Origin of the sequence: Paenibacillus sp. VTT E-133291, from assembly GCF_002264395.1 — a bacterium.
In the GTDB taxonomy this organism is placed as follows: Bacteria; Bacillota; Bacilli; order Paenibacillales; family Paenibacillaceae; genus Paenibacillus_AQ; species Paenibacillus_AQ nitricinens.
In genome coordinates, this window is record NZ_NFVA01000027.1 from 1 (window position 1) to 57,671 (window position 57,671).

The window sequence follows — 57,671 nt, forward strand, 5'->3', positions numbered from 1 at the left end:
CAAATTAGTGGGGACTTTTTCAGTGGCCTCTACAAATAGCCCTGAGCTTTTTTGGTGTTTATTCAATTAAGCTTCCATCTTCTGCGCCGTATAAAGGCGGTGGTAAAGTCCCTTTTGTGCGATTAGCTCATCATGTGAGCCGCTTTCTGCGATGCCTTTGTTAGACACATACATAATGCGGTCGCAGTTTTTTACGGTGGACAGACGATGCGCGATAATGAATGAGGTACGCCCTTTAAGGAGCTCATTCAGACCTTTTTGCAGCAAACGCTCAGTCTTCGCATCGATGGAAGAAGTGGCTTCATCCAGTATGAGAATTCTAGGGTCAGCCAAAAGCGTTCTTGCGAACGAAATGAGCTGCCGCTGCCCCTGAGATAGCTTGGAGCCACGCTCGTTAACCTCTGTCAGATAGCCTTGATCGAATTCACGGATGAATTCGTCGGCGCAAACGGCTTTCGCTGCGGCGATCACTTCTTCCTCGGTGGCATCGAGTTTACCGTAACGAATATTGTCCAGGATCGTACCGGAGAAGATGAAGCTGTCCTGTAGCATAATCCCCATTTGGCTGCGCAGGGACTTCAGCGTAACCTGCGAGATATCCTGATCGTCGATAAGAATCTTACCGCTTGAAATATTATAGAAGCGCGAGATCAGATTGACGACCGTAGTTTTGCCTGCACCTGTTGGTCCCACTAGAGCGATGCTTTCTCCTGCTTTGATCTTAAAGGAGATATTCTCCAGAATATTGAGTCCAGGGTCATAGGCAAAGGTCACATCGTCGAAAGTGACATGGCCCTCTACAGGTCGCAGTGTCTTCGCATCTGGAATATCACTGACGGTAACGGGTTCATCCAGCGTCTCGAAGATACGCTCAAGATAGGCAACGGCGTTGATAAAGTTATTGTACAGGTTCGAAAGATTCAGAATCGGCTGCCAGAAGCGGGCAGCGTAGCTGCTCATCGCCAGAATGACACCGAGGGTCATATCTTGAGGGCTTAGTGTTAGTAAGCCTACAAGGAAAATCAATGATGTCACGATCGTAGACAAGTTGTCCACGGAGAACGGAATAAGTAAGTTGTAACGTTGGGCCTTCATCCATTCTGTACGGAAATTACCCGCGAGACGTGTGAAGATTCCTTCGTTACGTTGTTCCCGTGAGAACATTTGCGTCACACCAATACCGCTGATACTTTCTTGCAAATAGGCGTTCAGGTTGGAGCTTTTATTGGATACTGCTTGCCAAGCCCGGCGTTGCCGAGTTTTGATCAGCATCATGATGCCAAAGAAGACTGGCAGTCCTGCAAGGATGACAAATGATAGACGTACGTCAACAGCGAACATGAAGGCTGCGATAAAGAGCAAATTCACGATTTCTAGAATAAAGTTGATAATACCATTGGATAACACATCCGAAACGGCGTTAACGTAGTTTACGACCCGGATAAGAATCTTGCCCTGCGGACGGTCGTCATAATACTTGAATGGCAACTCTTGCAGGTGCTTAAACAAATCTGTACGGATGTCAAAAATAATATCCTGTCCAACACTCGTCATGATACGTGAACGAATCGTAGCCAGATAAACGCTGACTACAATGGTCAGCAGCATCAGTCCAGCCCAGCCCAGCAGCGCAAGCTTCGCTTTTGCCGGAATGGTCACGTCGATCACATGCTGCATGATCAGCGGAGCTGATAGTGAAATGGCTGCTGAAAGTGCACTGAGTATAAATGCAACAATCATTGGCGTTTTCTTTCGTTTGATGTATATCATCGCACGCCGGAAGTGTTTTATATTAAACGGCGATTCCAGATTCTCATCGACGTCGAATTTATTCCTGGCCACTTGCGGTCACCTGCCTTCCAATACCCTCGTTCTGCAGTTTAAATACATCGTAGTAGTAGCCCCGTTTCGCTAGCAGTTCGGCGTGGGTGCCTTCCTCAACCAGCTTTCCGTCATCCAGAATGAGAATACGGTCAGCCTGCGCGGTCGTAGATACACGCTGCGCGATAATAATCTTCGTGCAAGGATAATCCAGCTCACGTAGACTTTTCTGAATATGCTCCTCCGTCTCAAGATCGACAGCAGAGGTCGTATCATCCAGAATGAGGATCGGACGGCGAACTGCCAAAGCACGTGCTAAAGCGATACGCTGTTTTTGACCTCCGGATAAGCCGACTCCTCGTTCTCCGACAACGGTATCATAACCTTCAGGCATTTTGGTAATGAAGTCGTGTGCGGCTGCGAGCTCGGCAAAGCTTATCGCATCTTTTTCCGGAAGATCAGGATCACCGTAGGCGATGTTTCCATCGATAGTATCAGAGAATAAGAGCACATCTTGGGTCGCCATACCGATATTATCGCGCAGCTCATCGAGCTCCAGCTTTCGGACATCAACACCATCGACGAGTACACGTCCTTCGGCTACGTCATAGAAGCGAGGGATCAGGTTGATGATTGTTGTTTTGCCTGATCCGGTCGAGCCCATGATTGCTATGGTTTCACCAGGTTCAACGGTAAAGCTAACATCGTCAAGTACGATAGCGCTGTCATATTTGAAGCGGACATGATCGAACTCAATACGGCCTTCGTAACGGCGTTTGTTAGTAGACATATGCTCGTTTACGATATTAGGCTTTGCGTAATAGATATCAATGATTTTGGACAAGCTCGCAAAAAAGCGCTGAATGTCGTTGATAATAATACCAATATTGCGCATAGGGTTCGATATCGCCCAGATCAGCGAAGAGAAGGCTGTAAATTCACCGAAGGTGATCCGGCCGTTCATCAGGAACAAACCGCCTGCCAGCATTAGAATGACGTTGAAGCCCTGAGCGAAGGATTCCAGAAAAGGAAAGTAATCCAGCCATACAAGGGCGGCCTTTTTGTTCGCTGTAGAATAATTGACATTCTTCTCCGTAAATTTTTGAACCTCGAACTCTTCGCGGGCAAAAGCCTTAACCACACGGTTGCCTGAAATATTCTCCTGAGTAGTCGTGTTAAGCTGGGACAACCGCTCACGCAGGTCAATATACATAGGACGGACGCGTTTAGCGAATATGTAAGCCACGATAAAAATAGGTGGCGACAGGATTAGCATCCACAGCGTGAGCTGAGCATCTATGGTGAAAAAATAGATAACAGCAGCAATGAAGATCGTTAGCGATTCAATGATCGTTTTAAAAATCCATGCCATCGAGTGCCGAACCATGTCCAGATCCCCGGTCATCTTGGTCATGAGATCGCCGGTTCGGTTACGGTCGTAATATTCTCTGTCCTGTCCCTGAATCTTGTTGTACAAAAAAATCCGGATGTTGTACATCATGTTTTGAGAGGACTGTTCGTACTGCATCGTTGTAAAATAAGCAAGTCCTGTGCGCAGTAGAGAAAATCCAATCATAGCCAAGCAGAGCATAATCAATAATTGCCGTTCTTGTGTAAGATTCTGCAGCGCATTGTCACCTGCTATAAACGTATCGACAATGCGCTGACTGATGTAAGGGTTTACAATGGTAAGACTTGAGCCCACTACCGAGAGGCAGAGTGCCAGAATGTACCGTGTCCGGTTGCCCTCTAAGTTCTGCCATAGCCATTTCAGTTCGAACATCTGATCACCTGTTTCTGATTGTTCTTGTTCTTTCACTCTTGCCTGAAAAGAGTGAATAAAACAAAGTGATTATAACATTATCAAATGACTAAGTATCGTTTACGGTAAAATTTCCTTGTTACATTATTGTTACAAAAAAATGAACTTATTAATGATGTGAATTTAACCTTGCGTAATGAGGGTTTGCCATTCGGGCTTGGGCGTTCTAATTATGATAAACTGAAACAATATAAAGGGATTAGGCTTGGATTGGATAGAGACAGGAGGATGGAAAATGAGCTTTGTTGCTGTCAAAAATGAGTACAAGCGTTACAAAATGGGTGAAAGTGTGATCGTTGCCAACGACGGAATTGATTTTGAGATAAATAAAGGTGAGTTTGCAGTGATTGTCGGCCCCAGCGGTGCGGGCAAATCGACGGTGCTTAATATTCTTGGCGGGATGGATTCTGCTGACGAAGGCCAGGTCATTGTGGACGGTACGGACATTGCCAAGTTCAGTGCCAAGGAGTTGACGGGCTACCGCCGCAATGACGTGGGTTTTGTGTTCCAGTTCTATAACTTAGTGCCGAATCTCACCACACTGGAGAATGTTGAGCTTGCTTCTCAGATTTCCCCGCGTGCACTAGATGCGCGTAAGGTGCTTGAGGATGTGGGACTAGGTGCACGGCTGGATAATTTTCCGGCTCAGCTGTCTGGTGGTGAGCAGCAACGTGTCGCTATCGCCAGAGCGCTAGCTAAACAGCCAAAGCTGCTCCTCTGCGATGAACCAACAGGTGCGCTAGACTACAATACTGGTAAGCAAGTGCTTAAGCTGCTTCAGGATACCTGCCGTAACACAGGCACTACGGTCATCGTAATCACGCATAATTTGGCGATTGCACCAATGGCAGACAGGGTTATTGAGATTAATAATGCTAAGGTACGGAAGATGGTAACCAATCCTTCGCCAGTATCTGTTGAAGATATCGAATGGTAAGGAGAAGGCATCTATGAAAAAGCGTGCGTTATGGAAAGATATTTTTCGTGAAATTAGGCACACTAAGGCCCGATTTATTTCGATTTTTGCAATCATTATGCTGGGTGTTAGTTTCTTTTCCGGCATCAAGTCAGCCGGTCCGGATATGCTGGATACAGCCGGAACCTTTTATCAAGAGACGAGACTAATGGATCTGAAGGTGCAGACCAACTATGGTCTGACCGAAGATAACATCGGCCTGCTGAGCGATATACCGGGCATCGATGAAGTCCAGCCGGGTTACAGTACGGATGTGTTCAGCGGTGATAATGCTTTGATCCTCAAAGTCCATTCTTACCATTCAGATAAACCTCTTAACCAGTACAGTATGATTGAAGGACGTCTTCCAGAGGTTTCCGGAGAAATCGTATTGGATGACAAGCTGGCTGGAAAATATGCGCTGGGTGACAAAATAACCTTTAGCGGTGACGGAACGGATGCGGAGCTGTCGAACAACTTTGCGTCACTGAACTATACGGTTGTAGGTTTTGTGCGAAGCCCACAATTTATAGAAAAGAGTACCCGGGGCACCAGTGGGATCGGCAAAGGTATGGCCGATGCATTCGCAGCAATTCCGGAGTCAGATTTCAAGCTTCCGGTGTATACGGAAGCCTATCTGTCCTTCAAGGATACAGCCAGTGTGAAGGCTTATTCGCCAGAGTACGAGGCATTGATCGAACAGCATACTAAGGCGGTAGAGCAGGCGCTGTCCGGCGTGCCGGAAGCTCGGCTTGCGGAGATGCGCGCGGAAGGTGAGAAGGAGCTGTCCAGTGGACGAGGTAAGGTGACCGCCGCCGAGCAACAGCTTGCTGAATTAAAGCGCCAGCCAGAGGTGGTGCAGCAGGAACAAGCTGCAAACATGAAAGCTATTACTGACGGACTGGTCTCGGCCAAGGCGGAACTAGCTGCAGGGGAGCAAAAGCTTGCAGAACTGGGCCTTCCGAAGGTCTACGTCACTGACCGAAGTGCCAATCCGGGATATGCCGAATATAAAGACAACGCTGATCGATTGTCGGCAATTGCGAGTGCGTTCCCGGTATTCTTTTTCCTGATCGCTGCGCTGGTCAGCTTGACGACTATGACTCGGATGGTCGAGGAGCATCGTTTGCAGATCGGGACACTTAAAGCGCTTGGGTATGGGAACCGTGACATTATGGCCAAATTCTTGGTTTATGGTACGCTTGCCAGCTTGACGGCTTCGGTTGCGGGACTTGCGCTCGGATTTACGATGTTTCCAACCATTATCTATAATGCGTACAGTTCACTTTATAATCTGCCGGATCTTATCAAAAGCTTCTATCCGTCGTATTCCATCATTTCCATTATAGTGGCGCTAATCTGCACTACATTGACGGCTTGGATTGCCGCGCGGGTAGAACTACGAAGCAACGCTTCCGTATTGATGCGTCCGAAGGCGCCAAAGAGCGGGCAGCGGATTTTACTGGAGAGAGTTACTTTTGTATGGAAACGGTTGAGCTTTGTTCAAAAGGTTACCGCACGGAATTTATTCCGCTACAAGCAGCGGATGTTCATGACAGTGTTCGGCGTGGCCGGCTGTACGGCGCTGATTCTGACCGGTTTTGGTCTTAAAGACTCGATCGGCAGCATTGCCCCCCAGCAGTTCGGCACGATTATGAAATATGATGCACTTGTAGCGCTGCATGAAGATGCGTCTGCTGATGTGCGGGATGCCTACGAGCAATTGATCACTGGCGAGTCCACTATAACTGGATCACTAAGTGTGGCACAGGAAACGATGAAAGCGCACAGCAGTGGTGTAAATGATCAGGATGTGCATATGTTCATCCCTGCATCTGTTGCTGCGATATCCGATTATGTGGAGCTGCGGGATCGAGTGAGTGGAGAAAAACGCACGCTTTCGGACGAGGGAGCTATAATCTCGGAGAAGCTGGCTAAATTATACGGGCTTGAACCCGGCGACCCATTGAATGTGGTGGACAAGGATAACGAGACATTCAAGATTAAGGTCATAGGGATTACAGAGAACTATGTAATGCACTATGTTTATATGACACCTGCGTATTATTCTTCCGTATTTGGACATGAACCGGTGTTCAACACAGAGCTGCTGAACTATACCACGCACGACAAAGCATGGGAGGACAAGTTCGGCGAGAAGCTAACGGACAATGAGGGAGTGGCAGCGGTCAGCTTTTCCAGCAATGTAGGTACTGCCTTTGATGACACCATGAAGAGTATGGACGTTGTAACCTTGGTGCTCATTGTATCGGCTGCTGCTCTGGCTTTTGTCGTCCTCTACAATTTGACCAATATTAATGTCTCTGAGCGGATCAGGGAGCTATCAACGATCAAGGTATTGGGATTTTATGATAAGGAAGTAACGTTGTATATTTACCGTGAGAATATGCTGCTAAGCCTACTCGGCATTGTAGCCGGATCGGGTCTTGGCATTATATTGCACAGCTTCGTCTTGAATACAGCTGAGCTGGATGCAACGATGTTCGCGCCGATTATTAAGTGGCCAAGCTATGTGTATGCCGCACTCTTAACACTGCTGTTCTCAGGCATAGTCATGGCTTTCATGCACATTAAGCTCAAACGGATTCATATGATTGAGGCGTTAAAGTCGGTAGAATAAGCGGAGCTTCCACACCAAAAACAAAAGTTGATCCTACTTAACCACAAAGGACCGCTTCGAACAGCCATTGTTTTGGCTACTCGAAGCGGTCTCTTTTGCTTTGAGAGGCGATGGAATCTTTTAACGTGAGCCGATTGATAACTTCATATGCAGGATAGGAAAAGGATTACCCTGTTCATCTAGTGCAGAACGCTCAAAAACTTGAAAACCCATATGCTCATAGAAACCTAAGGCCTGCGGATTTTGTTCATTTACATCAACGTAGCGTACGTTCAGTGTCTGTATAGCATAAGCAACGAGTGATTTTCCAATGCCTTTTCCCATTGCAGCAGGTTCTACGAATAGCATTTCAATCTTGTTATCCTGTTCAGACAGGAATAGATGTGTATGCCGCACAGAGGATTCCCAAATATTCAGTAGACGGTATAAACATTCTTCATTTCTAGTGTTGATTGGTTGTATTGAGTCCATGTCTTCCCTCGCATTTTCACTTAATTCGAAGAAGATGAAGCTGCAGCCGCAGCCGAAGCGGCCGCAGCCCCTGCAAGAGCAGCCTGCTGTGCGATCACAATATTAGTGATGCTGGTGGAAAGCATCGAGGTTACAATGCCACTTTGCACATCCTCTACATATTTGAAGGCTACTAGCGCAGCTGACAGCAGTAGCAATTCCTGCTTTACAATGGACCAGCTGCCAAAGCCTTTTTTGGTACGCAGTAATTCGAAGGTCTCTGAGACTTCCGTAACCATGTCCTTATTGTTGGAGGAGAGCAAAGTTAGCACGCCCAGCGAAGAAAGGGTATATTCCTTATCTAACCGGATGCCATGTGCACGGAACGCATCTCGTAATGCCAGTACACGATCCGCTGCTTCTGAAGCTTCTTTTCCAAGAACCAGTACCTGTGTCAGAGCTTGCACACTGTTCCCCGACATAAATTCAGGCTTTAGTGTAGTGTAAAGCTGCTCCATCCGGTCGATGCCGCTGTCCACGTCGATATCGGAAAGGCCGAGCATGGCAGAGAAAATATAATCATCATGTCCGGTAAGGAAACGGTGCTTCGCTTTCATGCTATCGTAAAACATCTTTGCGCGTTCTACCGTACGCTGATACTGATCTGTTGTCGTATTAGCGGCGATTTGATAAGCGGCAACGACGAGATAATCAGAGGCTCTAAATTTGACGTCCTTCAATAAGTCATATACGGTCAGTGTGTTTGCAAGCTGTTGTTCCTTGTCAGCAGAAAGAGAGAGCATAGTAGCAATACTGATTGCCGAGTTCCCCCTAAACGAAGAAAACATTCCGGTATTTTCTTTAATAAGCTCGTGGCTCGCACGAATCGCATCCTCATCTGCACTTTTATTCTCTGCTGTGTACAGTAACCCCGCCAAACGGCTAACCATTGCATTATGCCAAGGAAAAGCCTTTTTGATCCTCAGCGCGTTCTCTGCGAACAATTCAACCCTTGCTGCAAACTGCTCGTTCATTGGATACACCCCTCAGTTATCTATAATTCATAATATTACGAAAAATTTCTGAGTTGGATTCATTTGTTTGGGGTGTTTATTGTTTTTAGATCATAACCAGCTCTTTAGCATACCGTTTGCCTGACGAAAGGAGGCTGTCGCTCAGTTCAGGGTCATTTACTGTCCGTGCAAGAACTAGAGAGCCAACCATGGTGCTGAACAGTGTGCTACCTTTGGACGCGTCAATGCCCGCCAGCGTGGAGATGAATGTAACCATCCGCTCTAATTCCTGCGTGAATATCCGCCGAACTTCTTCGGAAGAACGGGCTATTTCGGCAGAAAGGGCAGGAATAATGCAGCCCATCTCCGTTTTGTCGCGATGATACGGACTTAAATAATAATCAATGACCGCATTGATTTTGGGTTTCTGCTCTTCCTGCTCCGCAACCTTCTGCAAAAGTGTGATGGTATCACTGATGGCATACCGGCAGGCTTCGGCGACCAGTTGTTCTTTATTGTCAAAGTGGGAATAAAACCCGCCATGAGTTAACCCGGCACCCTTCATAATGAAGGGAACACTTACATCATGAATACCATGCGAGCGAAAAGCCTGAGCAGCACTTTCAATAATCGTATTCCGCACTTTTATTTTATGGCCTTTGGGATAGGGCATTATAATCACTCCACAGCTTCATAAGTATACTTTTTAAAATATTATAATCATCATAATAAAGCCTGTCAATTTAGCGATTGTGAGCACTATTGCTGATGAATAGCTAAACAGGGTTGTTGACGGTTTTAAAATATGATGATAATAATATATTACGGTCATCATATTTTAAAATAACTTTAACAGGAGGTAGCGACGATGAGTAAGCTTGAATCCGTAGAAACGTTGGTCATTGGATCAGGTCCGGGAGGGTATGTAGCGGCGCTGCAATCTGCCCAGCTTGGGATGAAGACGGCAATTGTTGAACGCAATCAGCTTGGCGGGGTTTGTACAAATGTTGGGTGTATTCCATCCAAAGCATTAATTGCAGAGTCTCATCGTTACGAGTTGTTTAGACTGTTCAGCTCTTCAGAGGCGGCAGTGTCATTTAAGAATGCTCAGGATTTCAAACAGGGAATTGTGAATAAACAGGCAGGTGGAGTTAGCTATTTATTAAAGACGGCAGGTGTGAATATTTTGGAAGGAGAGGCAAGATTGGTTGATGAGCATACGGCGATTATCAGTCAGTCTGGGCAGGAGCAAAGTATTTCTTTTAAAAACGCCATCTTGGCCACAGGATCACGTCCGATTGAGCTGCAAGCCTTTCCGGTTGGCGGACGTGTTTTATCTTCTACAGAAGCTCTGTCACTCTCCGAAGTTCCAACTAGCTTAGTTGTTATTGGAGGGGGATATATAGGGATTGAACTGGGGCAAATGTATGCCAAATTTGGAACAAAGGTAACGATTCTGGAGGGAGGAGATCAAGTGCTGCCTGGATTTGAGGCGGAGCTTGTGAACCCTGTTGGAAGGCAGTTGAAGGCTGATGGGATTAAGATGATTACCGGAGCGACAGCTGTGAACGTAGTGCAGAGTGCAGACACCATCACACTGCATTATTTGAAAAATCAGGAACAGCTGCATGTGACAGCGGAATATGTGTTAGTCACTGTAGGGAGAAAACCAAATACAGACGGCAATTTAGGACTGGATCGTATAGGCTTGCCCGTGACGACTAGAGGATTGATTGAGACAGACGAACAGTGCAGAACGGCTATTCCGAATATTTTTGCAATTGGGGATATTACGTCAGGTCCAGCCCTTGCTCACAAGGCGTCCTATGAAGCTAAAATTGCGGCAGAAGCCATTGCAGGCCTTTCCTCCGAGGTTGATTATAGAGCCATTCCGCTTGTTGTTTTTTCTGAACCAGAGTTAGCGAGCGTGGGCTTAAGTGAAACAGAAGCAAGAGCAAAGGGCATCCCGATTGTAATTGGTAAATCCACCTTTGGGATTAACGGGAGAGCATTGGCCCTGAAGGAAACTGAGGGCTTCGTCAAAATTGTAGCAAATCCGATCTCAGGAATCGTGATGGGGGCCCAAATCGTTGGCGTGGAGGCATCCACACTCGTGTCGGAGCTTGCCCTTGCCATTGAGATGGGAGCCACTGTGGAGGATTTGGCGATGACCATTCACCCTCATCCTACATTGGGAGAAGTGATTATGGAGGCTGCCGAAAATGCGGTTAGAAAAATGATAAGGGGAGAGCGTGGAAAATGAAGATAAAAGCAGGCTTGTATATTGGAATTGCGGTTGTGTTGATCTTTGGAGGGTCGCTGCTTGCAGTAAAAGGTAAGGATGCTGTTAGTCAGGCTGAGAGCAGGAAGCAAGGGATTCTTGATGCAGAGCAAAAGACTATATTTTATCAGAACAGTCCAGGGTCAATTGTTGAGGTCCGTGTGGCTGTAGGTGATTCTATAAAACAGGGAGAGGTATTGTTCAAGGTTAAATCCGCTGAAGAAGGAGAAACAGATGTACTCGCGCCTGAGGACGGATCGGTCAACAGGATGGTTGTAAAGCCGGGAGATCAAGTACAGCAAGGCATGCCACTGGCGGTGCTGCAAAAAAACAGCTTTTATACAGACCTTTACGTACAGGAAAGTGAAATCCAAAAGCTAAAGGTGAATCAAAATATTGGGGTTCATTTTCCGTATTTGGAGCATGAAGCGGAGGTGACGGGTGTAATTACTTCCATCGCAGCCGCCCCTCAATTTGCGAGCTTACGTATGTCACGTGAAAAGGGGCAAGCGGATTTAAGTATGTTTCTTGTCCGTGTAGTTATGGATGCGAATGCTGAGTTGCTTCCGGGGATGACAGCGGAGGTGAAGCTCGATGAAGTCACTGATTGATGAGTGGAAGTACGTGGCGGGCAGTAAGTATTTACGCCTGATTTTTATTGGTCCGCTTATTGCGGCTCTGTTTTTTGGCTTGATGTTCTCGAAGAATCAAATCAGCGAATCGCATGTTGTAGTTATTGATGAGGATCACAGTTCGTATTCAAGGCAGCTGATCTCTAAAATCAATGCCTCTCCTTATATGAAAGTAACCAATGTGTACGCCAGCCGCTTAAATCCAGAAACTATACTGGCAAATGAGCAAGCTGTCGCAGTTATCACGCTTCCTAAAGAGCTGGGACAACATCAACAGCAGGGGATTTCAACGAATATCGGCATCTTGATGGATAACACGATGCCCTCAGGGCTAACCGGCATCCGAACTGCCATTCAGGAAGTCATTCAGACGGAGAATATGACGCTTTCGATGACCCGTCTGATTCAGAAGGGGATGGATGCCGAAGCCTCTAAAGGGCTTGTTTCACCGTTATCTCTCCAACAGCGGATGTTGTTCAATCCGACCACAAGTTATGTGAGCTTTATGGTCATTGGATTTGTGAATATTGTGGTGCTGATGATTACAACAAGCGCAGCGGGCGCCATTGTCCCGCGTTTGCGGCAGGAAGGAAAACTTTTTACAAACGGGAAGTCGCCTTGGCAAATTTGGATTCGTAGTGTCCCTTATGCTGTCTTGACCACGCTTTCGTTGCTCCTATGTTATGGCTTATTAAAGCAGGTGGGGGGAATGCGTTTTGAAGCGGCGCCTTATCTTTTTATTATTCCGCTGCTTGTGTATGCCTTTGCTTTGTCCCTTATGGGCCTGTTGATTGGCTATACCGCCAAAGACGCTTCCAAAGTTAATTTACGAACTAATTTCGTATTGTATCCGTCATTTCTTGCTACTGGAATCCAACTGAGTCCACTAGCGTTTCCTGCGTTTTTTCAAATTTCCGCTTGGGTATTACCGATGAACTGGCTGAACCGGCTCATACGCGGGATGGCTTTTCGGGATGGGGCGTTATCTGCCTACAGTCTGGAGCTGGGAGCGCTGCTGATCCTTATTGGCGTTGCTTCCTTATTAATTGGATTATTGGTGCTCCAGGAAGTGAAGAAGCAGGAGGTTTCGTTCTCGGAATCCGTCAGCGCTTCAGTAATCTAGTCTAGTCGTGCAAACCGTTGTTCTGTCTTATCAAGATATTTCACCCGTTCTTCCAAGCTGCGATCTGACATGCCGGCATAATTATACCAACGGAGGTTCTTTCGTATGCCCATTTTGCGGAAGGTTCCTCTGAACAGGATTTTGGTGATAGGGTTGCCAAATATCCAGCGGTAAACAAAGTCGGGCGTGTTCATTACCGTCAGCAGGGATACGCCTTTCATATTCGGGAGTAAGCATTTAAAGGGCCGTCCAGGTTTGATTTCCTCATAGACAATGCCTTTTGCGAAGACCTTATCCAGAAAGCCTTTGGTAAGAGCAGGCATGGCCTCCCACCATATAGGGAATAGGAAGACGATATGATCTGCTGCGATAAGCCGTTGCTGATAATTGGCGACTAGAGGGTCGACGGTTTTCTTTTGTCGCCAAGCAGCAAGTTCTTCGTAAGACATGATTGGATTAAATCCATCGGCATGCAAATCGATAAGATCGATCGTATGGCCTTTAGTGGTAAGACCTCGCATCACGGAGGCTAGCAGAGCTGCGGAATAGCTTCGCTGATGTGGGACATTCTCGGACGCCGATGCTCCGTATGGATGATCAAAAATAATTAAGACATTCATATAAATACCTTCTTTACGTTTTATTGTTTCCTGGAAATAAAATAATGACTATGGAAACAATAGTACATTTTAAGTTTCCTTGTTGTCAATATTATTTCTAGGAAACTTTATTTTTGAGCTGTGTCTTGTTAAGATGATCATAAGATGAATTTACGAGGAGACTTAACAGTGACGCATTCTTTCGAGAACTTACCGAATAAGGATTTATTGATAAAAAAACTGATAGAGATGATTCCTCAATTACAAAAACGATTTCAATCGGAGGATGATGAAGAAAAGGAATGGCTGCTCCAGAACTGTAGTAATCCACTTATCATTGATTTTCTCCAAGACTCCACAGTCATGATGCTGCATGTAATAGATGCAATTGGACAGCTTGAGCCGGTGAATGGCACTACCATTTCGAAGCATTTCGGAATTCCGAAAGGTAGCGTGTCCAAAATCACTAGAAAATTAGTTCTGCAGCAAATGATTCGCACGGAGTTTCTCCCCGATAATAAAAAAGAAGTGCTGTTTCTTACAACACCTCTCGGAAAAGAAATATTCGATTTGCATCAAGAACTACATAAGGAGATGAATAAAGGGATAACTCGGTTTCTACAAAGATATAACACAGATGAATTATTATTTCTGATGCAAGCGTTCGAGGATACTTTAGAAGCATCATGGGTTCATTCGGAATCGGATGCTGAAGAAGAACTATTAAATGCTGGAGAATCACTTGAGGTAATGGACAGCGATGAAATGAGTCAAATCGTAGAAATGCTTAACCAACTGGACACGCGCAACCTTAAAAAAGCTAAAGCCATTCTGCAAGATGTGTTTTTTACCTCTTTTGAGTAGCTTTATAATTTTTGACAGTGGCTTATTTTCTTTTCACTTTTCCAAAATTGCTCTAAAAGCATGGCCAGTATAGTGCCGACAAGCAGACCATTACTGCAAATATATCGAAGTGTGGAAGGAAGACTCTGAAATACCGCTGGAGGCAAAAACATGAGTCCAATGCTCACCAACAACGTTATTCCTAGTATCGTTAATCGGCGATGATCAAGCTCTTCCTGTAGCAAGGATTGGAATGCAATCCCTACGATTTGTACAAAAGTAGCTAGAAGTGCTGCACTGGCTACAGGAGCTGGAAGTAACGCTAGCACATTGACAACGGACGGCATTAGCGCGATAACGGTTAGTAACATACAGGCCATAAGAAATGGCCGAATTCGCTTTTGCCCTGTTAATTTCATAAAGCCCGCCGAGGCTGGTAAAGGAACAACTCCTATCGTTGAGAATAGGGCGGCTAGTATATGAGAGATCCCTCCCGTCCAAATCCCTCGGCTTAATGCTGTTTTTTCATCTTTCGGTAAAACCGGAACTACTTGTTTTACAGCGGAAATAGAAGAAATTGTATTGGATACTAACAAAAACGTAAACAACAGTGAGGTAATCACGATCCCTAGATCAAATTGAGGTAATCCCCAAGCAAAAATATGAGGGAACTTCAAGACGGGGGTTAAAGCTGTAAATGCTGGCCCCACTTTCCCGAATGCTGCAAATAATGCCGAACCCAAGCCGATTCCAATCAGTACGGCGTAACTACTAATCCATCCTCTTCCTTTAATAGAGAGAAAAATAACAAGTCCAAAAATAAAAAAGGATATGAGTGCTGCTATACCATCTGGTTCGGCGCTTGTTTCCTGTACTCCAAGCATGCCCTTGACTAATACACCGCTTAATTGCAAGGCGAGAATGAATAAAAATGAACCCGAAACTAAGGGTGTAAATAAAAATTGAAGCTTATAAACTAACCCTGTAGTTCCTAATATGAAAAGAACAAGCCCGGCTACGATTAATCCTCCTTCTAGAATTTGTAAGGCATTTATTTGATCTTGCCCTTGAATTAAAGCTAAGTTGCCTAATATGATAAAGATACTTACCCATGATCCCGCAGGACCGTCTGCAATAGGATATTTATGTCCTAACCATCCCTGAATAAATGAACTGATTCCTACAACGAAAAATGTCCGCTGCATTAAGGTTGAAATTTGTTCAAACGACAATTGAAAAATACCTCCAATGACAATGGGCAGCGCCACTGCATTGGCTAGCAAAAAAATAAACCATTGTATAGTGCTGAGACTATCGGTAACACATTTGTTCTTCATATCTACTCACCTTCACTATTGTTAACTATACAATCTATACGGAAAATGCAAGCCACCTTTCAATGTGAAATCGTTAAAAGGTGGCTTGCTCCTTAATCTATTACCATTTGCGATATGGCAAAAACTTTCCGTTCATCGTCAGAAGGATACGGTCACCTTTCGGATCTTCTTGCTTCTGTACGTCGAATTGGAAATCGATCGCGCTCATGATACCTTCGCCAAGTTTCTCCAAAACAAGTTCTCTAATCGTTGGACCGTATACAAGCAGCATTTCGTATAGGCGATACAGTCCTGGATCTGTAGGCGGCATAGCAATGACATCGCCACGGTGTGGGATTTGTGTGAGTGCTTGAACGACTTGTTCATCGAGTTCAAGCAATTCCCCCATTTTATCTGCTTCATTACGCGTCATTGTCGCTTGGCCCAACAGTGCAGTTACAACCCAGCTCTCTGAATGCTCGCTTTCCTTTGCAATTTCGCCCCAAGTTAATCCTTTTGCAAATTTAGCGTCCAATATTTGTTGTGTCGCTTCTTTTCTATTCATATTTTATTGCTCCCTTTAGTTTAGTATAATGAGTATCGCTTAGTGCTTGTCGTAGCCTGTTACTTGTTCATATCCATTTACAATCAGATCGAGTTTACCAGTGTCGGGTGCAATCACCAGACCATGAACAGCTACCTCTTTCGGAATGAGCGGATGATTACGCACCAGATCTATGTTTCCTTTAATCGAATCTACGACATTCGTAAAGCCGAACAACCATTTATGAAGATCGATACCTGCATATTCAAGTGAAGAAAGAATTTCTGGTGTCGCGACTCCACGATCCATTATTTTTTGAAGTGTTCCTTCAGGGTTACTTTGACTCATGCCACAATTGTGGTGACCGATAATATAAATTTCTTCCGCATTCAGTTCATAGACAGCCGTTACGATACTGCGCATGATGCTTCCAAATGCATGGGTAATCGTTCCACCTGCTGTTTTGATGACTTTGGCATCCCCATTGTGTATATTTAGGGCTTTAGGTAACAGTTCAATCAGTCGTGCATCCATGCATGTTACGACAACCATGCGTTTTTTAGGGAATTTTGTTCCCTCATAAGGTAGATACTCCTTGTCTTCTACGAACTGATCGTTATACTCTAAAATTTCTTGTAATAGCATTCTTGGACCTCCTTTAAAGTGTTTAGTTATCACTGTTTCAATGGCTACTAACTAGTGAATCAGGATATAACTAAGTATAGATAGTCATGCTTAAATGCTGAATAAGTTGGCGAAACGCTATATGTCCATTTGCTTTCATGACGAAAGGATTGATTTTTATTTTTGATCATATCGATTTTGCGATACTAGCATTACTAAAAGAAAACTCCAGAATTCAGTGGAAGGACATTGGCCAAAAGATACATATGACCGGCCAAGCGGTCGGAAATCGCATTAGGCGTTTAGAAGATTTAGGGGTTATCGAGCAATATACGATCGTTACTAATAAAGCAAAGCTAGGACTGTCTATCACAGCCTTTATTACATTTTTTGTGGAATCAGCCAATCATCCTTTATTCCAGAAGTTCGTGATGGCAGAGGATGCTATTACCGAAGTGCATCGAATTAGCGGAGAAGGATGTTATGTGTTAACCGGACATTTTGCTTCTAATGAGGAGCTTGAGGCATTTCTGGCACAGCTTTTGAAACATGGCAATTATCGAGTGAATCTATCCATCGGAAAAATAAAATCATAATCCATGCCAAAATAAACCGCTAGAATTTACAATGCGGTCTATTTTGGAGAAGTAGTAAAGAGGGGCATAGACCCTTCTTTTTTTTCGTTCCATTTATAGTTTCTGATAGTGATTTAAGAGATTCTCAACTTTATCCTGAATCATTTGTTTCAAGGCTTCAGGCTTCACCGCTCTAACATATTGACCATAACGCATGAAATAATTAGCTAGAAATTCTTCTTCGCCTGGATGATAGAATCCCTTAATGATAGTTCTCGGGCCAGCTTCTATTTCCATAGAAGGATAATGTTCTTTATAAAAAATATCCTTGGCTTGTTCCTCGATCTCAACTTCAAAGTGAATATTGCTCGCGGATTGATAAAATTCTAAGGAACGGCTAAGAAGTTCTTCTAAAGAATAGCGGGCTGCTCTCTTATCTTCTTCCAAGAAGGATATTCTATCCCCTCTGTAAACCCTATATTTATTCGTAGTAAGCTCTATTCCAGTAGCATACCATTGCCCAAACTTTGCGGAAATTTTGAAGAATTGCACAGAGTAGCTTTTTAGCTGGTTGTTTTTTGTATATTCAATGTTACAGGCACTCTCATTTAGAATACTTGCTAGGATTTTATCTAAGAAACGACTAACATGCTTATGCTGAACCATTTCGAATTGCAGAACCTTTTTCATTTTATGAATCTGGTCGATTTGTGTATTCGATAGACAGTGTTCGAACTTTTCGTTTAGCTTGTTCACACTTAAATGAAACGGAGTGGATTGATAAGATTCTAAGGTCAGCATGGCAAAGTACAGTGCATACACTTCATCCATGGTGAAAATAATAGGGGATAACAATCTATTTTTTAAAATACCATATCGTCCATATCTCCCATGCTCCGAAAAGATAGGCATACCTAATTGTTCTAATGAAGCAATATCACGTAGCGCTGTGCTTTTTGAAATATTATATTTCGCCATAAGGTCACTTAGATTAAAAAACTCTCGCCCGTTTAAGTATCGCATCATGTCATTTAATCGTTCTGATTTCTTCATATAAAAAGCTCCTTATTAAGGTGTCATGTTTTGATACCTTTATATATGATAATAAGTTCAGGGCCACATATCAAACCTACGAAGGAGAGTTATACGATGAGCGCAACACTAGAAGTAGCTATTTTCTTATCGATGAACGGAAGCACAAAGGAAGCTATAGAATTTTACGAACAACATTTTAAGGCAGAGGAATTGCTACGTGTTACTTATCAACAGCTTGCAGAACGTGACCGTTCCATACAGCTTACGGATGAGAATAAGGATTACATTACTCACTCTGTTTTGTTAATCGGAAAAACAAAAGTAATGATAGCAGAAGATACAATGAATAAGAATGAGAAATATACAGTGGGGAATAACACATCATTGTGTATACAAAGTGCTGATTTAGAGGAAATTGAAGGTTTTTATAAAAGCTTAGTGACAGATGAGCGCGTAAAGATTATTGCTCCTTTATCTAGTAATGTGTTCAGCAAAGCCTATGGCATTATTGAAGACCCATTTGGTATTCAAATTCAATTGATGTTTGATGAGAGATTACATTCATAAAAATATGTACTTTGCGTCTAATGCACACCGAGTGAACCGTTCAGCTGACCATCAATCAGGAAGTTATCCTGATGGTGGTCAGTTTTTTTGCATTCATTTAGTGTTGTTTTTTCTGAAAACAATTGAATTTTTATGCATAAAGATGTATAGTAATTTTTAATTAACGTTAATTAAGTAAATGAGGATGTGAAATATCTTGACCAAAAACAAGCTGAAAGAAGTGGCGATGAGATTATTTGGTGAGAAGGGGTACGAAGGTACAGCTCTTTCTGAAATTGCGAAGGAAGTTGGCGTGAAGACTCCGGCGATCTATGCCTTTTTTGAGAATAAAGAGGATTTGTTTATGACGGTCTTCCGTGAGGCGATGTTGTCCTATAACACTTATATTCAGGAGTTGTCGGAAGATCAGAAGGTGCTGAGTGCGAAGGAAAGTCTTCGTGGCATTCTATCCAGACAGTATCAATTCTATCAGCAGAGTCCTGAAGCAAGCAAAATCGTACTGAGGTATGTAGTCTTTCCACCGGGATTTTTGAAGGAAACGATTGAGGAAGCATTCCTGGCGTCGGACGCCATACTGACGAAGATCATTGAACAATTCATCTCGCAAGGGATGGAAGAGGGTGTAATTCGCGATAAATCCGTGCAGCTTCTCGTAGACGCTTTTCTCAACTTGATGGATGGATTAAGCATGCAATATTTCTATTACACTTCTAAAGGAATATATGAGCGTAAACTGAACCATGCGTTTGAAATGTACTGGAATGGGGCGTCCTCATAGAACTACGGAAGATGATAACAACAAGGGGATGGGGAGAATGGCAGAAGTAAGTCAAGTAAAGCAGAAGGATTCAAGCTCGGGGGATTTTGAGAGAGAGCCCGTTCCTATACATATGCGTAAAAGATGGCTGTCCATGTCGCTTGTCTGGATCGCCATCGGGATTGATTTATCAGCAATGTTCTTGGGGGCACAGCTTGGCAATGGCATGAATCTCACAGATTCGCTGACAGCTACGATCATCGGATCGATGATTCTAGGGGTAATTGGAGCTATGTGTGCATATGTAGGTGCGAAAACGGGTTTATCTACGTCGATGATCTCACGTTTTCTATTCGGAAATGTAGGTGCACGTGTCGTTGCGATTATCCTCGGTATTTTCTCACTCGGTTGGTTTGGGGTGCAGGTCGGATTCTTCGCTTCGAATATGCAGACTGCGTTTAGTCAATTATGGGATATTCATTTGTCCCTAGGCGTGCTTTCATTTATAGGCGGGCTGCTGATGATGTCGACGGCTATTTGGGGGTATCGATCCATTGAGCGGCTAAGCACCTGGTCCGTGCCATTGCTTATTTTATTTATCGGAGTGGCTATTTATTCAGCGTTCCACACCAAAGGAGCTTCAGCTGCCTGGGAACCGATTAGCGGTGCAACGATCCCAATGGGAACAGCGATTTCGCTTGTTATCGGTATCTTTATTGTGGGTACGGTGCTGTCACCTGATATAGCTCGTTGGGCACGTACTCCTATGCATGCCATTACGGCTGCGTTTATCGGCTTCTTTGTAGGAAACAGCTTTATGGCGATTGTGGCAATCTTTCTATCTAGAATCATGGATACAGATGATCTAACGAATATTTTCATTGCGCTGGGGCTTGGTCTTCCTGCGATTATCGTCTTAACACTTGCGCAATGGACGACGAATACGAGTAACTTATACTCAGCATCGCTAGGTTTCTCTGTCGTGTTCCAAAAAGTACCGAAGAAGCTGATTACGATTATTGCTGGTATTATTGCTACGTTTCTTGCCGTATTAGGGATCTATGATAAGTTCTTATCTTTCCTAAACATTATTACGATGTTTGTCTCACCCATCGGGGGGATTTATACATCTGAATTTTTGCTTGTGGATCGAAAGAAATTCACTTTTGAAGGTTTGGACCGCAATAAAAACTGGGTGATTCGCTCCTTAGCCGTATGGGTTGCAGCTACGTTATTTGCTTTTATGACCACCGCAGCTCCAGATGGATTTGGATGGTTCCAGGTGACGAGTGTTCCGGCATTAGATGCCTTTATGTTCGCCTTTATCGTGCAATGGATGGTCGGCAAAATCATGACAAAGAAGGGATAACATCATGAGAATGAACAAACTAACAGAATTAAATGAGCAAGCAATACAATATATCGCTGTAGGTGCAGCCGTTCTTGGAACAGGTGGGGGCGGTGACCCGCATATTGGTAAATTAATGGCGAAGGAAGCCATTCGTAAACATGGTCCTGTTCGTGTGATCAGTCCAGAGGATCTGGAGGACGACGCTTTGGTTGTTCCTATATCCATGATTGGTGCACCCACGGTTATGAATGAGAAGATACCTTCGATTCAGCAAATGATCAAACCTTTGGATATGATTGAAAAAGAGCTTGGACGCAAAGTGAATGCCATTATGCCCATTGAGGTTGGCGGCGGCAACTCTCTGATTCCTGTAATCACGGCGGCGGAACGCAACATCCCTATCGTGGATGCGGATGCCATGGGACGTGCTTTTCCTGAATCGCAAATGGTGACGTTCTACTTGGACGGTATAGACTGCAGTCCGATTACGATGGCGGATGAACGCGGCAATGGTGTGCTAATGCATGCGATCGATGGTGTCTGGGAAGAGCGGATGGCGCGCGCCGTGACGATTCAAATGGGTGGATCAGCCTCGATCTGTGATTATCCATTGTCTGGAGCACAGGTGAAACAAAGTGCAATTCCATATACCCTAACGCTTGCTTATGAAATTGGAAAAACATTATTCGAAGCTAAGGAAATGAAAAAGAATCCAATCGAAGAGCTATTGAAGCAGTTGAATGGGTATGAATTGTTCCAGGGCAAAGCTGTAGATATTCGTCGCCGGACAGAAGGCGGATTCACACGTGGTGAAGCGATCTTCGAAGGTACGGATGCTAAAAAAGGAAGTACGATGAGTTTGTTCTTCCAGAATGAGTTCCTTCTGGCTACAGAGGATGGAAGCTCAGTAGCGGTTACCCCTGATTTGATTTCGGTGCTTGATCAGGATACAGGCATGCCGATTACAACTGAAAATTTGAAATACGGTGCCCGGGTGACTGTGGTCGGTTTCCCTTGTGATCCGAAATGGCGTTCGCAAAAGGGTCTTGAGACGGTAGGGCCACAGTATTTTGGTTATGATGCATCTTATGTTCCAATTGAAAAATTGGCAGCAGAGAAAGGGGGAGCAGAGTAATGTCTCAGACGAATATTAATAACAAGGATGAAATTTACCGCATTGGGATTGATGTCGGCGGGACCAATACAGATGCTGCCTTGCTCGATTCCAAATTAAAGGCTATTCACACGATAAAGGTACATACCACACGTGATGTGAATGAGGGCATCAGTGAATCGATTGGCCGTTTGCTTGAAGAGAGTAACGTCAATCCGGCGCAGATTCGTTATGCGATGCTCGGAACTACGCACTGTACGAATGCTATTGTAGAACGCAAGCACTTAGGGAAAGTAGGCTTGATTCGTATCGGCGCACCGGCAACAACTGCTGTTCCTCCACTTGCGGATTGGGACGATACGCTGAAAGCAATGGTCTGCCCACATGCTTATGTTGTTCACGGTGGTTATGAATATGATGGTCGTACGATTGTTGAGATGGATGAAGCTGAGGTTATTGACTGCTTTTTGAAGATGAAGGGTGAGGTTGAAGCGGTTGCAATCTGTGGTGTGTTCTCTCCAGTGAATACTTCACAGGAAAAACGTGTTCAAGAGCTTGCGAAGCAAGTACTCGGGGAAGATATGCCTGTGACACTGTCTCATGAAATTGGAAGCATTGGATTGCTTGAGCGTGAGAATGCCTCCTTGTTAAATGGTGCTTTACTTAACGTCATTGCGGGAGTAGTCAAAGGCTTCGAAGAGGCGCTTCACACTTATGGAATTGACGCGAGCTTATACATCTGTCAGAACGATGGAACACTGATGTACAGTGAATATGCGCTTCGTTACCCGATTCTGACGATTGCTTGCGGTCCGACGAATTCCATTCGGGGCGCGGCACACTTGTCAGGTCTGAATGATGCGCTTGTGGTGGATATCGGGGGTACAACAACGGATATCGGCGTTCTCATGCAAGGCTTCCCGCGTCAATCCTCCGCTGCGGTTGAGATTGGCGGGATTCGCACGAACTTCCGCATGCCGGATATCTTATCGATCGGGATCGGCGGCGGGACAATCGTTCGCTTCGATGAAGCGAAGGATCAGGTAACAGTGGGTCCCGATAGCGTGGGGTACGAGCTATTGAAGCGTGGCCTGATCTTTGGTGGAGATACGCTCACAGCAACCGATGTGGCGGTTAAGCTTGGAAGATACGAATGGAAAGATGCGCTGACTGAGAAGCTTAGTGAATCAATCTGCCGCAGAGCCGATGAGATCATTACCCAAGATATTGAGGATGCGATTGATCGGATGAAGACTAGCTCGGACCCTGTTGACGTTATTTTGGTCGGCGGCGGAAGCATTCTTGTAGCCGATCAGCTTGAGGGTGTAGCGCGGATAGTAAGACCGGATCACTATGATGCAGCGAATGCGATTGGCGCAGCACTAGGTGAAGTTAGCGGAGAGACCGAGCGAATCTATTCGCTGGATGAGATGTCTTACGATGAAGCTAAGGAAGATGCTCGCAACCATGCGATTGAACAAGCCGTTCTTGCTGGTGCAGCTCGTGAGACTGTACAGATCGTGCTGTCTGAGGATATTCCGATTGCATACTTGCCAGGCAATGCATTGCTTGTAAAAGTGAAAGCGGCTGGACGTTTATAGGTTGAATATTTTCTGATCAGCTTCAACTAACCGATTCAAATAACAATCAATTGGGTATATAAGACTATAAGTTATGAATAGGACCTTCTCAAATAGAAGGTCTATTTTTTCACGTAAAATATTACATTATCCCATGGAGGTCGCTATGCATCGCGTAAACCTAAACAAGGAACAATTCAACCAACAGGTGATTAATTATGCTTCCTTTGGGATAGCCCTTTTATCATCAGAGGGGTTGATTTTGACGGTGAATCCAGCTTTCGAACAGATCTTTGGTTATTTCAAGGAAGAGTTTGAAGGCATGCGGTTAGAAGAATTGTCTCACCCCGAGGAACTCGGCAGCCTCCATGATCTAAAGGCGCTCATGGATGGGGAAACTAATATACAGCTCGAAAAGCGGTTTGTCACAAAAAATGGTGCTAATATATGGGGACAGCTTACTATTCATCTATTCAACGAGGAGTCAACCCAGCCATCCTATTTCATTTGCCAAATCATAAACATTACCAAACAAAAGGAATCCGAACAACGCCTTCAGGAGTCTGTTGAGCGTTATACGTCACTTAAAAAATACAATCATGATGCCGTCATTTCCTTTGGTCTCGATGGCCGAATCATAAATACTAATAACATGGCGGAAAAGATAACCGGTTACTCCATAGAGTCTGAGTTGATTGGGATGAAGCTTGCAAGTCTGATCGGAGAGGCAAATGTACAGCGTATTCTGGAAAGAGCTCTTTACGATAATACGGTAGAGCAGCACATCAACAAGCTTGTCACTAAAGAGAGCGAATTAGTCGAGGTGCTTACCAGTATTGCACCCATATATGTGAACAATCAAAATATTGGATTTTACCTTATATGCAAGGACATCTCCGAGCAAAGGCAATTGTCGCTGGCTAAGGAGGCTGCTGAGTCTACGAATAGAGCTAAAAGTGAGTTCCTGGCTATGATGAGCCACGAAATCCGCACGCCTATGAATGGGGTGATCGGCATGACAGATATTTTGCTGGAAACAGAACTCAATGAAGAACAACGTGAATATGTAGAAATCATTCGCAAAAGCGGAGGAATCTTACTTAATATAATTAATGATATCCTTGATCTTTCAAAAATTGAGGCTGGCCGAAGTGAACTGCAAGAGGATACATTCGATCTGGGCAATTGCCTCAAGGAGAGCTTTGAAGTCATTGCAATAAGAGCCGAACAAAAACATCTGGAGCTGTCCAGCACCATAAATCACGATGTTCCTGATTTTATTTTTGGAGATTCGGAGCGTTTAAAGCAGGTGATATTAAACCTGCTAAGCAATGCAGTGAAATTCACAAACGAGGGCAGCATATCAGTAAAGGTAAGGCTTGTAAAAGAGGATCCCTCCCTGTTGGCCTTTACGGTAACCGATACTGGCATTGGCGTTGACCCTAAGCGACTTACGGACATCTTTGAACCGTTTGAGCAGGCTGATAGCTTTATGATGCGCAGACACGAGGGGACGGGTCTTGGACTTGCCATTAGCCGCAGAATTGTCGAAATGATGGGCGGTGAGATCTATGCGGAGAGTGACGGTAAAAGTGGCACGTCGGTTACCTTCACAATCAGACCCAAGAAATCAGTCGTAAATCCTATTAAAGAGGCTAGCGTCGACAAGCCTCATTCCACACGTACGGGTAGCATTTTACTTGCGGAAGATAATTCTATCAATGCGCTAGTGCTGACCAAAATTCTCGAAAAAATGGGTCACAACGTTACCGCCGTCACAAACGGTATAGAAGCGGTTGAAGCCGCGAGAAAGAACTCCTTTGATCTTATTTTATTGGATCTTCACATGCCCATTATGAACGGTATTGATGCCATGAAGGTTTTAAAAGATGAGCATAAGGAGAACTGTCCACCGATTGTTGCAGTCACGGCAAATGCTTTAATGGGGGACCGTGAAAAGTGTCTGGCTGCTGGAATGGATGAGTATATCAGTAAACCAGTTAAGCGTGAGGTCATCGTAAAGATGTTAGATCAGTTTGTGGGCTAAAAAAACAGCATGACATCCCAGTGGTTCTATCCATTGAATTACATAGCTTTGCAAGTTATACTTTGATGAGAAATACGGACCCGCTTATCATTTAACAGATCCGTCCTTTATAAGGTATGGATCTTATTTTTCGTATGAATATATTCATTCAGATATGGAGGCGCGACATTGCAGCTAATCAATCAATCCGAAATACAAGAGAGGATCGGCCTGCTTAAAGATCAGGATCTGTATATCCATCTTGAGATGACAACGGGAGCATACGCTGCCCATTTCGATAGTTCTAAACATCCGGCGGCTACTTTCATTACTAATGCTGTGATCCGATATTCCCATGGTTCGATTTCCGGCAATGGACCTTATCGGGTCGGCTTAAAAATGTCGCAGGGCTGGGTATACTCGGAAGGGTTAACTCACTATGAAGAGAGTGAGACAGAAAAATTGATTCTGGCCGGGCATGATAGTCAAGGAAAACTGGTCGTATCTTTACAATTAAGCCGGGAGCCGTTCTAATGGTAGAGGAGATGAGGAATTCAGTGGAAAGACATATTCTAGTTATATTACCGCATCCGGATGACGAAGCCTTCGGTATCTCTGGAACGCTTGCTAAGCATGTGCAAAACGGCACCCAAGTCACCTACGCTTGTCTGACACTGGGAGAGATGGGCCGGAATATGGGCGTTCCGCCATTTGCAAACCGGGTAACCCTCCCACAGATACGTAAGAAAGAGCTGGAAGAATCCTGCCGAGCGATTGGAATACAGGATTTGAGAATGCTTGGTTTCCACGATAAGACGATTGAATTTGAGGATCAAGCGCTGCTAGATAGCCACATTGATGCGCTTCTGAAGGAGCTTAATCCCTCACTGATCCTTACCTTCTATCCGGGGTACAGCGTTCATCCCGATCATGATGCTACCGGAGCTGCGGTGGTTCGAACCGTTCGAAGACTGCCTAAGGCAGAAAGACCACCTGTGCACTGCATAGCTTTTGCCAATAATATTGAAGAGATTGGAAAGCCTCAGGTCACCATTGATGTGAAAGATTTCCTGAAGCAAAAGATGGCGTCCATTCAGGCGCATAAATCCCAATTCCAAGCCGCTGAACTGTTAGGCAGCAAAACGCTAGAGGATAAAGAAATCCAAGATCGTTTTGGAACAGAGCATTTCTGGATCTATCCATTTGAATGATATTAAGTCCGGGCATAAACGCTCGGGCTTTTTCTTTGGGACCCACTGCTGTGGGCATGCTTTATTTTTCTAATATAAGGCATGAATAGCTGTGTCTTTTTCGAATATATGGTAAGGTTTAGGAGGTCGATTAACCAAACCGGTTTCGTTAGGCCAGGAGGTGTATTCGTTTGAAAAAATCATATTTCAATCTCCTTTGTGGAATAGTCATTCTTTTGCTGGTATTCACTGCATGCAGTAAGGAAAGACCCAAGTATGCAGAGCTTTTCACACATGTGGAAGAGCATCGGGCTGTGTTCATGCAGCCGCGTGAAGAAGGGCTTGCTGCTTTGCAAATTGCGGATACTGTGGGTGAATACGATACAACCTTGGGTACAATTATGCAGGATGATATCTTATCCGTGAATCAAAAGGAATTTATACAGCAGATTGTGGTAGATGTTAAGACCAATAAAATCATTGGTTATCGGGTAGGAACCGTTTTTCCCAGATCGGAAAGCGGCTATCAAAATGCGAGAGAACTGGTGCGCGCTTTTCTGGAGCATTACAAACCTGTGGAAGATGAAGAGGCTGAAAAAGTCGAGAAATCAGTCCAAACGATTGACAGGATGGCTCTTCCGCTAAAGCCATTAACAGGCTCTATCGAAGAATCATGGTCATACGGCAAGGGCGAGGATAAATTGTATATAACCTATAGGATGTCGAACAGTTTTCAAGGTGATGATGAATTGCCTTTGAACTTTTATTTCAGCTATGAGAGGGAGTAAGGAACGAAGAGATAAGATGTGATTTACAAAAAAATACACAAGGACTATTATATTTCTATAGGTAATTATATCCTTTTTTTCCTAAACAATTGTTCGGACTAAATAACTGGAGGATCAAATGAAAAAGCACGACAAAATCATTTCCTTCATCTTCATACTTGTTATGATGGTGACGGCTATTTACTGGGCCATTTCGACTCAGAGCTGGACCATGCTGGGCACCCTCGCTTCTGTGGTCTGTTTCGGGCTTTTTGCGCTATTGGGGCTCCGCACTATACCTGTATTGACGGATTTTCTTTTGACGAATCCAGCACCTGAAGTGACTTGGAAGAGTAAGGAGCAGGATAGAAGACAGGCGTGGCTTTATATTATTGGATGGATATTGGCGAGTCGTATCCTGCTTATGCTCATCGGTTATGCATTTTTGATTATACAGGATGGTTATTCAGGTGGCCTGTTTAGCAAAATCGCCGAGACTTGGCATATTTCTGGGATCGATGCTTCAAGTTATCTGGGGATTGCCGAGAACTGGTACGTGACAGAGGGAGATCCAAAGTTCCATATTGTGTTTTTTCCTTTTCTCCCAAATCTAATTAAAGTAGTTCAGGTATTCGTAGGCAATTATCTTGTCGCTGGATTCATCGTTTCCAATATCTCATCGATTGTCGCTGCATTGGTTGCTTATGAACTGGCAGCATTAGACATGCATCGAAAGAATGCCATGCGAGTTGTGAAGTATATTTTTATATTCCCTGCCGCGTTCTTTTTCTTCATTCCGATGACCGAATCTTTATTTCTAGCCCTATCGTTGATGTGTTTATATTTTGTGAGAAAAAAGGAATGGCTGATCGGGTGCTTATGCGGTGCACTTGCAGCATACACACGTTCTCCCGGAGTGCTTCTGATTGTACCGGTTGCGATTGAATTTGGACGGGATCTGATGGGCAACTATAAGCGATTAAGTAACAAAGCCTTTATACATAGAATCATCAGCGCCGTCAGTTTTCTCGCTATCATATCAATGGGCTTGCTGGCCTATCTGTTTATTAATTATCATGTGACGGGAAATGCGTTTCAGTTCAGTATTTATCAGAGAGAGCATTGGTCTCAGCGGTTTTATCTCTTTTTTGATACGGTAAGATATCAGATAGAATATGCTGTGGGCACCTTTAAGAGTGGAGATAGTCGTTCTTTTCTCGGCTTATGGCTGCCCAATTTAATCGCTATATTCTCAGCACTTATTATCATGTTCTTGGGTGCAAAAAAGATACGACCTTCATACACCGCTTATTTCATCGTGTATTTTGCGTTCGTAGTGGGAGCTACCTGGCTGCTGTCAGCCCCGCGGTATTTGCTTGTTGCATTTCCACTAGCTTTTGCTGCTGTTGCGCTCACTGAAGAGAAATCAAAGGATGCTATCCTTACTGTAGTTTCTGTTGTGGGGAGTCTTTTGTATTTAGCGATGTTTGTGGCAGGATATCCAGTGTATTGAGGACCCTTTCATTTTTTTATATTATAAGATAAAATGATTGAAACTGGTTTCAAAAACTGTCCCTATCTGGAGTGAGTGTAGAAATGGCAAATATTTTAGATGTGGCGCGTTTAGCAGGAGTGTCTAAGACGACCGTATCCCGAGTAATAAATAACTATCCTCATATTTCAGCAGATAAAAGAGAATTGGTATTAAAAGCAATGGAAGAGCTTGAATATACACCAAATCTCTCGGCAAGAAGATTAAGAGGACAAGTGACAACAACGATAGCTGTCGTAGTTCCTAGAATTGTGAATCCTTTTTTCTCCTACTTAGTTGATTCCATAGAGAAGGTTGGTTACAGAAACGGCTACCAAACCTTGATATGCCAGACTAATGAGGATAAGGAGAGAGAGTTAACCTATCTAAATTTGTTGAAGACCAAACAAGCGGACGGTATCATCATGGCATCTATTGAGAATGATTGGGAAGTCATTGAACCATACACTGAATTTGGGCCTATTGTGTTATGTAATGAATATGTGAGTCATGCAAAAATTCCGATGATTCGGCTGGATCAATTTAAAGGTACATACTTAGGAATCAAGCACCTAATTGAAAGAGGTCACCGTAAAATTGCTTACTGTACGGGAGGCCTGTTTACCGAGGTAGGAAAAGATAAGGACCGTAACCTAGGTTATCAAAAAGCATTGGAAGAGGCCGGGATTCAAGTGAATCCTAACTGGATTTTGGTCAACCAGCATACCATTGAAGATGGGAAAAGAGTAATGAAGCTCTTGCTTGAAATGAAGGATCGTCCAACCGCCGTGTTTACAGGCAGTGATGAAATTGCTGGTGGCTTGATGATGGCTGCAAAAAAGGAAGGGTTAAGTATCCCACGAGATCTGGCGATCATTGGATTCGATGACCAGCCCCTAGCTGAAATGCTTGATCCCGCATTAACGACTATACGGCAGCCTATAGAGCAGATGGGGCGTAAAGCAGGGGAAGTTCTTATGGAGATGCTGGATGATTCCAATGTAGAGCCAGTTACTTATGAGCTTCCGGTTGAACTGGTAGTCCGAGAATCTACTTAACACTGATAAGCGAATTTGCAATGCAGACTCGCTTTTTTAGTTTTCTTTATTGGTATCGATACCATGTTTTGAGGATAATGAATTAACTGGAATCACCTTGTTTTTCGGTGTTATTTTGAATTTTTTTTAAAACTTAGCTTTAAATTATATTGAAACCGATACCAAGTGATGTTACAATACAGGCAAGAAAGCTTTCTAGGATATAAAGCAGCTAAATGAATGAAGGGATTTTTGAATTAATGAAAACGGTATCAATCTGATGTTCAGACTTTTATAGGGGTCTAGCATATAAAAAAGCACAAAATGGAGGGGTTTTGTTTGAAAAAGATATCTGTTTTATTATTTGTTCTTTTGCTTGCTGTTTCATTGACAGCTTGTGGTGGATCCGACGGAGCGGGATCAAGTCCGGCAGCGAACTCGAAGGATGAACAAGTCAGCATAATTATTACGAACGGAAAAGGTGAAATCGCTTCCCAATGGGAACTAGCAGCTAAAGATTTCATGGCAGCGAATCCGAATATCAAGGTTGAGGCTGTCTCTGGAGCTGTTGGTGATACCGTTAACTTGCTGGATAAACTTACGGCATCCGGTAAAACGGTAACTATGGCGATGATGTCCCCCGATTCCATTGTGAACAAATATAAGGATTTCAGTATAGATCTTTCAGGTGAGAAATGGAATGAAGAAACGGTTTATGGCGTTAAAGACGCAGAGGGGAAAATTGCCGGCTTTCCATTCTCAATAGAAGGCTTCGGTCTCGTATATAACAAGAGTGTACTTGATAAGGCCGTTGGCGGCACTTTCGATCCGCATTCTATTAATACCCGTGACAAACTAAAAGAATTATTAGATCAAATTAAAGCTTCCGGTGTGAAATATCCGGTTGCCTATCAAACCGAAAACTGGTCTGTAGCGAACCATTACAGTACACAGTTTGTGAATCAGGCAGAAGATCCAAACACAATTGTAGATCAACTAAAAGCGGGAACATTCGATTTAGCAAGTAATAATATTTGGAATGGTTACTACGATACGATGGATCTACTGGTATCGAAAGAATATAACAAATATGGTGAACGTCCACTGGGCAAGTACTATGACGATGCGCATGTAAGTGTGGGTAAAGGGGAGTCAGCTATTCTGTTTAACGGAAACTGGGCCTATGATTCATTGCAAGCCGTTAGTGGAGAATCCTTCGGATTTATACCTGTTCCGGTAGATAACAATCCAGACAATCCGCTTAACAATAAGATTGCGGCAGGTCCAACTAATATCCTGGTCATTAATAAAGCGGCAACGCCGGCTGAGCAAGAAGCAGCTAAGAAGTTCCTGAATTGGCTCGTATACGATGAAAAAGGTCAAGATTTTCTGGTGAATCAGTCACAAGTGGTCTCCGCTTTTAAGAACAACACTTTGAAAGTTAATAATCCACTCGGATCAGCGATTGCGGATGCTGTGGTAGCCGGCAATACGATGCCGTTCAGTTCAAACTATGTAAAGGTCGAAGATTGGGGTAACATTCTTGCACCGGATATTCAGAAATATATCGCTCAAAAAGAATCCCGTGCCGATCTTGCCAAAGCTATTGAAACCTATTACAAAAGCCAAAAGTAATTAATCATTTGCTGAATTGGGGAAGCGGGTTGGGTTCACTCTCGCCTGTTTCCTCCTTAAAGCGATTAGGGGTGTGCTAAACGTATGATATCAGAAAAACGTCTGATCAAACGAATGGGCAACCAGTTGTTTTTTACCGGTCCCACGATCATATTCTTTACTATTGCAGTGTTGATTCCATTCGCATATGGATTATATCTCACCTTTACCAATATGACCTCTCCATTAAATCCGATAGAGTTCTCAGGTTTAGCTAACTATAAGACAGCATTTACGGATTCCAAGTTTTGGGATTCTCTTTTATTGACCGTTAAGTTTGTTGTGACAACCGTTATTATCATTAATATTCTCGGTTTTATATTGGCTTATTTAGTGACTTCCGGAGTGAAGATGCAAAATTTCTTTCGAACCTCTCTGTTCACACCGAATCTGATTGGCGGCTTGATTTTGGGTTACATCTGGCAGTTTATATTCGTACAAACTATGCCTTCTATTGGTGAGAAGTTCGGGATAGAGTGGCTGCGTTTAGGGTGGCTAGGGGATGAACATTTGGCTTTCTGGGCCATTGTTATCGTGTCGATCTGGCAATCTGCGGGCTATATGATGATCATCTTTGTGGCTGGTTTAGTTAATGTGCCAAAGGATGTAGTGGAAGCAGCCACGATTGATGGCGCCAATGGATGGCAACGGTTGAGAAAAGTTACTTTACCGCTGATGGTCCCTTCCTTTGTAGTTACCATCTTTTTAACGCTGAAGAATGCCTTTATGGTTTACGACGTTAACTATTCTCTAACAGCAGGCGGACCCTATGATAGTACAACCATGGTATCGATGCATGTGGTGAAAAAGGCTTTTATCGAAAATAATTATGGTGTGGGTCAAGCGGAAGCCTTTGTGCTGTTTGCTATCGTTGCAATTGTTACGGGTCTGCAGGTTTATTTCAGTAAGAAATTGGAGGTTGCTGCATGATGAATGCTAGACGAAAAACTTCCGTGATTCTGACGTATTTATTTTTGGTTATGTTTTTCATCATTTTTGTTTTTCCGTTCTTTCTTATGATCGTCAATTCCTTCAAGAGTAATGGTCAAATTCTCGAAAGCCCTTTTTCACTGCCGACCAGCTTAAACTTTGGGCATTTTGCTGAAGTCATTGATAAAATGAATTTTTTTGTTTCCTTTAGAAATACAGTCGTAGTCACCTTCTTCAGTGTCCTGTTCATTGGTGTTTTTGCAGCAATGACCGCCTATTACATGGTGAGACATTCGACTAAATTTAATAATGGTTTTTTTGCTCTAATGGTGGCTTCCATGATTATTCCGTTTCAGTCCATTATGATTCCCCTGATTTATATCTACGGGGCAAAGCTTCATTGGATCGACGCAGCGCCTATTCCATTATTGATTATTCTCTACATCGGCTTCGGAAGTGCGTTATCGGTATTTATGTACCATGGTTTTGTGAAGTCGATTCCATATGAATTGGAAGAAGCGTCACTGCTCGATGGATGTAATCGTAGACAGACATTCTTCAAGATTGTACTGCCTATGTTAGCTCCAACATCGGTGACCATTGCGATTCTGAATGTGTTATGGATTTGGAATGATTATCTGCTGCCTTCACTGGTGTTGACTAAGGATAACCATTTTACTATGCCTATTAAGATGAAGGTGTTTAACGGAACGTATATGAATAACTGGGAGCTGTTGATACCGGCACTTCTGTTAACGATCCTGCCGATTCTTATTGCTTATTTGTTCGGTCAACGTTACATCATAAGAGGCGTCAGCCAAGGCGCTATTAAATAAGATAAAGAAAGCCCCAGACTCGGGTGCTGGAGGAAGTGTGGAGTTATGGAGACTAGAAACAGCAGCTGGTGGAAAGAAAGTGTAGTTTATCAAATTTATCCCCGGAGTTTTCAGGATTCAAATGGAGATGGAGTAGGAGATTTGCGTGGAATCATCAACCGACTCGGGTATTTAAGGGATTTGGGCATCAATGTTATTTGGTTGTGTCCGGTCTACGATTCACCTAATGATGACAATGGGTATGACATTCGGGATTTCTATAAAATTCAGGATGAGTTTGGAAGTATGGAAGATATGCTCGAATTGATTGCACAAGCGGAAGCGTACGGAATCCGTATGATCATGGATCTGGTAGCGAATCATACCTCGGATGAACATGCTTGGTTTATGGAGTCAAGAAGTTCTAAGGACAATCCAAAGCGAGACTGGTATATATGGAAGCCGGGGAACGATGGTCAGGAGCCTACCAACTGGGAATCGAATTTTGGAGGTTCAGCTTGGGAATATGACGAGACCTCAGAGGAATACTATTTACATTGTTTCTCTAAGAAACAACCGGATCTCAATTGGGAGAATCCCGAAGTTCGCCAAAGCATCTTTTCCATGATGGATTGGTGGATTGACAGGGGAATAGCCGGATTTCGCATTGATGCGATCACATTTATTAAAAAGAATCAGCAATTTCCGCACCTTAAGTCTGAAGACGACCGCCGCTATGTTCCTCTGGCTGAAGCTTGTTTGAATCAATCCGGAATTTTGGATTTTCTTCACGAGATGAAACAGGAGGTTCTTGAACCCCGCAATGTGATGACGGTTGCGGAAGCTCCTGGGGTTCCGATAGAGCAAATTCATGAATATGTAGATGAGCAGAACGGCGTCTTTAATATGATATTTCAATTTGATCATGTAGATCTGGATGCCAAGCCAATGGCTAAAGGAATCTATCATCCTTGGAAGCTGACTGAATTTAAGCACGCAGTATCTAAATGGCAGCTTGAGACAGCTAATAAGGGCTGGATGGCACTTTTTATGGAGAATCATGATCATGTACGTTCGGTTTCAAAATTCGGTAACGACGGGATATACCATAAAGACTCAGCTAAAATGCTGGCTGCCTATTATTTCTTCATGCGAGGAACACCTTTTATTTATCAAGGACAAGAGATTGGAATGACCAATTATTTCATGGCTTCAATTGAAGAGTATAGAGATATTGAGAGCTTAAATTATCACCGTAATGAAACTGCACGGGGTAGGTCTGAGGCAGATATCCTGAACTATTTAGCGATCAGAAGCAGGGATCAGGGCCGCACACCGATGCAATGGAGTTCAGAACCTATGGCCGGATTTACGAATGGGGAGCCATGGATTAATGTGAATCCGAATTACTCATCGATTAATGTGGAGGACGAGCTACAAGACGATAATTCTATCCTTCATTTTTATCGGGAATTAATCAAGCTGAGACGGGACAATAAAGCGTTAATTTATGGTGATTATCATGAGATTTATGTGGACTCGAATGAGCTAGGCGGATATGTTCGAACTTACGGGAATGAGTGTTGGACGGTAATCTGTAATTTTACGGATCAAACCATTCCGTTAACTGATCCTCTTGCAGGCCATGTTGTACTGTCTAACCTTAATAATCATGATAAGGGTCTGTTGAGGCCTTATGAGGCATTGATCTGCAAAGGGGAAAAGAGTGCAGATGCAGCCGAAATCTAAATAGGGGGATTTATGATGCAAATTAAGAATGAAGCTATGTTGATTACCTATGCAGATAGCCTCGGGCGTAATTTAAAAGAATTAAACGAAATATTAGATAAGCATCTGCGAGGCGTCGTTGGAGGTGTTCATTTACTACCGTTTTATCCTTCTTCGGGTGACAGAGGATTTGCACCAATGGATTATACCAAGGTTGATCCGGCATTTGGCAATTGGGCGGACGTCGAAGCCATGAGTAAGGATTTTTATATGATGTTTGATTTTATGATTAATCATATCTCAAGACAATCTCCTTATTTTCAGGACTTTCTTGAGAAAAAGGATGAATCAGAATATGCGGATCTGTTTATCCGGTACAAGGATTTTTGGCCGAACGGGGAGCCCACTCAGGAAGATGTGGATTTAATCTATAAGCGTAAACCACGCGCTCCATACGTAGAGGTTACCTTTAAGGATGGTAGCTTGGAAAAAGTATGGTGTACCTTTGATGAAGAGCAGATTGATCTGGATGTGACTACAGAAACGACGCGGAAATTCATAACGGACAATCTAACGTTTTTGGCTGAAAAAGGAGCTTCGATTATTCGACTAGATGCTTTCGCATATGCTAACAAAAAAATCGGTACGAATTGTTTCTTTGTTGAGCCGGATATTTGGGAGATGCTGAATCACTCTGAGCAGACCGTTGCCCCTTACGGAGTGACCGTTTTGCCGGAAATTCATGAGCATTATAGCATCCAGTTAAAAATTGCAGAACAGGATTACTATGTATATGATTTTGCGTTACCAATGTTGGTGCTGCATGCTTTATTTAGTGGGAAAGTAAACCGGTTGGTGCATTGGCTGGAGATTTGCCCGAGAAAACAGTTTACAACACTAGACACGCATGATGGTATTGGTGTGGTGGATGTAAAGGATCTTTTGAGTGATGAAGAAGCAGAAATGACAAGAGAAAGCCTTTATAGCCAAGGCGCTAATGTCAAAAAAATATACAGCACCGAAGCGTATAACAACCTTGATATTTACCAAATCAACTGTACTTATTATTCAGCACTTGGTAATGATGATCAGGCTTACCTGCTGGCGAGAGCCATCCAATGCTTTGCACCGGGTATTCCGCAGATCTATTATGTGGGGTTACTGGCTGGAGTGAATGATATAGAGCTTCTGGAGAAGACCAAAGAAGGACGGAATATTAATCGGCATTATTATACTCAAGAAGAGATAGATGTTGAGGTTGAGCGCCCAGTTGTGCAGAAGCTCTTTAATATCTTGAAATTCAGAAATAGTAATCCAGCCTTTGATGGAGATATACAGATTGAACAGTTGGATGAGAATAATGTGGTGATAACTTGGAAAAATCTGTTGAACGAAGCGAAATTGGAAGCGAATCTGTTAACCAAGGCATTTACGATTTCACAAAAAGAAAAGTTAGCGGATTGGGAAAGGGTTGTATTATAAGGTAGTATCCAGTGTATTGATGAATCATGTTAAAATAGGGGGAACGCTTAAACGCGTTCTCCTTTTTTTGCGAATAACCTTATAGAAACGATGGTGGGTATGAAGATTGAGTACGACAATCAGGTGATCGAGTTTAATGTTCAATATGGAAACGGCAAGAAAATCTCCATTCATATAGATTCTTCAGGGCGTATAACGCTCAAAGCTCCCAAGAAAACAAGTGAAGAGACGATTAAAAGCGTGGTTGAGCGTAATGGGAAATTGATAGTGGAGAAGCTGCGGAGCATTGAAGCGAACCGAGAAACACCAAAGCTCAAAGAGTATGAAGACGAGGGCAAATTCCTGTATTTAGGCAAATATTATTCGCTGCATGAGTTAATAGAGACAGGGGATTTAAATGAGGAAGAGCTTAAGCTTAAGCTGAAGAAATTCTATTTCGCTAGCTGTAAGAAGATTGTAGGCGAACGGATCCCTAAATATCAGACACAGCTTAGAGTAAAGCCTAAGACGATTGACATTGTTGAGTCTAGAACTAAGTGGGGAAGCTGTAGCTCGGATAAAAAGCTAACCTTTAACTATCGCTTAGCGATGGCTCCAGTGGAGGTTATCGATTATGTAATCATCCATGAGCTGTGTCATTTACTTCATATGAATCATGACCGCTCTTTTTGGCGAAAGGTTGGAAGCCTCATGCCGGATTATAAGGAGAAGGAAGAGTATTTAGCTAGATATGGGCGTGCTATGACGCTGTAATAAATTAGCATTGATTCATGATTTCATACAACCAAAAGGATGTCCCTAATGAAGGGAAATCCTTTTTTAGTTGTTTAATGGTTTCCAAAGGGAGTTAAAGGGTTCGAACGCTATCTCTTTTTATTAGCTCGCTAGGAAGCATGACATGATGAATAGCTTGTTGTTTCTCTAGTAGATCTATGAGGATCTGAGCAGCGTTGGTTCCTAACTCGTATTTATGTTGGTTCACTGTAGTCAAAGCGGGTGTGCAATACGCTGTCAGATCAATATTATCGTAACCTATAATTGAAATATCCTCGGGCACCGATTTTTCGGCTTCCTTCACACCCTGCATAGCTCCGAGCGCCATCAAATCACTTGCACAAAAAATAGCAGTGACCTCAGGATGGCTGGACATTATTTGCTGAGCAGCTTCTTTTCCTCCTTGTTCGGAAAATAATCCATTAAAAACGAGGGATTCGTCAAAAGGAATACTGTAATTCTCAAGGGCGAGACGGTAACCTTCTAATCGAAGAAGTGCTACATCTGCTTGGGTATGTCCGTTAATCATAGCAATATGGCGATGCCCTGACTCTAGCAGATGAGTTACTGCTTGAAGCGCCCCTTTTGTATTATCAGAGGTGACATAACCGACATTTGGCCCTTCAAGTGTAATATCAATGAGCACGCAAGGAATATCAGAGGATACGATTTCCTTGAGATAGGGATCATCCAGTCGAATCCCCATAATAATGACACCATCTACACCTCTTTCTTGGCATAATGTCTTATAGGATTTCACTCTTTGCTTTTGCGGGGTTGTGCTGAAGAGTACAAGGTCATAATCCAGCTCTCCTGAACGATCATTGATTCCGCATAATACTTCAAAGGCTATATTATCTTTGGAGCTATCTCTTGTAACATTGGAGAGTAGGAGACCCAGCGTTTTTGTTTTTTTGGATATAAGCGATCTGGCAGCCATGTTAGGGCTATAGCCTAATTGGTCTGCAATAGTTCGGATCTTGAGTCTAGTACCTTCGTTAACATCGTCATAACCATTTAAGGCCCGGGAGACGGTAGTTACGGATACGCTGGCGGCTTTGGCAATATCTTTTATAGTAACCATTACGATACCTCCTTCATATTTAGGGACAATAAGGCAATATGTAGTATTTAAATATTAAAAAATAAAATAAAAAAAGCATCTTGTAAATGCTTTCATCATGATTTATAATTCGATTATACCTTATCCGAAACGTTTTGGTAAGTCTGTGGAGCATTAGATTATCTGAAACATATATTTTTTTGTGCTTTTTCCGAAACGTTTCGGATACACAGCGAAGAAATGAGGGGAAGTTTTGAATTATCGAGTTATTAAAGAAAATGATCTGTTTCTAATGACGGACAAAAGTGGGGACATACCGGACAATGATCAATCGGGTCTAGGTCTCTATACTAGAGATACCCGTTTCTTAAGCCGAATGGAAATCCGAATTAATAATCAGCGACCGATATTGTTATCCTCGGCTGCCGATGAGAATTATATCTCTACCATTCGTCTTACCAATCCTCATATGGAGGAAGACGGTAAATTGATTTTATGGCGTGAGTCTGTAGAGATTGAACGTACCCGCTTTATTTATGAGGGTGCATTATATGAGACCTTCAAGTTAACAAGTTATTATCCAAAAGCCATCCAATTCGATTTCTCTGTGCTGTTAGATGCGGATTTTACAGATATGTTCGTGATTCGTGGGTTTCAGCATGGCAAGCTAGGAAGTAAGACGGGTGAACGAAGTGCTCCAGGTGAAAGAGTGATCAGTTATCTCGGGGCAGATGAGTTACTGAGAGAAACCAAGGTGAAATGGGATACTCAGGAAAGCCGAATAAGCGAGACAGGTGAGGTACATTTCGATGTCGAGCTGAAGCATCAGGAGAGTGTTGAAATCGCTTTCTTTATTGCTCCGATGATAAATGGCAACGAGCCGCTGCAGCATGAACCTAAGGAAGCAATGAATAGGCTCAGAGCATCTTACGCTAGTTGGAATGCTTCATCGACCTCCATCAGCAGTGATATGCCGTTATTTAACAAGCTATACCATCGAGGGGTTCAAGATTTACGGGTGCTGCTCACGGACCTTGGTTATGGGCAGTTTCCGGTTGCAGGCTTACCTTGGTACTCCGTTCCCTTTGGACGCGACAGCCTGATTGCAGCGCTGCAAATGTTATCTTCGAATCCTCAAATTGCTAAGGGAACCTTACTTACAATGGCTGCCTACCAAGGCCAGAAGGAAGATGAGTGGCGCGATGAGCAGCCAGGCAAAGTGATGCACGAAATCCGGTATGGAGAGTTAGCGGCTACTAACCAAGTTCCGTTCACACCTTATTACGGCACAATCGATGCAACACCGCTGTTTCTGCTGCTTACCGCTGAGTATTACCACTGGACAGGAGATCTTGATTTTGTTAGCTCGTTAATGCCGCATCTCAACGCTGCATTGAATTGGATTAAAGAATATGGCGATTATGATAAAGATTCCTTTGTGGAGTATTATCAGAAGTCATCCAAGGGAATTGCCAATCAAGGGTGGAAGGATTCTGCGGATTCCGTCATTCATAGTAATGGTGATTATGCGGAGGCCCCAATCGCGCTAGTAGAGGTTCAAGGTTATGTGTATCAGGCGCTGACTCGACTTGCTCCTATCTTCAAGAGCCTAGGTCACGAAGAACAGGCAGAGGTTATGGAAAAAGATGCAGCTCAGCTGCGAACCCGTTTCGAGGAAGACTTCTGGATGAATGATGAGCAATTTTATGCAATCGCCCTGGATAAGGATAAGAAACGGGTAGACTCCGTTACTTCGAATGCAGGACATATTCTAATGTCAGGAATCGCCTCGCCAGAGCGGGCAAAAGCAGTTGCGGCAAGACTGGTAGCCCCTGATCTCTTCGGAGGATACGGTATTCGGACCATGAGTACTGCGGCTACAGGTTACAATCCGATGAGCTACCATGACGGAAGTGTATGGCCACATGATAACTCACTCTGTTTGCTTGGCCTTAGTCAGTCCGGGTTCACAGAGGAAGCAATCACCGTTATGCAAGGATTACTGAACGCAGCTGACCAATTTGAATATTACAGATTGCCTGAATTGTATTGTGGTTACAGTGACCAGCTCGGTGCCCCGGTTCCTTATCCGGTAGCCTGTTCTCCGCAAGCATGGGCGGCTGGAACACCATTGACCTTCGTGCAAGCACTGCTTGGTCTTCAACCGAATGCCCTAACCCGGCAAATTACGATCAAGCCTGCACTTCTAAACGGTATGAATGACTTAAAGGTGGAGCAATTACAGATTGGCAATGGCACGCTCAGCCTGCGAGTTAGTCGTGTGGATAACGAGCCGAAGCTGGAGATTTTGTCTAACCAGACTGGCTATGAACTGGTGATTCTATAGGCAATACGTAATTTTTTTATATAAAAAGCCTGACAATACTAAGGAGGTTGTATTGAAAATGAGAAAATCGGGGTTAATAATTCTATCTTTGATGCTGGTTTCTGGACTAATGTTGACCGCATGTGGTGGCAACAAAACAAACAGTAACGCAGGAACGGCTGCAACAAACAATAGCACAGATAAAGAAACAGCAGCACCGACAACGGATGAGCCGGTTACGATTACACTTGCAGGCTGGGGAGCGAGTCCAGAAGAGCAGGACCTGTTAAATCAGACGCTGAAGGAGTTCGAAGCTAAATATCCGAATGTGAAAGTAAATTATGAAGTTATTGCCGATCAATACATGGATGTTATCAAGACTAGACTCATAGGTGGAGAAGGCCCGGATGTCTTCTACCTGGACGCATTCGAGGCGCCTGGTCTCATTGAAGCCAATGTGCTGGAGCCATTGGACAGCTATGTGACACCTGAGTTTGATGTTGCAGATTTTGAACAGCCAATGGTCGATGCTTTTAAGAAAGATGATGTATCTTACGGATTCCCTAAGGATTTCTCTACGCTCGCTATGTTCTACAATAAAAAGGATTTTGCCGAAGCGGGAATTACGACGCCTCCAACAACTTGGGATGAACTGAAAGCAGACGCGATCAAGCTGACTAAAAAAGAAGGAGATAAAATCACTCGTTATGGCTTCGGCGTTGCGCCTGAGCTTGCACGTCAGATGTTCATGATCCAAGCGTTCGGTGGAAAAGTTTCTGACGAAGAAGGCAAAGCAACCTTCGCATCTGCTGAAGCACTCCCAGGCTTGCAGCTTGTTGTAGATATGCACAACGTTGATAAATCCTCCGGTGAGCCTAAGGAAGTAGGCGCTGGCTGGGGTGGAGAAATGTTCGGGCAAGGCAAGGCTTCTATCGTATTCGAAGGCAACTGGGCGATTCCATTCCTGGAATCCAACTACAAGGATCTGGATTATGCTACCGCTGAGCTTCCAACGGTGAATGGTACGAAAGGCACAATGGCCTTTACGGTAGCTTATGTAATGAACAAGCAATCGAAGAAGAAAGAAGCGGCTTGGCAGTTAATCTCTTTCTTGACAGGAAAGGATGGAATGAAGACCTGGACCAGCAAAGGGTTCGCACTTCCTACACGGAAATCTGTCGCACAGGAGCTGGGCTACGACAAGGACGAACTGCGTGGAGCAATTGTAGCGGGTGCTTCTTATGCAACACCATGGCAAGCCGCATCTACGCTGCCTACCATCACTAATAACTTCAATAACCAATTTGTAGATACATTTATGGGCAACTCCAAGCTTGAGGATGCTATGAAGAAAGCTGAAGATGTAGCGAATAAGGAAATTGAAGCAGCAAAATAAACGGATTGAAGGGGGAGGGTCTTCGGACCACCCCTTCCTTCTTTCATTCTGAACCGAAAGGAAAAGTGAAGCATGACTCAAGTCTCAACATTTAGAAAGAAGCTAAGAAATAATGTGACGGCCTATCTGTTCCTGCTTCCTACTATTCTTGTACTGGGCACTTTTTTGTTCCTGCCAGTTTTTTATTCGCTCTATTTATCAGGACATAAGGTAAATTTACTTGGTGATGTCAGTTACAAGTGGGTTGGATTCAATAACTTTACACGTATGGCTGGTGACGAGAGAGCTTGGATTGCGCTGAAAAACACGGCATCCTTTGCGCTGTTCGTTGTACCTTTGCAGACTGCATTTGCTATTTTATTAGCCGTTATTTTGAATGCTAAGCTTAGATTTAAAAATTTCTTCCGAATCGTCTTTTTTATGCCGACGGTTACTTCCTCGGCGGTATTGTCACTTATTTTTATGTGGATTTACAATTCAAACGGTCTGCTGAACCGTGTGCTTGAGTTCGTAGGTTTGCATGGTTACAACTGGCTTGGAGATCCGGCGGTCGCTCTTAAGGCGATCATGCTTATGAATATATGGTCTACTGCTCCTTTTTTTATGGTAGTCTTCTTAGCTGCACTGCAGGATATCCCTGATGCATTGTACGAGTCGGCCATGCTGGATGGGGCAGGTGGATTTAGACGTTTTATTTCTATTACGCTTCCGATGATTAAGCCGGCGACCTTCTTCACGGTAGTCATGGGAATCATCGGTACCTTTCAGCTATTCGATCAATCGTATATTTTTTCGGCTGGCTCCGGCGGTCCGAATAACTCCACCTTAACGGTGGCTCTGCTTATCTATCAGTATGCGTTTAAAAATCTCGACTTCGGTTACGCTTCTGCGCTCGCTGTCATGCTGGCTGCGGTCATTATGATCGTAACGCTGATCCAGCGGAAGCTATTCTCCGAAGAGAAGCTGAACTAGGAGGACGATCAGGTGGTAATTAACTATTCCAAAGGGGTTAAGGTGGTTCTGTATTTCCTGTTATTCGCATATGGGTGCGTGACGGTCATACCTTTCCTATGGGCACTATCCTCATCGTTTAAACCGTTAAGCGAGATTGTGTCAGGGAGTATCAACTTTATTCCAAAACAGTTCACTTTCCAGAACTATTACGACATCTTCGTGAAGGAGCCGCTGTTTCTCAGATGGATGTTCAACAGTGCACTCATCGCTGTAGTTTCAACGCTATGCAATACCTTGTTCAACTCTATGGCGGGTTATGCGCTTGCACGTATTGATTTTACAGGCAGCAAGGTTGTGTTTTTTCTAATCCTGGCCGTACAGATGATTCCCGGCCAATTGACTATCGTGCCTGCATATCTGATCATGAAACAGCTTGATTTGTTGAACACTTATGCTGCGCTGACGCTGCCGATGATGGTAAATGCGACGTTCATCTTTATGATGCGGCAATTCTTCCTGAGCTTTCCGAAAGAGCTGGAGGAGGCTGCCGAGATGGATGGTCTAAATAAGTTCGGCACATTTTTCCGCATTGCTCTGCCACTAGCTATCCCCGCATTGGCGGCTCAGACGATCTTTGTATTCATGGGTGCATGGAATGAATTTCTGAAGCCACTGATGTTCATGTCAGACAAGTCGATGTTCACACTTACACTAGGTCTCAATACTTTTAAGGGCCAGTATATTAGCCACTGGAATTATATTATGGCCGCATCAATGGTGTTTACCCTCCCAGCGCTCCTTATTTATGCATTCTTTAACCGCTTCTTTATAAAGGGAATTACGTTTACCGGCAGCAAATAATTTAATTTACAAGATCCGCCACTGATCTTAAATCAGGGCGGTTTTTTGATATGTTCATGAATTGTTACCATTCTATCGATCTTATATGGGGAAGTTGGGGTATAAAAGGAAGGGAAGAGGTAAAACTATGTTCACTAAATAGAACTGGAAGAAATTTAAATGCGGAGGTAAATGATGACACAGAATAAAGGAAATTCACAACGCCAGATTCGAACTTCTATTCTTTGTTTGATCTGTGCCTGCACTGTCCTATTAAGTGGCTGCTCTAATGCTGCCAATGAAACCACACAAGTAACTCCAACGCCTACAACAGATGCCACTGCACCTGCGCCTACGAACCATGCAACAGAACTACCCAGTGCCTCATCCGGTACAAATACAGAGGGACTTCCGGCGGATGTTAGCGTTCAGAGAGTCATGAAGGAAGTCACTTTAAAGGATGGCTATCATAAAAAGATTGAGCTGCTGACAGACGGCGGCAAGCGGGTTACCATTACGGATCCGAGCCAAAAGATTGTTTTGCAGCAGATTGAATATGAAGGGAAGGTTACTACGTCTAATGGTAGACAGGTTACCGTTAAAGTAGAAGGTGGGGGAGAGCAGACCCTAGCCATCCCCGATCATGTAGTGATCGAAGATGAGGACAAGCTTGGATTGATGCCAGGTGTTGATATCGAGTGGACAGTGAATGCAGAGGGGCAAATTGAAAGTGTTGAACTGGAGGATTAAAGAGATACTGAGGTGGCTGGCTAAATGAAATTTCTAATCGTATTTGGCAGTATAGTGGTCCCCATCGCGATGCTAATGATACAACATAAATGGATAAAGTGGCGTATTGTTTTTAATGTTGCTTCTGTGTTATCTACGCTTATTTTAGGCAATATTTCTGCCCTAGCCATATATGCAATATTAAGAGATAACACGGTATTCATGACCTCGATCCATGCGATTTTTTTGAATCCAATGTTCCTTATAACGGGAGCTTATCTTGGAGTGTATCTGGTCTATCGCTTAATGTTGATGACGTATGAAGAAGTATATGTATGATTTACTTAAAAATAGGAGTGTCCTCGTGAAGGGACACTCCTATTTATGTTATGCAGCGAAAGCTAAGAAGACTTTCCTACAACGTTTGTTCCACTCTTCGTGATCTTGTACGTAAGGATATCACCATTCCAGAAGTGGAATTTCAGGATAACTTCTCCGTCTTTAACATCTTTAAAGAAGGCTGGTAGCAGCTTGATTTCTTTCGTGTTATAAGAGGGTGAGAAGGTATTGCCGAACTCCTTGAATGGAGTCCAGTCTTGCGGGCCTGCATTGCCACCAGCGGTATAGACAGCTTCCATCGTGGCAAGCTGGTTGCCATTAAAGGTAGTTGGAATCGCAAACGATTCAGTCGTACCTTTGGCATCACTTAATTTGGCAGTGTCATTCACGATGATCTTTAGTCTCCACGCAACACCCTTGTTGAATTTCAGCGTTAACACGGCATTTTCACCGTATTTTTGGGAAGCTGTGAGTTTTTTGAGTTGGCTGGCTTTGAGTGTGAGTTCCTCGCCATTCAAGGTGTAATCTTTTCCCTTTATTAGATACTTCCCATTTGCACTAATCGTGGTTAGCTTATTGCCGTTTAGGTTGAGCTTCACCTTGGTGTCTTTGATCGTTGCACCTTTTTTTAGATAGACCAGATCGCTCTCGGTGCTCGAGGAACGTTCTTTCAGACCAGACATTAATACGTTGTGGAGTTCGGAATCGGACCACTTATACGTTTTGCGGTTGAAATGTTGCCCATTATCCCAGAGCATGGAGGTCATTTTCTTTTCTTTTAAATAATAGGTAAGGTACTCGAAGAATTTCAGCTTCTCGCCTTGTTCAATCACACCTGTATCCTTATCGAAGCCTAGCAGTCCAAACTCACCAACGATAACAGGGATTCCTTTGGCTACGAATGTGTTGTAAACGTTATCAAAAGTTTGGATGATATCGTTTTTTGTATCTTTTTCAAACGTGGTGTAACCAGCGATATTCACACTGAACGGCCAGAAGCCGTAGTAGTGAACGGTCGCGATTATGTTCGGATCGTTAAGAGCTGTAATCGTCTTGTAAAGCTGATCCATTCTAGGTTGGGTAGGAGAAGTCTCTAATGAAGGCAGCACTAGCGGACGGACATCATTCTTTCCACCTGAGTTTCGAACGATCTGATGGAAAGAATTGTTGAGCTCTGTAAGCATCTGTTCCATCTTCACTTCATCCGTACTTCCGCCATCCGTGAAACGAGGTTCATTAATGCTTTCGAACATCAGCTTATCGGATTTATCCTTGAAGCGGTCCGCAATTTGAGTCCATGCTGCGTTATAACGCGCGAGCGTTTCATCATGCTTCTCTTCCATATGACTTACCCATAACCAGGAGTCGTGATGGACGTTAATCATTACATAAAGCTTGGCGTCCAGCGCCCAGCCGACAACTTCTTCGACACGGTTGAGGTAAGCTTGATCAATGGTATAGTTCGGTGCTTCACCTATGTGTGAATCCCAAGTGATGGGAATCCGGATACTTTTGTAGCCTTGTGCGGCGATTTTCTTAATCAGTTCTTGGGTCACACGCGGATTGCCCCAGGAGGTTTCATCCTCACCTGTAGCATCTAGCGTATTGCCAAGGTTCCATCCGGGCTGCATATCGTCTACATAGGATTGGATCTTACTCTTTGGTGCTGGCTTAGCTTGTTGCTCGTCCTTAGTGGCAGCGGCGGCAATGGATGAGAACAAAGAAAGCAGAAGAGCGGTGACAAGGGTCAATGATAAGAAGTGTTTCTGGATTCGAGTAGTCATTGAATTCTCCTTTGTAAGATCATTTTTTGAGGATGCTTAAACCGGACCTTCATTAGTACTTTGGTGCTTAGATGATCATATACACCTCCATTAATTTGTTGTAAACGCTTACCAAATACCCTAACATAGAATAATTTCAACGAGTACCTTACTAATTTGTGGTAAATTCATATATGAATTAGTGATTTGCAGTGATTCCAAAGTTATGGAGGGCAATCCAGTGAGCAGATTTCATTACATAGGCTCGGCTACAGAGCTTCCGTTAGGAGAAAGAGGCAGTGTACTGTCAGCAAAGACATATAATGAAGTGAAAAATTCCCCAGAGTATAAGAATCAAAGAGAGGCTTTACGCCTGCAAGGCATAATTCCTTTAGATGACATCGCAGATCTGTCTCATTTAAGAGATGAGGACTGTCTTGTATACGACTCGGAAGAAGATGCAGCGGGTATTTTTATAGAGGAACTTGGGTATTGGAACGATGAGATTCGCAAGCATTTTCGGAGTCCATATGTATACCGGATTTCACCGAATTGGGGCGGCTTCTCTGTATCCCCTAAGCTAAAAGATACGCTACCAGGATCGTATGATGCCTCACTCAAGTGTTGTCGGGAGTTATTTAGGCTTATGACAGATTATGGGGTATCTGGTGCCGAGTTTGAGCTTTATACTTGTTGGGCTGAGGAAGAAGGGCTCCTACGAAATAAAAAGTATGATCGAATCTTTGATTTGGCCTCTTTGTCACTGGAGGAGGGCTTTGAGCTGAGAGAAAAAGAGTATATTGTGGTTAAAATGATTTGATATTCAATAGGATTATCGCTAACTACTCGTTATACAAAAAACAAATATTGCATGACAAAAGCATCTATATTAGATATGATGGAGCATGAAAAATTATTATTAGCAATAGGTGCCAATTATGAATGTTTCGGAAATGCAATCATAGATTGGTTAAATGGAAAGCGGGTGTGAGTCCCGCGCGGTCCCGCCGCTGTGAAAGAGGAGTCCTTGCAAGGTACCACTGGGAAACTGGGAAGGTAGCAAGGGTGATGATACTTGAGCCAGAATATCTGCCTGTTTCTGATACACCATTAAACTCTACGAGCGATAGAGGGGTGTTTGATATAGTATATGCCTGCTATTATTGCGGTTCACTATCTTAAACCTCTTGACGTTATGTTGAGTGGTTTTTTTGTAGTGCTAAAAATATAAGAAAGTATAAGTTTAGCACCTATACTCTATGTCTTATATTTCTCGCTAAACGCATAACGTCCTTATAAGGACGCCGAGGGCGTTATGCTTGGAAAGTTTATTCTGTTTTTTTATTATAGGAAGAGAAGGGAAGGGTTATGGAAACATGAAGAAAAATAAGTTTTTAGCTTGGTTACTCATTGTAGCTGTATTTATCACGACGTTCTCTACAAGCGTAATCCCGGCTCATGCGAATGAAGCAATTGCCGATAGTGCAGTTGTAACAACAGAGGTTAATCAAGCTCTAGTAGAGCAGATTAATGCGTTAGTACAAGAGCCAGATACAGAGAAGCCTACGATATTAATAGAAGGTATACAAGATAAACAAGAAGTATCCAGTAAAGATTTAAGCTTCAAAGTAGTGGTTACAGACAATGTCTATAAAGACATTATCCCAGTAGTAAAGCTGAACCAAGTCGTTCTGTCAGCTACTAATGGTGAGTACAGAGCCTCTCTTAACCCAGGTAGTAACGTAATCGCAGTAACGGCTGTAGATGGCGCTGGGAACAAAGCAGATAATGTAACCTATCAGGTTACTTATAAAATTACTGCCAAAGAACAGTTAGATAAAAGCTTGGCTTACATCGTTAACACTGTAAAGAATCCGTCATTTGGAACAGGTAGCGGAGAATGGTCGATTCTTTCTCTAGCACGTGCGAACTATAAAGTACCAAGTGGTTATTATGATCTCTATTACAACAATGTAGCTACGAAAATAACATCGATGATCAAAGAGGATGGAAAACTCGACGCCAATAAAAGCACAGAGAATTCCAGAGCAATTCTAGGACTGACCTCTATCGGAAAAGATATCACGAATGTTGCAGGTCATGATCTAAGAAATGCACTCGCTGATTATCAATATATTCAGAAGCAAGGGAACAACGGTCCCATATTTGCTCTGATTGCACTAGATAGTCATGACTACGAAATTCCAGTATTATTCCCTGATCCTGATGAGAAGGGAGTTATATATCAAAGCACAAGAGAAAACCTGGTTCAGTACATCTTAGATAGAGAAGTTAAAAAAGGTGCAGCAGATGCCGGGGGCTGGGCTTTAGGTGTAACCAAAGCAGACGTCGATATGACCGGGATGGCGATGCAAGCACTTGCGCCTTATTACGCAACGAATTCTAATGTAAAAGCTGCCGTGGATCGGGCGATTGCATGGTTATCGAGTGTACAAAATGCTCAAGGTGGATTTACAAGCTGGGGAAGCACAAGCAGTGAGAGCATCGCACAGATTGTTGTTGCCTTAACTGGCGTAGGCGTAGATCCGCACAGTGACCCTAAGTTTATTAAAGAAGGAAATTCACTTATAGATGCTTTACTTAGCTTCTCTGGGCCGGATGGTGGATTCAAGCATATTCTCACCGGAAAAGTAGACGCTATGGCTACGGATCAAGGCACATATGCACTCGTATCCTATGATCGTCTGATCAATAATAGCAACCGTCTCTATGACATGAATGATGTTCAATTAGAGCAGCCGGAAGTACCGACTCCAGATGTAGCCAAGCAGCATTTGGATAAGAGCCTTGCCTATCTTGTTAAAACCGTAACGAATCCGACTTATTTCGGAGAGTGGTCCATTCTTTCTTTAGCACGTGCAAACTACGATGTGCCTAATGCTTATTATGATCTCTATTACAACAATATAGCTACGAAAGTAGCAGCCTTAATAAAGGATGGGAAAATCGATACTACTGTAAGTACAGAGTATTCCAGATTGATTTTAGGACTTACCTCTATTGGAAAAGATATCACGAATGTCGCGGGGTATGATCTGAGAAAAACGCTTGCTGATTATCAATACATTCAGAAGCAAGGAAATAATGGTCCTATATTTGCTCTAATTGCGCTAGATAGTCATAACTATGATATTCCAGTAGCGCCAGCAGGTAAAGTTCAAACCACAAGAGAAAACCTGATTCAGTATATTTTAGATAATGAGATTAAAAAAGGTACAGTAGAAGCCGGTGGTTGGGCATTAGGTACGGCGAAAGCCGATGTCGATATGACGGCTATGGCAATACAAGCACTTGCACCTTATTACGCAAAGGATTCTAATGTAAAAGCTGCCGTAGATCGGGCCATTGCATGGTTATCGAGTAATCAAAATAATGATGGTAGTTATACAAGCTGGGGAAGCACAAGCAGTGAAAGCATCTCGCAAGTTATTGTTGCTTTAACTAGCGTAGGTGTTAACCCGGACAATGATGTTAGGTTTATCAAGAATGGCAAGTCCCTTATTGATGCATTACTTGTCTTTGCTGCACCTGATGGTGGATTTAAGCACACCTTAACAGGATCAGTAAATGGAATGGCTACGGACCAAGGCACGTATGCACTTGTGTCCTATGATCGTCTGATCAATCATAGTAACCGTCTCTTTGATATGAATGATGTGAAATTGGAACAACCAGAAGGACCGGGACCTGGGCAACCAGAGGGTCCAAAAGAACTTCCGTTACCGTCTGGTAATAACCCAAAAGTTGATATCCCAAATGACGCTCAAGATTATATCGTTCCGATCAGCACCGGGGATAGCAACAAGGAAATAACGGTAGTTATTCCTAAAGACCAACAATCGAAAGTTAGTGTTAGTTTACCTAGTAACAGCGACCTTCCTCAGATAGAGGCTAACAAAGGTGACGTATCTGTAGTCATTCCTAAGGGTGCAAAAGTTACAAGTGGAGATGCCTCAACGATTGAACTAATGTCACCTTTAACAGGCACAGAAGCTGCACTAAAAGATAGTCTGAACCAGATTATTTCCCAGGATAAGAAGCTGGAGAGCATTATTCAAGCTTTTTCCATGGGTGGCAGTGCAAGAGTAGAATTTAGTCAATTTATAACATTAACCTTTAAGGACCTTAAAGGAAAAGATGCTGCTTATATTCAAAATGGTACACCTCATGCGATTCAAAAATTTGTAAGTGATGACTTAGGCATTGCGAGCGGCAAGTCTGAGTATGCCTTTGATAGTGGAAATGACTTAATCGTAAAAACCAATCACTTCACTGATTACATTGCTTATACATCCAGTGTAGTTCAGACACCTGGTGGCGACGGTGGTAGTGGCAATGGTGAAGGAAATGGCGGCGGCAATGGTGGTGGAACCACTCCATCGAAGCCATATGTAACCCTATCCGTGGATAAGCTTACGATTAATAAGGGATATGTTGTTCCATCTGCACAGGTAGAGCTACTACCAAATGACACAGTATGGTCTGTATTAAAGAGAGTGCTTGACAGCCAAGGTATCATCTATAAATTTAAGTGGACAGAAATATACAATAGTGTATATGTTGAATCCATAGCTGGTGATGGAGAATTTGACCATGATAGCGGTAGTGGCTGGATGTATAATGTGAACGGAGTTTATCCTAATTATGGTGCATCTTCATATAACCTAAGTGCTGGGGATAGAATTCAGTGGCGTTATACTACGAATTTGGGTGCCGATCTAAATGCACCGATACCAACAGCGAGTCCGACTCCAAAGCCAACACCTAAACCTAGCGGTACTCCTGCTCCGGGTGATGTAACTATTCCGGAAGGTAACGGTAATCCGACAGCGAGTCCATCTCCAACAGCAACTCCTACTGATATTAAAAAACTGTATAAAGACGCCGATAAGATCTCATCCTGGGCGTTCTCAGCGATTGAAACAGCTACAGTAAAAGGGTACATCCAAGGTAACAATGGTCAGGTGAATCCGAAGGATTACATTACAAAAGCAGAGTTTACTAAGATCCTAGTTTCTGCATTGGAACTTGATATTAAGAGTGATAAGGGAATTACCTATAAGGATGTAGCTCTGGCAGATTGGTTCTATCCATATGTGAATGCTGCTCATAAAGCAGGATTAATTACAGGCTTTAATAATGAATTTAAGCCAAATGACAAGATTACTCGCGAGCAGATGGCAGCAATCATTGTCAGAGCATTATCAATCCCAGCTACGAAGCCAGGAACAGCGATTAAAGACATCAAAACTGCATCCGCGTGGGCTAAAGCAGATGTGGAAACTATTGTTGCCACTGGACTAATGTTAGGTGATGATAATCAATTTAAACCTAAAGAGCTTGTAACTAGAGAAATGGCAGCTGTTGTAGCTACTAGAACCCATGATTATAAGAGTGGCGACAAAGCAGTTAGTCCATATATTCAGAACACAGCATTCTTTTTGCAAAAAACAGTAACAAACCCTGTCATCTCCTCGGTTGGCGGCGATTGGACAGTGTTCGGGCTGGCACGTTCTGGTGTGAAGGTTCCAGATAGTTATTACGCTAAGTACTATGCGAATGTAGAAGCAACCCTTAAAGAAAAGGCTGGGAAGCTGCATAGCGTAAAATATACGGAATATGATAGAGTTATTTTGGCATTAACTTCAATCGGCAAAAATATTGATAAAGTGGCGGGTTATAACCTACTGGAGCCGCTCGCTGATTTTGATACTGTAATCAAGCAAGGTATTAATGGACCTGTGTTTGCCTTGATCGCACTGGATAGTAATCATTACGACATTCCAGTGGTTAAGGATGTAAAGACACAGACGACTAGAGAGAAGCTTATTGATTATATTTTAGGCAGAGAGATCAACGGTGGGGGATGGGCACTTGGCAGTAATGCTACTGCGGCCGATCCGGATATCACTGGGATGGTTATTCAAGGCTTAACCCCTTATTACAAAACGAATGCCAAAGTAACGGCTGCTGTAGATCGTGGATTGGCTTGGTTATCCAAAACACAAACAGCAGACGGTGGCTTTGCAAGCTGGGAATCTACGAACTCCGAGAGCATTGCTCAGGTTATTGTAGCTTTAACTGGACTTGGTATAGATCCGCATAAGGATTCCAGATTTATTAAAAATGGCCGTTCAGCGGTAGATGCGTTGCTTGGCTTTGCTGCTGCTGAAGGTGGTTTTTATCACGTGAAGCAGGGTGGAGTAGGCAACGGAGGCGCGAAACCAGGAGAAGTAGATCTTATGGCTACGGATCAAGCGATGTATGCACTGGTTGCTTATGATCGGTTCGTTAAGGGTCAGACGAGTCTTTATGACATGACAGACGTTAAATAGAACTTTATTTAAAGAGATAAGCAAGGGTAGCGTGTATACCCTTGCTTATTATTTAAGGTGGGGAACTTAAGAAATGAACAAGAAAAAATGGCTAACAGCGATGCTAATTATTGGTGTGTTGGCGATTGCCTTCTTTTGGGGTGGGAATTATCAGAAGAGCCCGAACAAGGTTGCGAGTAACAATGTTGGGTCACAAGTTGTAGAATCAGCCAATACGGCTTCCAATCAGAATGTTGAAGTAGAGCCTACAGCCTCAAGTGATGCCGAGACAACTGAGATAGCTCCTACAGCTACGCCAGGTGAAACAGCTAAGCCCATTGAAACGGTAAAGCCAACTGAAGAGGTAACGCCAACCGAAACTGCGGGTACAGAGGTTGAAAAGCCGACCGCAACACCGAAAGCGGCTAAAACGTCCGTTCCGGAAACGAAAGCGACGGCAAAACCAGTAACCAAACCGGATTCAAAAGTAGCGGCAACAGAAGCCAAGCAGGAACCGAAAAAGGATAAATTTCTTACGGATCCAGTACCGAGTGGGAAACCTAAGCCAGTGGAATGGCAAAATGCAACAGTAGATAAGAGGAAGCAATTAACGGCTACCTTGTCCGTCTCGGCGGCTACCATTTTAGATAATATGAACATTTTCAACGAGGATAAGCTTGAAGTATTGCCGGCAGATGGTATCATTTATAAAGCGCAGAAGTTAACCTTTTATGAAGGGGAGTCTGTGTTTGATGTTTTGCTAAGAGAAATGAAGAAGAACAAAATCCATATGGAATTCAGTATGACTCCGATCTATAACAGTAATTATATTGAAGGCATAAATAATCTTTATGAATTTGATGCTGGAGAGCTTAGTGGATGGATGTACAAAGTAAATGGCTGGTTCCCTAACTACGGCAGTAGTCGTTATGTGCTTAAGGATGGCGATGTCGTTGAATGGGTATACACCTGTGATCTAGGTCGAGATGTAGGTGGTTATGTAGCCACAGGAGGAGCACAGAAATAATGAAGGATAGCTTTTCTACCTTTCATCCGTTTGTGAATTTTCTTTATTTTGTAGTTGTGTTGTTATTTAGCATGGTGTTCATGCATCCCATATTTCAGGTGATTGCCCTGATCAGTGCAGTGGTTTACTCCTTTATGTTAAAAGGAAAAAAAGCCGTTCGATTTAATCTGCTGTACATGGTTCCTTTTCTACTATTTATGGCGATTATGAACCCTGTTTTTAATCATCAAGGGGTAACGATCTTGTTCTATTTAAACAATGGAAACCCCATTACGAAGGAATCGATTCTTTATGGCGTAGCAGCGGCGTGCATGTTTGTGACGGTAATCATATGGTTCTCCTGTTATAACGCCGTGATGACCTCGGATAAGTTTATTTATATATTCGGAAAAATACTGCCGGCACTGTCGTTGATTTTTTCGATGGTGCTTCGTTTTGTTCCTAGATATTTAGCGCAAATCAAGGTGATTTCGAATGCTCAAAAATGTATAGGCCGGGATGTCACGCAGGGAAATCTCCTCGCGCGAGCGCGAAATGGGATAACGATCCTATCGATAATGACTACCTGGGCCCTGGAAAATGCGATTGAGACGGCGGATTCCATGAAGTCAAGAGGATATGGATTGCCTGGACGTACAAGCTTTTCGATCTTCCGTTTAGATGTCCGGGACAAAGTAGCCCTCTTGATCATGACAGGCTTAATTGCGATAGTAGCTGTCGGTGCAGCGATGGGTGAGAACACGATGAGATATTATCCATCGATTAAAGCGAGCGCAATTACACCTTTTAGTATCCTTGTATATATCGCTTATTTTGCGCTATGTATGATCCCTGTGCTCATCAATATGGTGGAGGCAATGAAATGGAAATCTATCGAATCGAAGAACTAAGCTTTGCTTTTCCTGAACAAGAGCAGATGGCTCTATCGAATGTTAATCTTAAGATTGCAAGCGGAGACTTTATTACTGTTTGTGGAAAGTCAGGCTGCGGCAAAAGTACCTTACTAAGACAACTGAAAACAATCCTAAGCCCACATGGCAAACGCCAAGGGGTGATTTATTATAAGGGGCAACCTGTAGAGGAGATCGATCAACGGACACAGGCAGCGGAAATCGGTTACGTACTCCAGAGTCCGGACAATCAAATTGTGACAGACAAGGTGTGGCATGAGTTGGCCTTTGGTCTTGAAAGCTTAGGTTATGACAATTCTACGATTCGTTTGCGCGTGGCTGAGATGGCGAGCTTTTTCGGAATTCAGACCTGGTTCCATAAAAGTGTGACTGAGCTATCGGGTGGCCAGAAGCAGCTACTCAATTTAGCAGCGATTATGGCTATGCATCCTTCGGTTCTAATCCTTGATGAGCCTACCTCTCAGCTAGATCCTATCGCAGCTTCCGATTTTTTGGAGACGGTCAAAAAGATTAATCGCGAGCTTGGAACCACCGTTATCATGACCGAGCATCGTCTAGAGGATGTTCTTCCGCTCACAGATCGGCTGATTGTGCTGAATGAGGGCGTTGTGATTGCAGATGATACCCCGCAAAAGGTAGGCGAAGCTTTAAGCATGCTGAACCATCCAATGTTTCTGTCCATGCCCTCACCCATGCAAATTTACGCAGGCGTAGAGAATGACTTAGCATGGCCTGTTACAGTGAAGGAAGGACGACAATGGCTGGATGCTTTTCTAGAGGATAAGACACCTGCAACGATGGTAGTAGCTCAGTCAAGCTCGAAAGTGGACGGCCCTGTAGTCATAAAGTTCAAGGATGTATGGTTTAAATATGATAAAAATGGACCGGATATCATCAAAGATTTGTCGTTTGAAGTAAAGCAAGGGCAGTTCTATTGCATTGTTGGTGGTAATGGAACGGGGAAGACATCGACGCTGTCACTTATGAGCGGCATCCTTCAGCCCTATCGAGGGAAGGTTCTAATCGGCGGGAAAAACCCGGCGAAAATAAATGCCAAAGAATTGTTTACTAACAATCTGGGCATCCTTCCGCAAAATCCGCAAACGTTATTTGTGAAAAAAACAGTCGAACTAGATTTATACGAAATGTTATCTCAGCTTCCTTTAACGAAGGAAGAAAAGGTGGCTAAAGTTGAGGCCGTGGTTAAGTTCGCAGAACTGGAACATCTTCTCTCGATGCATCCATATGATCTTAGCGGGGGAGAACAGCAACGTGCGGCGCTGGCTAAAGTGCTTTTGTTAGAACCGAAGATTCTGCTGCTGGATGAACCGACTAAGGGACTGGATGGACCTTTTAAAGAGAAATTAGCTTTATTTCTACAGAAGCTTAATGCCGAAGGTGTTACCATCGTAATGGTTTCGCATGACGTTGAATTTTGTGCCAAGTACGCCGAGGTCTGCGCGATGTTTTTTGATGGAAGCATCATCACTACGAATGAAGCCCAGAAGTTTTTTGCGGGAAACAGCTTCTATACGACTGCCGCCAATCGGATGGCGCGTCATGTATGGAGCGAGGGAGTTACGATAGAGGGTGTGATTGATTTATGTCAACGAAGCAGGTAACGGGTCGTCGTTTGAGTCGTCGAACTTTATTAGCAGCACTACTAATCTTTATAGTTATTCCAGCTACAATTTTGTTAGGTATTTTTGTCCTAGACGATCGCAAATATTACTTTATCAGCCTATTGATCGTCCTCTATACGATGATTCCGTTTGCGCTAGTGTTCGAGAATCGGAAGCCTCAGGCGAGGGAACTCATCGTCATAGCGGTGTTAGCAGCCATTGCTGTTGCTGGTCGCGCAGCCTTTTTCATGTTGCCGCAGTTTAAGCCGGTTGTTGCCATTGTCATCATCGCAGGGGTGAGTTTGGGAGCTGAGGCAGGATTTCTGGTCGGTGCTGTTGCGGGCTTTGTCTCCAATTTCTTTTTTGGGCAGGGACCATGGACGCCTTGGCAAATGTTTTGTTTTGGCATCATTGGCTTCCTGGCGGGCATTTTCTTCAAGAAAGGTCTGCTTAAAAAGACCAAACTGTCTCTCTGTATATTCGGAGGGCTAGCGACGTTCTTGGTATATGGCGGCATTATCAATATAGGCTCGCTGATGATGTTCACGTCTGAGTTCTCATGGTCGGCTTTGATGACAACTTATATTTCCGCCTTTTGGTTTGATATGGTGCATGCCATCTCGACGGTGGTGTTCCTCTTTTTCATTGCTAACCCTATGATTGAAAAGTTGGATCGGATAAAAACGAAGTATGGGTTGATTGAGCCTTAGGTTTTGGAATTGGGCATTTGGCGTTTTAAGTGCTGCGCATTGCACTGGCGGACGCTCCG

The 57,671-nt window shown here is 43.5% G+C and carries 48 protein-coding genes and 1 riboswitch; of the genes, 36 read left to right on the forward strand and 12 right to left on the reverse strand.

Annotation, left to right across the window (positions count from 1 at the left end; all coding sequences use genetic code 11):
* Window positions 1-66: 66 nt before the first annotated feature.
* Both CA598_RS13140 and CA598_RS13145 read right to left on the reverse strand, forming a co-directional pair.
* Window positions 67-1,842, reverse strand: a complete 1,776-nt coding sequence (locus tag CA598_RS13140) for an ABC transporter ATP-binding protein (protein ID WP_094876792.1) — start codon at window positions 1,840-1,842, stop codon at window positions 67-69.
* Window positions 1,829-3,604 (reverse strand): ABC transporter ATP-binding protein, encoded by a 1,776-nt coding sequence (locus CA598_RS13145; RefSeq protein ID WP_094876793.1) that lies wholly within the window; start codon window positions 3,602-3,604, stop codon window positions 1,829-1,831. The genes CA598_RS13140 and CA598_RS13145 overlap by 14 nt, the downstream gene beginning before the upstream one ends.
* Before the next feature lie 274 nt (window positions 3,605-3,878).
* On the opposite strand from CA598_RS13145, the gene CA598_RS13150 reads away from it, so the two are divergent.
* Window positions 3,879-4,580, forward strand: coding sequence for an ABC transporter ATP-binding protein (locus CA598_RS13150; protein ID WP_042184895.1), 702 nt, complete (start codon window positions 3,879-3,881; stop codon window positions 4,578-4,580).
* A 13-nt stretch (window positions 4,581-4,593) separates the two neighbouring features.
* Entirely contained in the window at window positions 4,594-7,239 is a 2,646-nt protein-coding gene (locus tag CA598_RS13155) for an ABC transporter permease (RefSeq protein WP_094876794.1), read from the forward strand.
* 120 nt (window positions 7,240-7,359) lie between these two features.
* Here the strand turns inward: CA598_RS13155 and CA598_RS13160 are convergent, their stop codons facing one another.
* From CA598_RS13160 to CA598_RS13170, 3 genes are all read right to left on the reverse strand, one after another.
* Complete coding sequence (locus tag CA598_RS13160) at window positions 7,360-7,710, reverse strand: GNAT family N-acetyltransferase (RefSeq protein WP_094876795.1); 351 nt, start codon at window positions 7,708-7,710, stop codon at window positions 7,360-7,362.
* A gap of 20 nt (window positions 7,711-7,730) precedes the next feature.
* The gene (locus CA598_RS13165) at window positions 7,731-8,723 is read right to left on the reverse strand and encodes a DUF4003 family protein (protein ID WP_094876796.1); all 993 of its coding nucleotides are present in this window, start codon (window positions 8,721-8,723) and stop codon (window positions 7,731-7,733) included.
* A gap of 85 nt (window positions 8,724-8,808) precedes the next feature.
* Window positions 8,809-9,375, reverse strand: coding sequence for a TetR/AcrR family transcriptional regulator (locus CA598_RS13170; protein ID WP_094876797.1), 567 nt, complete (start codon window positions 9,373-9,375; stop codon window positions 8,809-8,811).
* 195 nt (window positions 9,376-9,570) lie between these two features.
* Between CA598_RS13170 and lpdA the strand changes: the two genes are divergently transcribed.
* From lpdA to CA598_RS13185, 3 genes are read left to right on the forward strand one after another with little or no spacing between them, the layout of a single operon-like run.
* On the forward strand, window positions 9,571-10,965 hold the full coding sequence (lpdA, locus tag CA598_RS13175) for a dihydrolipoyl dehydrogenase (protein ID WP_094876798.1): 1,395 nt from the start codon (window positions 9,571-9,573) through the stop codon (window positions 10,963-10,965).
* Window positions 10,962-11,594, forward strand: coding sequence for a biotin/lipoyl-containing protein (locus tag CA598_RS13180; RefSeq protein WP_094876799.1), 633 nt, complete (start codon window positions 10,962-10,964; stop codon window positions 11,592-11,594). The genes lpdA and CA598_RS13180 overlap by 4 nt, the downstream gene beginning before the upstream one ends.
* Window positions 11,578-12,738 (forward strand): ABC transporter permease, encoded by a 1,161-nt coding sequence (locus CA598_RS13185; RefSeq protein ID WP_094876800.1) that lies wholly within the window; start codon window positions 11,578-11,580, stop codon window positions 12,736-12,738. The genes CA598_RS13180 and CA598_RS13185 overlap by 17 nt, the downstream gene beginning before the upstream one ends.
* On the opposite strand, the gene CA598_RS13190 is transcribed toward CA598_RS13185, so the two are convergent.
* Window positions 12,735-13,358, reverse strand: a complete 624-nt coding sequence (locus CA598_RS13190) for an NAD(P)H-dependent oxidoreductase (protein ID WP_094876801.1) — start codon at window positions 13,356-13,358, stop codon at window positions 12,735-12,737. The two genes, CA598_RS13185 and CA598_RS13190, sit on opposite strands and share 4 nt — an antisense overlap.
* Before the next feature lie 168 nt (window positions 13,359-13,526).
* On the opposite strand from CA598_RS13190, the gene CA598_RS13195 reads away from it, so the two are divergent.
* On the forward strand, window positions 13,527-14,201 hold the full coding sequence (locus CA598_RS13195; protein ID WP_256989800.1) for a helix-turn-helix domain-containing protein: 675 nt from the start codon (window positions 13,527-13,529) through the stop codon (window positions 14,199-14,201).
* 2 nt (window positions 14,202-14,203) lie between these two features.
* Here the strand turns inward: CA598_RS13195 and CA598_RS13200 are convergent, their stop codons facing one another.
* From CA598_RS13200 to CA598_RS13210, 3 genes are all read right to left on the reverse strand, one after another.
* Window positions 14,204-15,517 (reverse strand): purine/pyrimidine permease, encoded by a 1,314-nt coding sequence (locus tag CA598_RS13200; RefSeq protein WP_094876802.1) that lies wholly within the window; start codon window positions 15,515-15,517, stop codon window positions 14,204-14,206.
* 100 nt (window positions 15,518-15,617) lie between these two features.
* Window positions 15,618-16,061, reverse strand: coding sequence for a cyanase (gene cynS, locus CA598_RS13205; protein ID WP_094876803.1), 444 nt, complete (start codon window positions 16,059-16,061; stop codon window positions 15,618-15,620).
* A gap of 39 nt (window positions 16,062-16,100) precedes the next feature.
* Entirely contained in the window at window positions 16,101-16,685 is a 585-nt protein-coding gene (locus tag CA598_RS13210; RefSeq protein WP_094876804.1) for a beta-class carbonic anhydrase, read from the reverse strand.
* Window positions 16,686-16,822: 137 nt separating this feature from the next.
* On the opposite strand from CA598_RS13210, the gene CA598_RS13215 reads away from it, so the two are divergent.
* Entirely contained in the window at window positions 16,823-17,260 is a 438-nt protein-coding gene (locus tag CA598_RS13215) for an Lrp/AsnC family transcriptional regulator (protein WP_094870003.1), read from the forward strand.
* Between the two features lie 93 nt (window positions 17,261-17,353).
* Here CA598_RS13215 and CA598_RS13220 read toward each other — a convergent pair whose 3' ends face one another.
* On the reverse strand, window positions 17,354-18,292 hold the full coding sequence (locus CA598_RS13220) for a helix-turn-helix transcriptional regulator (protein WP_094876805.1): 939 nt from the start codon (window positions 18,290-18,292) through the stop codon (window positions 17,354-17,356).
* Window positions 18,293-18,388: 96 nt separating this feature from the next.
* On the opposite strand from CA598_RS13220, the gene CA598_RS13225 reads away from it, so the two are divergent.
* The 17 genes from CA598_RS13225 to CA598_RS13305 all read left to right on the forward strand — a co-directional run bounded on the left by CA598_RS13225 (window position 18,389) and on the right by CA598_RS13305 (window position 37,576).
* Window positions 18,389-18,841: a VOC family protein gene (locus tag CA598_RS13225; protein WP_094876806.1), complete on the forward strand. Its 453-nt coding sequence runs from the start codon at window positions 18,389-18,391 to the stop codon at window positions 18,839-18,841.
* Window positions 18,842-19,037: 196 nt separating this feature from the next.
* Window positions 19,038-19,619: a TetR/AcrR family transcriptional regulator gene (locus CA598_RS13230; RefSeq protein ID WP_094870006.1), complete on the forward strand. Its 582-nt coding sequence runs from the start codon at window positions 19,038-19,040 to the stop codon at window positions 19,617-19,619.
* Between the two features lie 37 nt (window positions 19,620-19,656).
* A complete protein-coding gene (locus CA598_RS13235; protein ID WP_094876807.1) occupies window positions 19,657-20,967 on the forward strand; it encodes a cytosine permease in 1,311 nt (436 codons plus the stop codon).
* Window positions 20,968-20,977: 10 nt separating this feature from the next.
* On the forward strand, window positions 20,978-22,084 hold the full coding sequence (locus CA598_RS13240) for an S-methyl thiohydantoin desulfurase family protein (protein ID WP_094870043.1): 1,107 nt from the start codon (window positions 20,978-20,980) through the stop codon (window positions 22,082-22,084).
* The gene (locus CA598_RS13245; protein WP_094876808.1) at window positions 22,084-23,664 is read left to right on the forward strand and encodes an ROK family protein; all 1,581 of its coding nucleotides are present in this window, start codon (window positions 22,084-22,086) and stop codon (window positions 23,662-23,664) included. Before CA598_RS13240 ends, CA598_RS13245 begins: the two co-directional genes overlap by 1 nt.
* 145 nt (window positions 23,665-23,809) lie before the next feature.
* Window positions 23,810-25,690 carry a PAS domain S-box protein gene (locus CA598_RS13250; RefSeq protein ID WP_094876809.1) on the forward strand — a complete coding sequence of 627 codons (1,881 nt, stop codon included), beginning with the start codon at window positions 23,810-23,812 and terminating at the stop codon, window positions 25,688-25,690.
* Between the two features lie 168 nt (window positions 25,691-25,858).
* Window positions 25,859-26,203 (forward strand): YojF family protein, encoded by a 345-nt coding sequence (locus CA598_RS13255; protein ID WP_094876810.1) that lies wholly within the window; start codon window positions 25,859-25,861, stop codon window positions 26,201-26,203.
* Between the two features lie 23 nt (window positions 26,204-26,226).
* Entirely contained in the window at window positions 26,227-26,880 is a 654-nt protein-coding gene (bshB2, locus tag CA598_RS13260; protein ID WP_094876837.1) for a bacillithiol biosynthesis deacetylase BshB2, read from the forward strand.
* 170 nt (window positions 26,881-27,050) lie between these two features.
* Complete coding sequence (locus CA598_RS13265) at window positions 27,051-27,647, forward strand: hypothetical protein (RefSeq protein WP_094876811.1); 597 nt, start codon at window positions 27,051-27,053, stop codon at window positions 27,645-27,647.
* Window positions 27,648-27,765: 118 nt separating this feature from the next.
* Complete coding sequence (locus CA598_RS13270) at window positions 27,766-29,139, forward strand: hypothetical protein (protein ID WP_094876812.1); 1,374 nt, start codon at window positions 27,766-27,768, stop codon at window positions 29,137-29,139.
* A gap of 83 nt (window positions 29,140-29,222) precedes the next feature.
* Entirely contained in the window at window positions 29,223-30,215 is a 993-nt protein-coding gene (locus tag CA598_RS13275; protein ID WP_094876813.1) for a LacI family DNA-binding transcriptional regulator, read from the forward strand.
* Between the two features lie 318 nt (window positions 30,216-30,533).
* Window positions 30,534-31,829, forward strand: a complete 1,296-nt coding sequence (locus tag CA598_RS13280; RefSeq protein WP_094876814.1) for an ABC transporter substrate-binding protein — start codon at window positions 30,534-30,536, stop codon at window positions 31,827-31,829.
* 84 nt (window positions 31,830-31,913) lie between these two features.
* The gene (locus tag CA598_RS13285; RefSeq protein ID WP_094876815.1) at window positions 31,914-32,798 is read left to right on the forward strand and encodes a carbohydrate ABC transporter permease; all 885 of its coding nucleotides are present in this window, start codon (window positions 31,914-31,916) and stop codon (window positions 32,796-32,798) included.
* Window positions 32,798-33,634, forward strand: coding sequence for a carbohydrate ABC transporter permease (locus tag CA598_RS13290; protein ID WP_094876838.1), 837 nt, complete (start codon window positions 32,798-32,800; stop codon window positions 33,632-33,634). Before CA598_RS13285 ends, CA598_RS13290 begins: the two co-directional genes overlap by 1 nt.
* A gap of 45 nt (window positions 33,635-33,679) precedes the next feature.
* Window positions 33,680-35,362, forward strand: coding sequence for a glycoside hydrolase family 13 protein (locus tag CA598_RS13295; RefSeq protein WP_094876816.1), 1,683 nt, complete (start codon window positions 33,680-33,682; stop codon window positions 35,360-35,362).
* Between the two features lie 15 nt (window positions 35,363-35,377).
* Window positions 35,378-36,823, forward strand: a complete 1,446-nt coding sequence (gene gtfA, locus CA598_RS13300; RefSeq protein ID WP_094876817.1) for a sucrose phosphorylase — start codon at window positions 35,378-35,380, stop codon at window positions 36,821-36,823.
* Window positions 36,824-36,922: 99 nt separating this feature from the next.
* Window positions 36,923-37,576 (forward strand): M48 family metallopeptidase, encoded by a 654-nt coding sequence (locus CA598_RS13305; protein ID WP_094876818.1) that lies wholly within the window; start codon window positions 36,923-36,925, stop codon window positions 37,574-37,576.
* A 94-nt stretch (window positions 37,577-37,670) separates the two neighbouring features.
* Here the strand turns inward: CA598_RS13305 and CA598_RS13310 are convergent, their stop codons facing one another.
* Window positions 37,671-38,681: a LacI family DNA-binding transcriptional regulator gene (locus CA598_RS13310; protein WP_094870019.1), complete on the reverse strand. Its 1,011-nt coding sequence runs from the start codon at window positions 38,679-38,681 to the stop codon at window positions 37,671-37,673.
* A 232-nt stretch (window positions 38,682-38,913) separates the two neighbouring features.
* On the opposite strand from CA598_RS13310, the gene CA598_RS13315 reads away from it, so the two are divergent.
* The 6 genes from CA598_RS13315 to CA598_RS13340 all read left to right on the forward strand — a co-directional run bounded on the left by CA598_RS13315 (window position 38,914) and on the right by CA598_RS13340 (window position 45,244).
* Window positions 38,914-41,007: an amylo-alpha-1,6-glucosidase gene (locus tag CA598_RS13315; protein WP_094876819.1), complete on the forward strand. Its 2,094-nt coding sequence runs from the start codon at window positions 38,914-38,916 to the stop codon at window positions 41,005-41,007.
* A gap of 58 nt (window positions 41,008-41,065) precedes the next feature.
* Window positions 41,066-42,382 carry an ABC transporter substrate-binding protein gene (locus tag CA598_RS13320; RefSeq protein WP_094870021.1) on the forward strand — a complete coding sequence of 439 codons (1,317 nt, stop codon included), beginning with the start codon at window positions 41,066-41,068 and terminating at the stop codon, window positions 42,380-42,382.
* A 72-nt stretch (window positions 42,383-42,454) separates the two neighbouring features.
* Window positions 42,455-43,354: a carbohydrate ABC transporter permease gene (locus tag CA598_RS13325; protein ID WP_094870022.1), complete on the forward strand. Its 900-nt coding sequence runs from the start codon at window positions 42,455-42,457 to the stop codon at window positions 43,352-43,354.
* Between the two features lie 18 nt (window positions 43,355-43,372).
* Complete coding sequence (locus CA598_RS13330; RefSeq protein ID WP_042193304.1) at window positions 43,373-44,197, forward strand: carbohydrate ABC transporter permease; 825 nt, start codon at window positions 43,373-43,375, stop codon at window positions 44,195-44,197.
* Between the two features lie 171 nt (window positions 44,198-44,368).
* Window positions 44,369-44,926: a hypothetical protein gene (locus CA598_RS13335; protein ID WP_143812412.1), complete on the forward strand. Its 558-nt coding sequence runs from the start codon at window positions 44,369-44,371 to the stop codon at window positions 44,924-44,926.
* 24 nt (window positions 44,927-44,950) lie between these two features.
* Entirely contained in the window at window positions 44,951-45,244 is a 294-nt protein-coding gene (locus tag CA598_RS13340) for a transposase (RefSeq protein ID WP_094876821.1), read from the forward strand.
* 62 nt (window positions 45,245-45,306) lie between these two features.
* Here the strand turns inward: CA598_RS13340 and CA598_RS13345 are convergent, their stop codons facing one another.
* Entirely contained in the window at window positions 45,307-47,028 is a 1,722-nt protein-coding gene (locus CA598_RS13345; RefSeq protein ID WP_094876822.1) for a cellulase family glycosylhydrolase, read from the reverse strand.
* A gap of 220 nt (window positions 47,029-47,248) precedes the next feature.
* Between CA598_RS13345 and CA598_RS13350 the strand changes: the two genes are divergently transcribed.
* The 6 genes from CA598_RS13350 (at window position 47,249) to CA598_RS13375 (ending at window position 57,612) form a co-directional block, all read left to right on the forward strand.
* On the forward strand, window positions 47,249-47,827 hold the full coding sequence (locus CA598_RS13350; RefSeq protein ID WP_094876823.1) for a hypothetical protein: 579 nt from the start codon (window positions 47,249-47,251) through the stop codon (window positions 47,825-47,827).
* A 90-nt stretch (window positions 47,828-47,917) separates the two neighbouring features.
* Window positions 47,918-48,118, forward strand: a riboswitch (cobalamin riboswitch).
* A gap of 265 nt (window positions 48,119-48,383) precedes the next feature.
* Window positions 48,384-53,363 carry an S-layer homology domain-containing protein gene (locus CA598_RS13355; protein WP_143812413.1) on the forward strand — a complete coding sequence of 1,660 codons (4,980 nt, stop codon included), beginning with the start codon at window positions 48,384-48,386 and terminating at the stop codon, window positions 53,361-53,363.
* A gap of 73 nt (window positions 53,364-53,436) precedes the next feature.
* Entirely contained in the window at window positions 53,437-54,369 is a 933-nt protein-coding gene (locus CA598_RS13360) for a DUF4430 domain-containing protein (protein ID WP_094876824.1), read from the forward strand.
* Window positions 54,369-55,259, forward strand: coding sequence for an energy-coupling factor transporter transmembrane component T (locus CA598_RS13365; RefSeq protein WP_094876825.1), 891 nt, complete (start codon window positions 54,369-54,371; stop codon window positions 55,257-55,259). The genes CA598_RS13360 and CA598_RS13365 overlap by 1 nt, the downstream gene beginning before the upstream one ends.
* Entirely contained in the window at window positions 55,232-56,902 is a 1,671-nt protein-coding gene (locus CA598_RS13370) for an ABC transporter ATP-binding protein (protein WP_094876826.1), read from the forward strand. The genes CA598_RS13365 and CA598_RS13370 overlap by 28 nt, the downstream gene beginning before the upstream one ends.
* An 11-nt stretch (window positions 56,903-56,913) precedes the next feature.
* Window positions 56,914-57,612 carry an ECF transporter S component gene (locus tag CA598_RS13375; RefSeq protein ID WP_256990494.1) on the forward strand — a complete coding sequence of 233 codons (699 nt, stop codon included), beginning with the start codon at window positions 56,914-56,916 and terminating at the stop codon, window positions 57,610-57,612.
* Window positions 57,613-57,671 lie beyond the last annotated feature (59 nt).

Excerpts from the sequence above, each read along its gene's own strand:
- CA598_RS13215 (WP_094870003.1), top strand. The coding sequence starts at position 16,823 with ATGACGAAAGGATTGATTTTTATTTTTGATCATATCGATTTTGCGATA.
- CA598_RS13240 (WP_094870043.1), top strand. The coding sequence starts at position 20,978 with ATGAACAAACTAACAGAATTAAATGAGCAAGCAATACAATATATCGCT.
- CA598_RS13340 (WP_094876821.1), top strand. The coding sequence starts at position 44,951 with ATGAAATTTCTAATCGTATTTGGCAGTATAGTGGTCCCCATCGCGATG.
- CA598_RS13370 (WP_094876826.1), top strand. The coding sequence starts at position 55,232 with ATGGAAATCTATCGAATCGAAGAACTAAGCTTTGCTTTTCCTGAACAA.
- CA598_RS13185 (WP_094876800.1), top strand. The coding sequence starts at position 11,578 with ATGAAGTCACTGATTGATGAGTGGAAGTACGTGGCGGGCAGTAAGTAT.
- cynS (WP_094876803.1), bottom strand. The coding sequence starts at position 16,061 with ATGAATAGAAAAGAAGCGACACAACAAATATTGGACGCTAAATTTGCA.
- CA598_RS13225 (WP_094876806.1), top strand. The coding sequence starts at position 18,389 with ATGAGCGCAACACTAGAAGTAGCTATTTTCTTATCGATGAACGGAAGC.
- CA598_RS13145 (WP_094876793.1), bottom strand. The coding sequence starts at position 3,604 with ATGTTCGAACTGAAATGGCTATGGCAGAACTTAGAGGGCAACCGGACA.
- CA598_RS13160 (WP_094876795.1), bottom strand. The coding sequence starts at position 7,710 with ATGGACTCAATACAACCAATCAACACTAGAAATGAAGAATGTTTATAC.
- CA598_RS13290 (WP_094876838.1), top strand. The coding sequence starts at position 32,798 with ATGAATGCTAGACGAAAAACTTCCGTGATTCTGACGTATTTATTTTTG.
- lpdA (WP_094876798.1), top strand. The coding sequence starts at position 9,571 with ATGAGTAAGCTTGAATCCGTAGAAACGTTGGTCATTGGATCAGGTCCG.
- CA598_RS13165 (WP_094876796.1), bottom strand. The coding sequence starts at position 8,723 with ATGAACGAGCAGTTTGCAGCAAGGGTTGAATTGTTCGCAGAGAACGCG.
- CA598_RS13365 (WP_094876825.1), top strand. The coding sequence starts at position 54,369 with ATGAAGGATAGCTTTTCTACCTTTCATCCGTTTGTGAATTTTCTTTAT.
- CA598_RS13360 (WP_094876824.1), top strand. The coding sequence starts at position 53,437 with ATGAACAAGAAAAAATGGCTAACAGCGATGCTAATTATTGGTGTGTTG.
- CA598_RS13355 (WP_143812413.1), top strand. The coding sequence starts at position 48,384 with ATGAAGAAAAATAAGTTTTTAGCTTGGTTACTCATTGTAGCTGTATTT.
- CA598_RS13210 (WP_094876804.1), bottom strand. The coding sequence starts at position 16,685 with ATGCTATTACAAGAAATTTTAGAGTATAACGATCAGTTCGTAGAAGAC.
- CA598_RS13250 (WP_094876809.1), top strand. The coding sequence starts at position 23,810 with ATGCATCGCGTAAACCTAAACAAGGAACAATTCAACCAACAGGTGATT.
- CA598_RS13325 (WP_094870022.1), top strand. The coding sequence starts at position 42,455 with ATGACTCAAGTCTCAACATTTAGAAAGAAGCTAAGAAATAATGTGACG.
- CA598_RS13335 (WP_143812412.1), top strand. The coding sequence starts at position 44,369 with ATGATGACACAGAATAAAGGAAATTCACAACGCCAGATTCGAACTTCT.
- CA598_RS13310 (WP_094870019.1), bottom strand. The coding sequence starts at position 38,681 with ATGGTTACTATAAAAGATATTGCCAAAGCCGCCAGCGTATCCGTAACT.
- CA598_RS13150 (WP_042184895.1), top strand. The coding sequence starts at position 3,879 with ATGAGCTTTGTTGCTGTCAAAAATGAGTACAAGCGTTACAAAATGGGT.
- CA598_RS13285 (WP_094876815.1), top strand. The coding sequence starts at position 31,914 with ATGATATCAGAAAAACGTCTGATCAAACGAATGGGCAACCAGTTGTTT.
- CA598_RS13345 (WP_094876822.1), bottom strand. The coding sequence starts at position 47,028 with ATGACTACTCGAATCCAGAAACACTTCTTATCATTGACCCTTGTCACC.
- CA598_RS13305 (WP_094876818.1), top strand. The coding sequence starts at position 36,923 with ATGAAGATTGAGTACGACAATCAGGTGATCGAGTTTAATGTTCAATAT.
- CA598_RS13270 (WP_094876812.1), top strand. The coding sequence starts at position 27,766 with ATGAAAAAGCACGACAAAATCATTTCCTTCATCTTCATACTTGTTATG.
- CA598_RS13190 (WP_094876801.1), bottom strand. The coding sequence starts at position 13,358 with ATGAATGTCTTAATTATTTTTGATCATCCATACGGAGCATCGGCGTCC.
- gtfA (WP_094876817.1), top strand. The coding sequence starts at position 35,378 with ATGCAAATTAAGAATGAAGCTATGTTGATTACCTATGCAGATAGCCTC.
- CA598_RS13275 (WP_094876813.1), top strand. The coding sequence starts at position 29,223 with ATGGCAAATATTTTAGATGTGGCGCGTTTAGCAGGAGTGTCTAAGACG.
- CA598_RS13170 (WP_094876797.1), bottom strand. The coding sequence starts at position 9,375 with ATGCCCTATCCCAAAGGCCATAAAATAAAAGTGCGGAATACGATTATT.
- CA598_RS13220 (WP_094876805.1), bottom strand. The coding sequence starts at position 18,292 with ATGAAGAAATCAGAACGATTAAATGACATGATGCGATACTTAAACGGG.
- CA598_RS13200 (WP_094876802.1), bottom strand. The coding sequence starts at position 15,517 with ATGAAGAACAAATGTGTTACCGATAGTCTCAGCACTATACAATGGTTT.
- CA598_RS13235 (WP_094876807.1), top strand. The coding sequence starts at position 19,657 with ATGGCAGAAGTAAGTCAAGTAAAGCAGAAGGATTCAAGCTCGGGGGAT.
- CA598_RS13155 (WP_094876794.1), top strand. The coding sequence starts at position 4,594 with ATGAAAAAGCGTGCGTTATGGAAAGATATTTTTCGTGAAATTAGGCAC.
- CA598_RS13180 (WP_094876799.1), top strand. The coding sequence starts at position 10,962 with ATGAAGATAAAAGCAGGCTTGTATATTGGAATTGCGGTTGTGTTGATC.
- CA598_RS13245 (WP_094876808.1), top strand. The coding sequence starts at position 22,084 with ATGTCTCAGACGAATATTAATAACAAGGATGAAATTTACCGCATTGGG.
- CA598_RS13320 (WP_094870021.1), top strand. The coding sequence starts at position 41,066 with ATGAGAAAATCGGGGTTAATAATTCTATCTTTGATGCTGGTTTCTGGA.
- CA598_RS13295 (WP_094876816.1), top strand. The coding sequence starts at position 33,680 with ATGGAGACTAGAAACAGCAGCTGGTGGAAAGAAAGTGTAGTTTATCAA.